The sequence below is a fragment of the Haladaptatus ordinarius genome, from assembly GCF_054177595.1.
This window is the reverse complement of record NZ_JBPEHH010000034.1, coordinates 1-47828: the sequence shown is the minus strand read 5'-3', so window position 1 is coordinate 47828 and position 47828 is coordinate 1. Positions and strand designations below refer to the sequence as shown.

60 protein-coding genes and 1 tRNA gene are annotated in these 47828 nt (G+C 61.6%); 26 read left to right on the top strand and 35 right to left on the bottom strand.

Annotated features, from left to right (window positions below):
* Positions 1–112: 112 nt before the first annotated feature.
* From ACR3FF_RS14015 to ACR3FF_RS14005, 3 genes are all read right to left on the bottom strand, one after another.
* Positions 113–409, bottom strand: a complete 297-nt coding sequence (locus tag ACR3FF_RS14015) for a hypothetical protein (RefSeq protein WP_458188701.1) — start codon at positions 407–409, stop codon at positions 113–115.
* A gap of 351 nt (positions 410–760) precedes the next feature.
* Positions 761–1819: a class I SAM-dependent methyltransferase gene (locus tag ACR3FF_RS14010; protein WP_458188700.1), complete on the bottom strand. Its 1059-nt coding sequence runs from the start codon at positions 1817–1819 to the stop codon at positions 761–763.
* 254 nt (positions 1820–2073) lie between these two features.
* Positions 2074–2895 (bottom strand): helix-turn-helix transcriptional regulator, encoded by an 822-nt coding sequence (locus ACR3FF_RS14005; protein ID WP_458188699.1) that lies wholly within the window; start codon positions 2893–2895, stop codon positions 2074–2076.
* A gap of 151 nt (positions 2896–3046) precedes the next feature.
* On the opposite strand from ACR3FF_RS14005, the gene ACR3FF_RS14000 reads away from it, so the two are divergent.
* The 5 genes from ACR3FF_RS14000 (at position 3047) to ACR3FF_RS13980 (ending at position 8398) form a co-directional block, all read left to right on the top strand.
* Positions 3047–3874: a helix-turn-helix transcriptional regulator gene (locus ACR3FF_RS14000; protein ID WP_458188698.1), complete on the top strand. Its 828-nt coding sequence runs from the start codon at positions 3047–3049 to the stop codon at positions 3872–3874.
* Between the two features lie 291 nt (positions 3875–4165).
* Positions 4166–5518 (top strand): FAD-dependent oxidoreductase, encoded by a 1353-nt coding sequence (locus tag ACR3FF_RS13995; RefSeq protein WP_458188697.1) that lies wholly within the window; start codon positions 4166–4168, stop codon positions 5516–5518.
* A gap of 312 nt (positions 5519–5830) precedes the next feature.
* The gene (locus ACR3FF_RS13990) at positions 5831–7201 is read left to right on the top strand and encodes a selenium-binding protein SBP56-related protein (protein ID WP_458188696.1); all 1371 of its coding nucleotides are present in this window, start codon (positions 5831–5833) and stop codon (positions 7199–7201) included.
* Between the two features lie 4 nt (positions 7202–7205).
* The gene (locus tag ACR3FF_RS13985; RefSeq protein ID WP_458188695.1) at positions 7206–7529 is read left to right on the top strand and encodes a 2Fe-2S iron-sulfur cluster-binding protein; all 324 of its coding nucleotides are present in this window, start codon (positions 7206–7208) and stop codon (positions 7527–7529) included.
* A gap of 92 nt (positions 7530–7621) precedes the next feature.
* Positions 7622–8398 carry a hypothetical protein gene (locus ACR3FF_RS13980; RefSeq protein WP_458188694.1) on the top strand — a complete coding sequence of 259 codons (777 nt, stop codon included), beginning with the start codon at positions 7622–7624 and terminating at the stop codon, positions 8396–8398.
* 61 nt (positions 8399–8459) lie between these two features.
* On the opposite strand, the gene ACR3FF_RS13975 is transcribed toward ACR3FF_RS13980, so the two are convergent.
* Genes ACR3FF_RS13975 through ACR3FF_RS13965 form a run of 3 tightly spaced genes read right to left on the bottom strand, consistent with a single transcriptional unit; the run spans position 8460 to position 10705 of the window.
* The gene (locus ACR3FF_RS13975) at positions 8460–8726 is read right to left on the bottom strand and encodes a chorismate mutase (RefSeq protein ID WP_458188693.1); all 267 of its coding nucleotides are present in this window, start codon (positions 8724–8726) and stop codon (positions 8460–8462) included.
* Positions 8723–9568 carry a shikimate kinase gene (locus ACR3FF_RS13970; RefSeq protein ID WP_458188692.1) on the bottom strand — a complete coding sequence of 282 codons (846 nt, stop codon included), beginning with the start codon at positions 9566–9568 and terminating at the stop codon, positions 8723–8725. The genes ACR3FF_RS13975 and ACR3FF_RS13970 overlap by 4 nt, the downstream gene beginning before the upstream one ends.
* Before the next feature lie 57 nt (positions 9569–9625).
* Positions 9626–10705 carry a hemolysin family protein gene (locus tag ACR3FF_RS13965; protein ID WP_458188691.1) on the bottom strand — a complete coding sequence of 360 codons (1080 nt, stop codon included), beginning with the start codon at positions 10703–10705 and terminating at the stop codon, positions 9626–9628.
* Positions 10706–10908: 203 nt separating this feature from the next.
* Between ACR3FF_RS13965 and ACR3FF_RS13960 the strand changes: the two genes are divergently transcribed.
* The gene (locus tag ACR3FF_RS13960; protein ID WP_458188690.1) at positions 10909–11370 is read left to right on the top strand and encodes a DUF5796 family protein; all 462 of its coding nucleotides are present in this window, start codon (positions 10909–10911) and stop codon (positions 11368–11370) included.
* Positions 11370–11618, top strand: a complete 249-nt coding sequence (locus ACR3FF_RS13955) for a DUF7508 domain-containing protein (protein ID WP_458188689.1) — start codon at positions 11370–11372, stop codon at positions 11616–11618. Before ACR3FF_RS13960 ends, ACR3FF_RS13955 begins: the two co-directional genes overlap by 1 nt.
* Here the strand turns inward: ACR3FF_RS13955 and ACR3FF_RS13950 are convergent.
* Complete coding sequence (locus ACR3FF_RS13950; protein ID WP_458188688.1) at positions 11610–11792, bottom strand: hypothetical protein; 183 nt, start codon at positions 11790–11792, stop codon at positions 11610–11612. The genes ACR3FF_RS13955 and ACR3FF_RS13950 overlap by 9 nt on opposite strands.
* 271 nt (positions 11793–12063) lie before the next feature.
* On the opposite strand from ACR3FF_RS13950, the gene ACR3FF_RS13945 reads away from it, so the two are divergent.
* Positions 12064–12198 (top strand): hypothetical protein, encoded by a 135-nt coding sequence (locus tag ACR3FF_RS13945; protein ID WP_458188687.1) that lies wholly within the window; start codon positions 12064–12066, stop codon positions 12196–12198.
* Positions 12199–12200: 2 nt separating this feature from the next.
* Here the strand turns inward: ACR3FF_RS13945 and ACR3FF_RS13940 are convergent, their stop codons facing one another.
* Entirely contained in the window at positions 12201–12347 is a 147-nt protein-coding gene (locus ACR3FF_RS13940) for a hypothetical protein (RefSeq protein ID WP_458188686.1), read from the bottom strand.
* Between the two features lie 71 nt (positions 12348–12418).
* A complete protein-coding gene (locus ACR3FF_RS13935; RefSeq protein WP_458188685.1) occupies positions 12419–12553 on the bottom strand; it encodes a DUF7128 family protein in 135 nt (44 codons plus the stop codon).
* A 79-nt stretch (positions 12554–12632) separates the two neighbouring features.
* Between ACR3FF_RS13935 and ACR3FF_RS13930 the strand changes: the two genes are divergently transcribed.
* A complete protein-coding gene (locus ACR3FF_RS13930; RefSeq protein WP_458188684.1) occupies positions 12633–14780 on the top strand; it encodes a CDC48 family AAA ATPase in 2148 nt (715 codons plus the stop codon).
* Between the two features lie 123 nt (positions 14781–14903).
* Here the strand turns inward: ACR3FF_RS13930 and ACR3FF_RS13925 are convergent, their stop codons facing one another.
* On the bottom strand, positions 14904–15467 hold the full coding sequence (locus ACR3FF_RS13925) for a hypothetical protein (protein WP_458188683.1): 564 nt from the start codon (positions 15465–15467) through the stop codon (positions 14904–14906).
* Positions 15468–15506: 39 nt separating this feature from the next.
* The gene (locus ACR3FF_RS13920) at positions 15507–16427 is read right to left on the bottom strand and encodes an HTTM domain-containing protein (protein WP_458188682.1); all 921 of its coding nucleotides are present in this window, start codon (positions 16425–16427) and stop codon (positions 15507–15509) included.
* 89 nt (positions 16428–16516) lie between these two features.
* On the opposite strand from ACR3FF_RS13920, the gene ACR3FF_RS13915 reads away from it, so the two are divergent.
* The gene (locus tag ACR3FF_RS13915; RefSeq protein WP_458188681.1) at positions 16517–16768 is read left to right on the top strand and encodes an Lrp/AsnC family transcriptional regulator; all 252 of its coding nucleotides are present in this window, start codon (positions 16517–16519) and stop codon (positions 16766–16768) included.
* Positions 16769–16772: 4 nt separating this feature from the next.
* Here the strand turns inward: ACR3FF_RS13915 and ACR3FF_RS13910 are convergent, their stop codons facing one another.
* From ACR3FF_RS13910 to ACR3FF_RS13880, 7 genes are all read right to left on the bottom strand, one after another.
* A complete protein-coding gene (locus tag ACR3FF_RS13910; RefSeq protein WP_458188679.1) occupies positions 16773–17408 on the bottom strand; it encodes a pyroglutamyl-peptidase I in 636 nt (211 codons plus the stop codon).
* Positions 17409–17523: 115 nt separating this feature from the next.
* Complete coding sequence (locus ACR3FF_RS13905) at positions 17524–18612, bottom strand: sodium:phosphate symporter (RefSeq protein ID WP_458188678.1); 1089 nt, start codon at positions 18610–18612, stop codon at positions 17524–17526.
* Positions 18613–18861: 249 nt separating this feature from the next.
* A complete protein-coding gene (locus ACR3FF_RS13900; protein ID WP_458188677.1) occupies positions 18862–21699 on the bottom strand; it encodes a DEAD/DEAH box helicase in 2838 nt (945 codons plus the stop codon).
* Positions 21700–22313: 614 nt separating this feature from the next.
* Positions 22314–23054, bottom strand: a complete 741-nt coding sequence (locus tag ACR3FF_RS13895; protein WP_458188676.1) for a metallophosphoesterase — start codon at positions 23052–23054, stop codon at positions 22314–22316.
* Complete coding sequence (locus tag ACR3FF_RS13890; protein ID WP_458188675.1) at positions 23054–24685, bottom strand: RPA family protein; 1632 nt, start codon at positions 24683–24685, stop codon at positions 23054–23056. Before ACR3FF_RS13890 ends, ACR3FF_RS13895 begins: the two co-directional genes overlap by 1 nt.
* Entirely contained in the window at positions 24682–25953 is a 1272-nt protein-coding gene (locus ACR3FF_RS13885) for a Single-stranded DNA binding protein (RefSeq protein ID WP_458188674.1), read from the bottom strand. The genes ACR3FF_RS13890 and ACR3FF_RS13885 overlap by 4 nt, the downstream gene beginning before the upstream one ends.
* A gap of 24 nt (positions 25954–25977) precedes the next feature.
* Positions 25978–27348, bottom strand: a complete 1371-nt coding sequence (locus tag ACR3FF_RS13880; RefSeq protein WP_458188673.1) for an arylsulfotransferase family protein — start codon at positions 27346–27348, stop codon at positions 25978–25980.
* 82 nt (positions 27349–27430) lie between these two features.
* Between ACR3FF_RS13880 and ACR3FF_RS13875 the strand changes: the two genes are divergently transcribed.
* On the top strand, positions 27431–28063 hold the full coding sequence (locus ACR3FF_RS13875; protein ID WP_458188672.1) for a 2,5-diamino-6-(ribosylamino)-4(3H)-pyrimidinone 5'-phosphate reductase: 633 nt from the start codon (positions 27431–27433) through the stop codon (positions 28061–28063).
* Between the two features lie 253 nt (positions 28064–28316).
* On the opposite strand, the gene asd is transcribed toward ACR3FF_RS13875, so the two are convergent.
* The 4 genes from asd to ACR3FF_RS13855 form a co-directional block, all read right to left on the bottom strand.
* Entirely contained in the window at positions 28317–29351 is a 1035-nt protein-coding gene (asd, locus tag ACR3FF_RS13870; protein ID WP_458188671.1) for an aspartate-semialdehyde dehydrogenase, read from the bottom strand.
* Positions 29352–29529: 178 nt separating this feature from the next.
* Positions 29530–29706: a 30S ribosomal protein S17e gene (locus ACR3FF_RS13865; RefSeq protein WP_458188670.1), complete on the bottom strand. Its 177-nt coding sequence runs from the start codon at positions 29704–29706 to the stop codon at positions 29530–29532.
* An 87-nt stretch (positions 29707–29793) separates the two neighbouring features.
* Positions 29794–30072: an acylphosphatase gene (locus ACR3FF_RS13860; protein WP_458188669.1), complete on the bottom strand. Its 279-nt coding sequence runs from the start codon at positions 30070–30072 to the stop codon at positions 29794–29796.
* A gap of 76 nt (positions 30073–30148) precedes the next feature.
* A complete protein-coding gene (locus tag ACR3FF_RS13855; protein ID WP_458188668.1) occupies positions 30149–31030 on the bottom strand; it encodes a DNA-3-methyladenine glycosylase family protein in 882 nt (293 codons plus the stop codon).
* Positions 31031–31048: 18 nt separating this feature from the next.
* Between ACR3FF_RS13855 and ACR3FF_RS13850 the strand changes: the two genes are divergently transcribed.
* The 3 genes from ACR3FF_RS13850 to ACR3FF_RS13840 all read left to right on the top strand — a co-directional run bounded on the left by ACR3FF_RS13850 (position 31049) and on the right by ACR3FF_RS13840 (position 32142).
* On the top strand, positions 31049–31207 hold the full coding sequence (locus ACR3FF_RS13850) for a hypothetical protein (protein WP_458188667.1): 159 nt from the start codon (positions 31049–31051) through the stop codon (positions 31205–31207).
* 64 nt (positions 31208–31271) lie between these two features.
* A complete protein-coding gene (locus ACR3FF_RS13845) occupies positions 31272–31757 on the top strand; it encodes a DUF555 domain-containing protein (RefSeq protein WP_458188666.1) in 486 nt (161 codons plus the stop codon).
* A gap of 175 nt (positions 31758–31932) precedes the next feature.
* The gene (locus ACR3FF_RS13840) at positions 31933–32142 is read left to right on the top strand and encodes a ribbon-helix-helix domain-containing protein (protein WP_458188665.1); all 210 of its coding nucleotides are present in this window, start codon (positions 31933–31935) and stop codon (positions 32140–32142) included.
* On the opposite strand, the gene ACR3FF_RS13835 is transcribed toward ACR3FF_RS13840, so the two are convergent.
* Positions 32134–32544: a JAB/MPN domain protein-containing protein gene (locus tag ACR3FF_RS13835; RefSeq protein ID WP_458188664.1), complete on the bottom strand. Its 411-nt coding sequence runs from the start codon at positions 32542–32544 to the stop codon at positions 32134–32136. The two genes, ACR3FF_RS13840 and ACR3FF_RS13835, sit on opposite strands and share 9 nt — an antisense overlap.
* Before the next feature lie 169 nt (positions 32545–32713).
* Between ACR3FF_RS13835 and ACR3FF_RS13830 the strand changes: the two genes are divergently transcribed.
* Positions 32714–32848, top strand: a complete 135-nt coding sequence (locus tag ACR3FF_RS13830; RefSeq protein WP_458188663.1) for a DUF7503 family protein — start codon at positions 32714–32716, stop codon at positions 32846–32848.
* Positions 32849–32851: 3 nt separating this feature from the next.
* Here ACR3FF_RS13830 and ACR3FF_RS13825 read toward each other — a convergent pair whose 3' ends face one another.
* The 3 genes from ACR3FF_RS13825 to ACR3FF_RS13815 form a co-directional block, all read right to left on the bottom strand.
* Positions 32852–33247 (bottom strand): hypothetical protein, encoded by a 396-nt coding sequence (locus tag ACR3FF_RS13825; protein ID WP_458188662.1) that lies wholly within the window; start codon positions 33245–33247, stop codon positions 32852–32854.
* A 41-nt stretch (positions 33248–33288) separates the two neighbouring features.
* Positions 33289–34917 carry a CHAT domain-containing protein gene (locus tag ACR3FF_RS13820; RefSeq protein ID WP_458188661.1) on the bottom strand — a complete coding sequence of 543 codons (1629 nt, stop codon included), beginning with the start codon at positions 34915–34917 and terminating at the stop codon, positions 33289–33291.
* A gap of 102 nt (positions 34918–35019) precedes the next feature.
* Positions 35020–35694: a hypothetical protein gene (locus tag ACR3FF_RS13815; RefSeq protein ID WP_458188660.1), complete on the bottom strand. Its 675-nt coding sequence runs from the start codon at positions 35692–35694 to the stop codon at positions 35020–35022.
* 74 nt (positions 35695–35768) lie between these two features.
* On the opposite strand from ACR3FF_RS13815, the gene ACR3FF_RS13810 reads away from it, so the two are divergent.
* Positions 35769–36455, top strand: a complete 687-nt coding sequence (locus ACR3FF_RS13810; protein ID WP_458188659.1) for a VOC family protein — start codon at positions 35769–35771, stop codon at positions 36453–36455.
* On the opposite strand, the gene ACR3FF_RS13805 is transcribed toward ACR3FF_RS13810, so the two are convergent.
* The 3 genes from ACR3FF_RS13805 to ACR3FF_RS13795 all read right to left on the bottom strand — a co-directional run bounded on the left by ACR3FF_RS13805 (position 36452) and on the right by ACR3FF_RS13795 (position 38241).
* Positions 36452–37225, bottom strand: a complete 774-nt coding sequence (locus tag ACR3FF_RS13805; RefSeq protein WP_458188658.1) for a helix-turn-helix transcriptional regulator — start codon at positions 37223–37225, stop codon at positions 36452–36454. The two genes, ACR3FF_RS13810 and ACR3FF_RS13805, sit on opposite strands and share 4 nt — an antisense overlap.
* A gap of 234 nt (positions 37226–37459) precedes the next feature.
* Positions 37460–37750, bottom strand: coding sequence for a DUF5779 family protein (locus ACR3FF_RS13800; RefSeq protein ID WP_458188657.1), 291 nt, complete (start codon positions 37748–37750; stop codon positions 37460–37462).
* A gap of 38 nt (positions 37751–37788) precedes the next feature.
* Complete coding sequence (locus tag ACR3FF_RS13795; protein WP_458188656.1) at positions 37789–38241, bottom strand: ferritin-like domain-containing protein; 453 nt, start codon at positions 38239–38241, stop codon at positions 37789–37791.
* Positions 38242–38538: 297 nt separating this feature from the next.
* Here ACR3FF_RS13795 and ACR3FF_RS13790 point away from each other — a divergent pair, with 297 nt between their 5' ends.
* The gene (locus ACR3FF_RS13790) at positions 38539–38763 is read left to right on the top strand and encodes a DUF7989 family protein (RefSeq protein WP_458188655.1); all 225 of its coding nucleotides are present in this window, start codon (positions 38539–38541) and stop codon (positions 38761–38763) included.
* Between the two features lie 43 nt (positions 38764–38806).
* Here the strand turns inward: ACR3FF_RS13790 and ACR3FF_RS13785 are convergent, their stop codons facing one another.
* Positions 38807–39040 carry a DUF7563 family protein gene (locus ACR3FF_RS13785; protein ID WP_458188654.1) on the bottom strand — a complete coding sequence of 78 codons (234 nt, stop codon included), beginning with the start codon at positions 39038–39040 and terminating at the stop codon, positions 38807–38809.
* A 224-nt stretch (positions 39041–39264) separates the two neighbouring features.
* Here ACR3FF_RS13785 and ACR3FF_RS13780 point away from each other — a divergent pair, with 224 nt between their 5' ends.
* Complete coding sequence (locus ACR3FF_RS13780; RefSeq protein ID WP_458188653.1) at positions 39265–39420, top strand: DUF7557 family protein; 156 nt, start codon at positions 39265–39267, stop codon at positions 39418–39420.
* Here the strand turns inward: ACR3FF_RS13780 and ACR3FF_RS13775 are convergent.
* The 3 genes from ACR3FF_RS13775 to ACR3FF_RS13765 form a co-directional block, all read right to left on the bottom strand.
* Positions 39405–40007, bottom strand: coding sequence for a protein sorting system archaetidylserine decarboxylase (locus ACR3FF_RS13775; protein WP_458188652.1), 603 nt, complete (start codon positions 40005–40007; stop codon positions 39405–39407). The genes ACR3FF_RS13780 and ACR3FF_RS13775 overlap by 16 nt on opposite strands.
* A complete protein-coding gene (locus ACR3FF_RS13770) occupies positions 40007–40453 on the bottom strand; it encodes a DUF5799 family protein (RefSeq protein WP_458188651.1) in 447 nt (148 codons plus the stop codon). The genes ACR3FF_RS13775 and ACR3FF_RS13770 overlap by 1 nt, the downstream gene beginning before the upstream one ends.
* Before the next feature lie 392 nt (positions 40454–40845).
* On the bottom strand, positions 40846–41121 hold the full coding sequence (locus tag ACR3FF_RS13765) for a ribonuclease P protein component 4 (RefSeq protein WP_458188650.1): 276 nt from the start codon (positions 41119–41121) through the stop codon (positions 40846–40848).
* A gap of 162 nt (positions 41122–41283) precedes the next feature.
* Here ACR3FF_RS13765 and ACR3FF_RS13760 point away from each other — a divergent pair, with 162 nt between their 5' ends.
* Together ACR3FF_RS13760 and ACR3FF_RS13755 are read left to right on the top strand one after the other, a co-directional pair.
* Positions 41284–42330, top strand: a complete 1047-nt coding sequence (locus tag ACR3FF_RS13760) for a glycosyltransferase family 4 protein (RefSeq protein WP_458188649.1) — start codon at positions 41284–41286, stop codon at positions 42328–42330.
* A gap of 41 nt (positions 42331–42371) precedes the next feature.
* Positions 42372–43478: a glycosyltransferase gene (locus ACR3FF_RS13755; protein WP_458188648.1), complete on the top strand. Its 1107-nt coding sequence runs from the start codon at positions 42372–42374 to the stop codon at positions 43476–43478.
* Here the strand turns inward: ACR3FF_RS13755 and ACR3FF_RS13750 are convergent.
* On the bottom strand, positions 43475–44299 hold the full coding sequence (locus ACR3FF_RS13750) for an HD domain-containing protein (RefSeq protein ID WP_458188647.1): 825 nt from the start codon (positions 44297–44299) through the stop codon (positions 43475–43477). The genes ACR3FF_RS13755 and ACR3FF_RS13750 overlap by 4 nt on opposite strands.
* Positions 44300–44440: 141 nt before the next feature.
* Here ACR3FF_RS13750 and ACR3FF_RS13745 point away from each other — a divergent pair, with 141 nt between their 5' ends.
* Together ACR3FF_RS13745 and ACR3FF_RS13740 are read left to right on the top strand one after the other, a co-directional pair.
* Positions 44441–44713 carry a Sec-independent protein translocase subunit TatA/TatB gene (locus ACR3FF_RS13745; protein WP_458188646.1) on the top strand — a complete coding sequence of 91 codons (273 nt, stop codon included), beginning with the start codon at positions 44441–44443 and terminating at the stop codon, positions 44711–44713.
* Positions 44714–44740: 27 nt separating this feature from the next.
* Positions 44741–44813: transfer RNA gene (locus tag ACR3FF_RS13740), tRNA-Arg, on the top strand.
* 380 nt (positions 44814–45193) lie between these two features.
* On the opposite strand, the gene ACR3FF_RS13735 is transcribed toward ACR3FF_RS13740, so the two are convergent.
* Positions 45194–45526, bottom strand: a complete 333-nt coding sequence (locus ACR3FF_RS13735; RefSeq protein WP_458188645.1) for a DUF7289 family protein — start codon at positions 45524–45526, stop codon at positions 45194–45196.
* 177 nt (positions 45527–45703) lie between these two features.
* Here ACR3FF_RS13735 and ACR3FF_RS13730 point away from each other — a divergent pair, with 177 nt between their 5' ends.
* The 4 genes from ACR3FF_RS13730 to ACR3FF_RS13715 all read left to right on the top strand — a co-directional run bounded on the left by ACR3FF_RS13730 (position 45704) and on the right by ACR3FF_RS13715 (position 47614).
* Positions 45704–45835, top strand: a complete 132-nt coding sequence (locus tag ACR3FF_RS13730) for a transporter (RefSeq protein WP_458188644.1) — start codon at positions 45704–45706, stop codon at positions 45833–45835.
* 37 nt (positions 45836–45872) lie between these two features.
* Positions 45873–46058: a TFIIB-type zinc ribbon-containing protein gene (locus ACR3FF_RS13725; protein ID WP_458188643.1), complete on the top strand. Its 186-nt coding sequence runs from the start codon at positions 45873–45875 to the stop codon at positions 46056–46058.
* Positions 46059–46286: 228 nt separating this feature from the next.
* Positions 46287–46724 (top strand): right-handed parallel beta-helix repeat-containing protein, encoded by a 438-nt coding sequence (locus ACR3FF_RS13720; RefSeq protein WP_458188642.1) that lies wholly within the window; start codon positions 46287–46289, stop codon positions 46722–46724.
* Positions 46682–47614: a right-handed parallel beta-helix repeat-containing protein gene (locus ACR3FF_RS13715; protein ID WP_458188641.1), complete on the top strand. Its 933-nt coding sequence runs from the start codon at positions 46682–46684 to the stop codon at positions 47612–47614. Before ACR3FF_RS13720 ends, ACR3FF_RS13715 begins: the two co-directional genes overlap by 43 nt.
* The last annotated feature ends 214 nt before the right edge of the window (positions 47615–47828 follow it).

Sequence of the window (47828 nt, the reverse complement as noted above, 5' to 3'; positions counted from 1 at the left end):
GGTAGCCTCATTACGCACCAATCCGGACAGCGGCTGAATCAGGCGACTGATTCAGTCGCCTCATTCTGACTACTACGTGTCAGCAACTGGTCTCTTGAGCCAGAGTGGACAACTAGCGATTGTATTGGGGGATGCAGGTGGGTCCCTTTGCAAGGATACCCCCCTTCTGGTATATCTCGATGTCACTTGTAAAATCGAGCAACAGTCCTCCAGCTTCGGTCACGTTTTCGCTGTAGCCGGGGAAGAGATCCTCCAGCGTGGCCTGTCCGGCTTTCTGCATCGCGTGAATATGATGGCCCTGCGGGATGCCCGGGCGGGGAACTGCCTCGTCGGGGAGCGGATCTTTTTCGATGAGGGTGACCGTCTCGAATCGGTCACGTAAGACCCGGGTTGCTAGGAGCCCCGCCATGCTTGCTCCGACGACCACGGCGTGGCCCCTTCTCTCGGCAATCCGGTCGGAATCGTACGGAGGAACGGTTCCTAGCGTCATGACGGCCACGCCCGTCCCCACAACCGGTGGGTCAAGTTTGAGCCGAGGAGGCATCGTTGGCTTTCGAGGTCGATTCTGTCCGTGTAATCCGGTTTCGATTTCATTTCAATTCATGTCTCATCGGGCCATGCGTAGGTAACACCGTTAGTAATAGATTGAGCAGATCTCGGTGGATACTTTCTCACGGCCCTATCAAGTGGTCAAGCGCTTCGCGGCGAACGGATGCTTCGTCCCGCCTGCGCTGGTAACCATTCATCCGTTCTTCGCGGTCTACGGTTTAACTTCGAACACGAGATTCAGTGGCGTCTCAGCCGCCCGGCGGAACCGTGTAAAGCCACCGTCGGTCACGGCGTCCCGGATACCCGCCTCGCCGGCCTGCGCACCCAGTACACGCTCGGCCTCCTGGTCAAGTGCACCCGGCGTGCAGATCAGCGTCGAGATCGAGTAGGCCGCCCGGCCCATCGGATTGAGGTTGTCCTCCACGCTGTCGTTGGCGAACAGCTCGACGATCATCCACGTGCCGTCGTTAGTGAGCGTATCACGGACGTGCGCCGCCGCGCCTACGGGATCGCCCATGTCGTGGAAGGCGTCGAATGTGGCCACGAAGTCGTACCTCGAACCGTTGTACGACTTGGCCGTCGCCACCTCGAAGCTCACGCGGTCGGCGACGCCGGCTTCCTCGGCTCGTTTCCGGGCCTCCGCGATCGACGGTTCGTGGTTGTCGATGCCGACGAACGTCGACTCGGGGTATGCCTCGGCCATCAAGACGGTCGAGGCGCCGTGGCCACACCCCACGTCAGCGACGTGTCCGCCGGTTTCGAGCGTTGCGTCCACGCCGTCGAGCGCGGGAATCCAGTTGTCGACGAGGTTCGCCGCGTACTGTGGGCGCCAAGAGTACTCGATGGCGTGAAACAGGTCCGCGTCGTGTTCGTGCCAGCCCACACCCTCGCCCGTTCGAAACGCCTCTGCGAGCTGTGATTCGATCTTGGCCGCCGACAGAGCGACCCGAAAGTTACCGACCATGAACGCCGGGCTGTTCTCGTCGGCCAGCAAAGCGGCCTGTTCGGGAGTGAGGCTGTAGCGGTCAGTCTCGGGGTCGTAGGTGACGTACCCGCCGGCGGCCTGGGAGCGCAGCCACTCGCGGACGTACCGTTCGGCGGTGTCGGTCTCCTCGGCCAGTCCGACGGACGTGAGCGGCCCCGTATCGGCGAGGGTCTCGTACAGCCCGAGTTCGTCGCCAATGACGACCAGCGGTGCGTGCGCCGTCGCTCCGAAGTCGGTCAGGGCTGTCTGTACGTGTTGGTGCAATCGTTCTTGGTCGAGTGCCATGATTCGTCGTAGTTGGTGTTGTCGGCTGGTCAGGTTCTGTTCCCGTGGAGCGACTTCGTTCGTGACAACGGTATAGGCATCTGATGGAACCGTTTCACACCGTGCAACACGTACTCCGCCCTGCGTCCGTACTTCGACGCGGACAGAGACAGGCCTGTTCGTAAGGCTGTCTCGGGCAGTCTGGTTACCCGGACAAATGTCCCCCTGGGGCTCGGGTCCCCCGTCACGAGTCCGTCACCTCGGGGCCGCCGCTGCTACGGCTCCGCCCAAACGGATTCTTGGTCGTTCTCCAACGCCGACTCGGTGAGTCGGATCGCCCCCTCCCGGTACTCCTCGAACGTCTCAGAGAGCCGATCGACGAAGTCGGGATCGTCGGATTCGATCACGCCGACATTGACGTCCCGATCGTCGGCGACAATCAGGTAGGCCGTCCCGTCGTAGATGCCACCAGGCTCGACGTCACCGTCGTATGCGAATACTGTGGAGCGGTCGGCGGCGACGATCTCCTCGAACTTATCGGCATAGGAAGACGTCATCACCGACTCGATCACCTCTGGCGTAGTCACTAGCTCGCACGTCTGCGTACCGCCGACCACTGCCTCGTGTCTCGCTTTGATGCACGGCTCGGGAAGCCGATCTGCAAGTGTGTTCGTCGAGGTCGACTCACGCTCGATATCCAGCACACGGGCCACTGGCGCCATCGGGTTGTCGGGAGTCGCCGCGGTGATCCTGGCCCCGGTCAAGACCTCGAGGTCTAACCCGAAGTCCAGCTCCTCCAGCGGAAACCACGGGAGTAGCTCTCGCAGATCGCTGGCGGTCGTCATGTGGTCGTAGAGGTTGACGAACGAACTCGAGACGTATTCTCCGAGCGGGGTCAACGCGTATCGATTCCCATCCCTCGCTACCCAGCCCCGACTCTCAAAATCGCCGAGGAGGCGACTGATCGTGGCTTTAGAGGCCTCGGTTGCGCTCCGTAATTCCGACCTCGTTTGGGGGCCTGCCGCGAGGGCTTCGAGCGCAGTGAATCGGTTCTCCGAGTCCGCTAGAAAGCGGATGTCCTCGAGCGGAGTGAACATGAAAATCACAACGGTCGATGATTGCATAACTGTACTGTTAGGGTATAGCACGCTCTCGGATTCATTATGACGTTCGCGAGCTGGATGCGTTCGACGCGGGTCTCGGCTGCAAACCCGAAGATGCGAAAGTCTAAATCGGAACGTCTCGAACTTGGTAGCATACACCATGCCCTCCTATGGCGCACCGGGAACTCCGCTGGAGGAAATCGAATTTCTCGCGCGGTCGCCGAACAGGGTAAACGTTCTCGACGCGCTGACCCGGGGCCCGATAGGACGATACGAATTGGAGGACTCGATTGGCGTAACGCGAGCCACCCTCGGTCGTATCCTCGAGGATTTCGAGGAGCGAGGATGGGTCCGTGAGGAAGACCGACAGTACCAGACGACCCAACTCGGCACATACGTCTCGCGGGAAATAATGAACGTCTTGGAGCTGTTTGAGCCGGTTCCTGCACTCAATGAGGTGGCGCAGTGGTTCCCAGATGAGGGGTTCGGTTTCGACCTAAGGAGTCTCGTTGGCTCGAAGATTATTCGATCGACGAAACGTAACGCCCTCGCTCCAACGGCCCACATCTCGAAACGCATCCGAGCTGCCGACCGCGTCCGACTCATTACATATTCTGTGCTTCCAGGCGTCATGGACGAGTGCTGGCGGGGAATCGTCGATGACGGCCTCGAACTCGAAGGCGTGCTCGATAATGGAGCGCTCGAGAGCTTCGGAACCGACCCGCAGATGATCGAACAGGCACGAGAAATGATCGAAACCGGCCATTCCGAGGTCTACGTGTATAACGGCGACATCCCGTCCACCGTGTTCATCGTCGACGACGTGGTGCTCCTGTGCCTGTCGGGTGGTCAGGGCGCACCGCTCGCGGTGATCGAGACCGACGACGAGGCGGTCCGCTCGTGGGCCGAGTCCACCATCGACGACCTCCGCGACGATGGAGAGCGGCTCGACCCAGCCGTGTTCACGGCATGAGCGTCGCTCACGGGGTGTGAGATTCCCGGCGCGAATCTATACCGCGTGTGGGTGGGTCACTCGTAACGGGAAACCCATGCGACACCGAATTGTAACCCGGCAGAAGAAGCGAACACGGCGCTCGTCCAGATGTGGTTCCCTAGTGGAAACCCTGAAACGGAGCTATGGCCACGGAAACGAACGACCAAATCCACAGGTCGGTCCGCCAACTTGGGGACGGGGACTCTCCTGCGCACGTTCCTCACCTAGGAAGACCGCATGTCGGGGAATAGGTCGGCGGATTCATCCGATATGACCTTAGCAACCGTTCCACGGTACGACAGCGACCAGCACGCTGCTATCGGTAGTCATGCGGTAGTAGTCGGCGCAAGCATGGCCGGCCTATTCGCGGCCCGCGTCCTACATGATGGATTCCAAAGGGTCACCGTCATCGACCGGGACCCGATGCCCGATACGCCGGAGCCACGTGACGGGGTACCGCAAGCCCGCCAGCCACACGTACTGTTGGAGGCAGGACGGGCGACGCTAGAAGATCTGTTTCCGGGATACGGTGAGAACCTCGTTTCGGCTGGTGGACTACTCGTCGATGGAGCGAGCGACTTCAAATACTTCGACGAGGGTGATTTCGTCGCCGACGGTCCAACACGGCAACTGATGTACTTTGCCAGTCGGTCGCTGATCGAACTGATCGTACGGCGGCGCGTCGCCGATCTCGACGGAGTCCGTATCCGCTCGGGGTGCCAGTTCAGTGACTATTTGCTCAACGACACAGCTACGACCGTAGACGGTGTCGTCGTTCGAGGAAGGGATACCAATCAGGAAGAGATTCGTGCCGATCTGGTCGTCGATGCCACCGGTCGGACGAGTCGGACGCCGAAGTGGTTGGAGAACCACGGTTACACGCCGCCCGTCCTCGATGAGGTAAATATTGACTTGGTCTACAGCAGCACCCTCATCGAGCGGCCTCCCAACGACCGCCGTGTTTTGTACGTGCCAGTCTCGCCGCCCCGTACCCGCGGTGGCGCAGCATTCCCGGTCGAAGGCGATCGCTGGCTAGTGAACATCCACGGTATGCACGGCGACCATCCCCCAAGGACTATCGATGGCTACGTGGAATTCGCAGCGAGCCTCCCGACTCCCGAGCTGAAGCGGCTGCTCGACGATCATCCGCGGGCTTCCGAGGACATCGAGCACTATCCAATCCCGTCCAACCGCCGGTATCGATACGAGGATCTCGATAGATTTCCCGACGGCCTGATCGTCATCGGCGATGCGATCGCCAGCTTCAATCCGATCTACGCTCAGGGGATGTCGGTTGCCGCGCTCGAGGCCGTGGTGCTTCACCACACGCTGGCTACGGGAGGCCGCGAGGAGGTTGCCCTGCGCTTTTTCGATCGCGCCGAAGCGGTGATCGACATCGCGTGGACAATGGCGGTCGGTGCCGACTTTGGATTCGCCCAAACCACCGGCCCAAAACCTCGGGGCACCGATCTCTTCAACCGGTATCTGTCCCGACTGACCCGGAAGGCACACACCGACGGCGAGTTGCGGCATGCCTTCTACCAGACGGTCGTGATGGAGCGGCCACCAACCTCACTGCTTCGTCCCAGTGTCATGTGGCGCGTGCTCAAACCGACCGGCTGAGCCGTGTTGTCTTTGTTGTGAAACCATCCATTCGGACTTTTCCGTATTCAGTTGCGGCGTCTAGATGGTGGCACCGTACCGTCTCCCGGTCTACGGTCCTTTGGTCCCTAATCGTCTGCGATGGGAGAGTCGTTCTTCGATGAGAGGGTGGCCCCCGTCGAGTGCCATCGCAAATGAAATTGGCGAGCTCGTCGATCGACCTGCCTTCGAAGCGAGGCTCACGCCCTGTGCATTTCCCACACCGTGTAGGACTCCCAGCGCGAGTGTATATCGGGTTCCCGGCGGGATTGTTACTTGCGGAGGAAATAGGCCATGGCAACTGATCACCAACACCACGACCATGGAATGGACGGGCCAGGCTACGCGACGCCCCAGGCCGCCATCGAAGAATCGACGCCCGAGACGGTTGCCTACGTAATCGGGCTGTATACCGGCAGCGACGTCGATGCACCGGATTTCATCGCAGTAGTCGATCTCAAACCGGACTCGGACACCTACCAAGAGATCGTCGACCGAGTTGAAATGCCGACCAGGGGCGACGAGCTCCACCATTTCGGGTGGAACGCCTGCTCGTCGTCGTGTCACGTCGAGGGGTTGGAACGGCGCCATTTGGTCGTGCCGGGCAACCGTTCGGGACGAATCCACGTCGTGGACACGACGAACAGGCGACATCCGGAGCTCACGACGGTCGTCAACCCAGAGGAGGTCCACGAGTACGACCTCTCCGGGCCGCACACCGTCCACTGCGTCCCTGACGGCAAGATCCTCATCAGTATGACTGGGAACGCGGACGGCGACCTCCCCGGTGGGTTCTTAGAGCTGAACGACAACTTCCAAATCGAGGGACGGTGGGACCCGCCCGGCGAAATCGATTTCAACTACGACTTCTGGTACCAGCCGCGCCACGACGTGATGGTCTCCTCTGAGTGGGCGGCCCCGCGCACCTACCAAGCGGGGTTCGACATGGACGACGTCGAGGCCGGCAAGTACGGCCACCGGCTGCACGTCTGGAACTGGTCGGAGCGGACTGTCGAGCAAACCATCGACCTGGGCGAAGAGGGGCTGGTCCCCCTGGAGACCCGCTTCCTGCACAGCCCAGAGTCCGTCCACGGCTACGTCAACGCCGCGCTCTCGTCGAATGTCTTCCACTTCTGGGAAGACGACGGCGAGTACCGTGCTGAGAAGGTCATCGACTTCGAGCCAGGCGAGCACGAGGCCTGGGATATGCCCGTCCCGGCGCTCCCGGTCGACATCCTGATCTCGATGGACGATAGGTACCTCTTCGGGAGCAATTGGCTCCACGGCGAGGTCTGGATGTACGACATCTCCGATCCCAAGACGCCACGGAAGGTTGACTCGCTCTCCATCGGCGGGTACTTCGGTGACATCCGGAAGGTCCAGGACCGCGAACTCGTGGCCGGACCGCAGATGCTCCAGCTCTCGCTGGACGGCGAGCGTCTCTACTGGACGACCTCGCTGTACTCGACGTGGGACAACCAGTTCTTCCCCGAGGAACAGGAGAAAGGTTCGGTGATGCTGAAGGCGGACGTCGATCCCCGGAAGGGGACGCTGACGCTCGACGAGGACTTCCTCGTCGACTTCGGCGAACTCCCCGAAGGCCCGGCTCGCGCCCACGAGATCCGGTGGCCCGACGGTGACTGCACGAGCGACGTCTGGCAGTAGGGCGATGTCCTCGCCTCACGAACTCACCGTGGTGTGGCAGGACGGGCGGGAGGCGACAGTGCAAGCGACCGAGGGAATGACAGTCTTGGAAGCGGTTGACGCCGCAGAGATCGGCCTGCCGTTCGGGTGTCGGACAGGCGCATGTGGGACCTGCGTCGGACGACTGATCGAGGGGCGCATCTCGTACGGACGCCCACCGCGGGCGTTGAAGCCACGACACGTGGAGGCGGGCTACCTGCTGTGCTGTATTGCGAGGCCACAGACGAACTGCCGAATCGAGGTAGGGACCGACGTACTGACAGAGATGATTTGGAATCCACGGAAATGACTACCCACATAGAGCCGCGATCACCATCCGCGACAGCCGGTGATGGACCGGCGCCTCGGTGCTGTCAACGATCGGGGGACCGACACTACGATGTGAAGCGACTCCTCGTTCGTCTCACGGTCTGGTTCGTTGCCCTCGTCGTTGGAGTTACACCGGCGCACGCGCACGGAACGGCTGGACACGGTGGCGCTCCCGTCACATTCGCGGTCGTACTCGGCTTACCAATCGTCGCAGGCCTGGTCGGGGGCGTCGTCATCGTTCGGGGCAGAAACGAGACGCACAGGACCGAGGGAACCCACCCGTCAGGTGTCAGCCTCGGGCTCTTGCTCGTCATCCTCGGAATCACGTTCTCGGGAACCGCGATCTCGAGGAGTCTCTCACTCGGTATTGGGAGTGGAATCGTCGGGTTACTCTCCGTACGGTTGGCCGTGAACAGTCGCACGTCCGATCGGCGGGACCACCGCTCTCACGCGAATCTCTCACTCGGTGCCGTCTCTACGCACCGCCTGCTCGAAGGGATCGTGCTCGGAGGGCTCTACAGCTCCGGCGCAGCTGTGGGACTGCTCGGTGCGGTCGTCATCGCCGGCCACACGGCTTTCGAAACGATCGCGGTCGGAGGCCTGTACGCCCCACACCGTCTCCGAATCGCCGGGGCAGTCGTCCTGGTTCAGGCCGGCTTCACCGTCGGTGCCATCGTCGGAGTCGCCGTATCGGGAACAGTTCCGCCATCGGTCCACACCATCGCGCTCGCCCTCGTCGGTGGGATACTCCTCGGTATCGGCCTCAACGAGGCGCGGCACATCACTCGTACGTACTCATCGAGTTCACTCGGTGGAGCCCGGATTACCGAGCAACGAAAAATAGAGTAGCTACCGGGAGAAGAGTTCGGGCCCCAACCATCGATACAAGGCCTTATAGACCAGAATTCCCCTACCGCTTGCTCCTTTGCTCCACCTTGTTCAGTTCTATCAACAAGCGAAAGACAGCCTTCACCAGGTTCGAGTCGACGTCGAACTGTTCGGCGTTTTCCCCCGCCCTGTCCATCACGCGCTGTTCCTGTGACTCGTCGGTCGTCGGGATGTCCTCGGCTTCCTTCACCTGCGCCACCGTCTCGGCAACGTAAGTTCGGCGGGCGATGAGTTCCACTATCTCGCGGTCGATGGACTCTATCTCTTCGCGGAGCTCAGCGAGCGTCATATCGTTCGGGTTCCGTCTGTCTGGGTCGTCGTTAGCCACGTCGTGCCCTCCCGTGCCTCCCATCTCTCCCGCGCTCCTTTTAAATCTGCTCGCTCCCCGACGGCGACGAAACTCGGGCCGGTCCCCGACAGCGTCACGCCCCGAACGTCCGGGAGGGCGTCGAGCAGTGGGTCGGTGGAAAATCCGAGTGCACCGCAGAACGCGAATCCGTTGACCGTCATCGCTCGTCCGTACGCGCCGTCGAGCGCGAGTTCGGCCACGAGTTCGGCCACGGGAGCGATTCGACGACAGCGCGAGACGTCCGCGTCCGCCGAGAACGCCTGTTCCGGTGGTGTCCAGACGAGCACGTCCCACTCGACCTCCTCACGGGCGAGCAGTTCGTCTCGTTCGTTGTCGGTGACGGTCACGCCGCCGAGCATGCTGGCGCTGGCGTCGTCGAAAGCTCCCGTCACGGTGACGCCGACGTCGCGTGCGGCTCGCACGCCGAGTCGACAGGCGTCCTCTCGGGGCATTTCGACACCGAGCGCAGCGAGGGTCGCCAGCACCGTCGCGTTCGCGGCGGCGCTCGAACTCTTCAGCCCGGAGGCCATCGGTACCTCGCTCTCGGTGCGAACCGTCGCGCCGTGGTCGACGTCCTGCGTTTCGAGGACGAGTTCCACACATCGCTCGACGAGTCGGGTGTCGGCCGTCGGCGCATCCGCGATTTCGCCGCGTATCTCGCCGGAACCGTCCAGTTCGACTGTGGCGGTCGTGTCGACGTCGATGGCGAACGCCGACCCGGTGCCCGTGGCGAGTGCGTTGAGCACCGTCCCGGCGGCGGGGGCGCTCGCACGTCCGTGCATGCTCTCGCGTTGGCAAGGGGCCGTCTTCAGCGTGGCGGTGGTGGCAGTTCGTGCCCGTCAGGACTGTGCAGTCGATTCGGGCCGGTCGTCGGTCGGGTCGCGGAGGTCGCCGATGACCTCTTCGAGCGCGTCCGTCGCGGTGACGAGGCCGACGACCTCGCCGTCTTCCATCACCAGCGCGAGTTCCTGATTTTCGATCTGCAACAGATCGAGCGCGTCGCTGATGGTGGTGTTGGCCGCAATCGTCATCGGCGGGTGTGAGACATCTTCGAGCGTCAGTTCACCCGCTTCGAGCGCGTCGTGTTCGCGGTACAGCGCGGGCATGTAGACGTTTCCTCGGTAGTCGTCCAACGACTCCCCGATGAGGGGGAAGCGAGTGTGGGGATGGTTTCGAACGCGCTCTAGATTCTCTTCGAGGGAGTCTTCCGTCGAAACCGCCATGATGTCCTCGGTCGGAACCATGATGCTCCGAATCGGTGTTTCACCGATTTTGAGCGCGTTCATCACTTCGTCGTGGCGCTCCTCGGGGAGGTCGCCGCGTTCGAGAACCGACCCGAGTTCCTTGTGTAGGTCGGCGCGCGATTCGATGGCGTCCTCTTCAGTTTCGAGCCACGCACCCGTCATCTCGATGCCGAACAGTTTGAGCGTCCACTTTGCGACCCAATCTCCGAGTTTGATGAGCGGCTTGATTGCGTAGTGAAACCAGTACAGCGGCCTCGCACCGTAGCGACAGACCATCCGCGACCGCTCGACGCCGAGGTAGGTCGGCGTCTGTTCGCCGTGCGTCAGGTGGACGAGGTTGATGATTAGGAATGCGATGACTGCGCCAGCACCGATGCCTGCGAGTCCGGAGCCCGCGAACAGTGGTTCGAAGATGGCCGCCAGTGCCGGTTCGGCGACGATCCCGACTGCAATACTCGAAGCGGTGATTCCGACCTGACAGGTTGTGAGATACAGTTCGAGGTTCTGAGTCATCTCCCACGCTCGCTCCAGTGCGGGGTGGCCGTCGCCGACAAACTCTTTCTCGGAGAACTGCCGGGCTCGCGTCAGCGCGAATTCGATAGCGACGAAGTAGCCATTCGTTAATATCAACAGTAATCCGGCGACCAGTCGCGTCGCTATGAGGGGGGTTTCCATCGTCCGAAACGAGAGGTTCCAGTTATTTCATTCCTGTGGGCGATTTCGAATCCGGATAGGTCCGTACCGAGTAGAAATTGAACATCTTCCAGTTCTCTCCGAAATATTGCTGTCAACGTACTCCTGAGTAGGAGGGGAAGACTGGTGTGGTGCGTGTGGCGCGGAACGCGGCTCTTTTGCCCCTCCCCGGCCAATCGGTCGATATGAGCGTCCGAAACGACGTCTCCCCGGACACACTCGGCGTCGAACTCACCGAAGACGGTATCGTCGTCGAGTACACGGACGGGCGAGAGGTGTTCTACCACGGGATACCGAAGAAGGTGCAAGGGACTCTCCGAACTCACCCCGGGAAGCTCGTGCAGGTGCTCGTCACCGACCCGACCGAGACGGAAGGTGTGATGACCTACGTCAACGACCGCAACACCCACGACGAGATTCTCGAGTCGAGCGGGGTCGGTCGAATCTTCGTCGAACCGGGCGAGGAAGAAGAACTGTTCCCCGGCGTGACGGTGCGCTCGGAGGGGTACGCCGTCGAGGTGGAAGCCGACCCCGAAATCGCCCGTGGCCGGGTGTTCGTCTTCGAAGAGGACGAGATGGGCGAACGCTCGTTCGAGTTCGTGAACGAGGACGCCGCCGAGTCAGCGGAGAGCGACGCCGACGAATAATGCCCCTCTCGAAACGCTGGCAGTCGCTCGACAGGGGGACGGTCGGACGCGCGCCGGAACGCTGGGGCGTGTACGAACTCGGTTCCGACGGCGAGATTCAGGAGATCGGCTCCGGTGTCCTGCGCGACGAACTGAAGACCCACCTCACCTACAGCGATGCCGAGCAAGTGCGCTGGGAAGCGTGCCAGTCGCGGGACCACGCGGAGGAGTTGGCCCGAGAACACCGCGAGCGGGCGGGGTTAGGCTGAGCGTCGGTTGACGTCGTACGCGACGACCCCGCCGACCGCGAACACGACGAAGACGAGGGCCGAACTCGCCATCGCTGGCGTACCGAGGGAGACGACGCCAGCGAGCAGGGCTGTGACGGCCGCGAGGAGGGCGACGATGGCGACGAGGTAGAACTCCGTTCGTTCCGGGGACATTCGTACGGTTCGTGGGTGACAAGCGCTGAAATAGCTTTCCATCGACTGTTTCGTTACGAAAGTATCTATCGACCTCGTCTCGCTCCTGTAAGGTACGAGTCCAGCGTCACTCGCTCTTCGGCCACGCCAGTTCCTCTCCGAGCACTGCCGGGTCGTGGCGAGCGTCTCCGATATCTGGACGAAAGGGCACGTCCCGAAAACCGGCAACTCGCGGGATTCGAACGGTCGAAATGACCGAAATGATTATTATCTCATCCTCCGGACCGAATCTATGTTCGAATCCATCGTCTTCTGGGGTTCCGTCTGGTTCGGCCTGACCGTCGTCGCCTCGTTCGTCGGCGCGAAGTTGGCGATAGAACGACATTTCTCGAGAGGACGGCCATCCCCCGGACCCGAACGCGAGTGAGCCTACACGAGTCGCCGCGACATCACCACGACGCCCAGCACGAGCAGTCCGATTCCCCAGTAGAGCGAATCGTAGGGGAGCCACTTCAACAGGAGCGTGACGATACCTGAGGTGAACAACGACCAGCCAATCGTCGTACGAGTTCCCATATCGACCGGACGCCCCCCATCCGTTTCAACGCTGTGCTTGCACGAGGAGACGCGAGCAGTCGAAAGTTGGCTCACTGGATGTACGAGGGGTCTTCCGCGTCGCAGTTGGCTTCGTGCTGTTTCGCGTCCTCTTTGTCGTCGAACATTAGACCACACTGTTCACACCGGTACCACGTCATGTCGTCGCGCTCGGTTATCGCCACCATAATTGAGCAGAAGTCTGCATCGCACTAAGGCATTACCCCCCGGGAAACGCTGAAGGCTATCGGGGGTCGAGTAAGCGACATGACGAACGAATCGTCGGTCACGCTCACCGTCCGGGGCGCGGAAAAACGCGACGGCGGGCGGGGAATCGCTCGCATCGCCGACGCGGCCCGTCAGCGTCTCGGGGTGCTCAGCGGCGATACCGTCGTCGTCGAGGGCGACCGGACGACGGTGGTGAAAGTGTGGCCCGCCGCGAGCACGGTCCCCGAGAACACCATCCAGATCGACGCCGAGACGCGGGCGAACGCCGGCGTTCGAATCGGTGACGGGGTGTCAGTGCGACCCATTTCCATTTCGGACGCGAAATCCATCACGGTCGTTCCGAAAGCGAACTTCTCGCTGGACGACGTGGACACCCTCGAAGCCGCCACGAAGCGAGAACTCCTGGACCGTCCCGTGAGCGAGGGAGAGCGCGCCCGAATCGAGCGATTGGGCGACGCTGGTCTGTTCGTCGTCTCGAAGACCAACCCGGACGGAACCGTTCGAGTCACGACTGACACCGACGTGCAGGTGTCTCTGTCGAATCTCGTGGACTCGATAACACCCACGAAATCGAACGACGGGGACTCGACACTGACCGAGGTGACCGGCGCGGCGTACGAAGATATCGGCGGACTGGACGAGGAACTCAGGCGAGTTCGGGAGATGGTCGAACTGCCCCTCTCGAATCCCGAACTGTTCCGCAGACTGGGAATCGACCCGCCGAAGGGTGTTTTGCTCTACGGCCCGCCCGGCACCGGGAAAACCCTCATCGCCAAGGCCGTAGCCAACGAGGTGAACGCCCACTTCATCTCCGTCTCGGGGCCCGAGGTGATGAGCAAGTACAAGGGCGAAAGCGAGGAGCGTCTCCGCGAAATCTTCACCGAGGCGGAGAAGAACGCACCCGCCATCATCTTCTTCGACGAGGTGGACAGTCTCGGCGGCAAACGCGACGACGAAAGCGACATGGAGAACCGACTCGTCGCCCAGATGCTCTCGTTGATGGACGGTCTCGAATCGCGCGGCGAGGTCGTCGTCATCGGCGCGACGAACCGGGTGGACGCCATCGACCCGGCGCTCCGCCGGGGTGGCAGGTTCGACCGCGAAATCGAAATCGGCGCACCGGACGAGGGTGGCCGACGCGAAATTCTCGAGGTCCACACGCGCGGGATGCCCCTCGCAGACGACATCGCCGTCGACCGCCTCGCCGCGACCACGCACGGCTTCGTGGGCGCGGACCTCCACGCGCTCGTCACTGAGGCAGCGATGGCCGCGCTCCGTCGGGCGCGGGACTCGGGGGCCGACGACGACGCACTCCTCTCGGTTGAGGTCACCCGCGAGGACTTCAACACCGCCATGTCGAGTGTCGAACCCTCCGCGATGCGCGAGTTCGTCGCGGAAGCGCCCGAGATTTCCTTCGAGGACGTCGGCGGTCTGGAGGAAGCGAAACAGACGCTCATCGAAGCGGTCGAGTGGCCGCTCTCCTACAGCAACCTCTTCGAGGCGACGAACACCGAACCACCGAGCGGCGTGTTGCTCTACGGGCCGCCCGGCACCGGCAAAACGCTGCTGGCCCGCGCCCTAGCGGGCCAGAGCGACGTGAACTTCGTCCACGTCGCCGGGCCAGAACTACTGGATAGATACGTCGGCGAGAGCGAGAAGGCGGTCCGAGAGGTGTTCGAACGAGCCAGACAGGCTTCGCCCGCCATCGTGTTCTTCGACGAAATCGACGCTATCGCGTCCCAGCGCGGCGAGTCACACGAGGTGACCGAGCGCGTCGTCTCGCAACTGTTGACCGAACTCGACGGTCTCACGGAGAATCCGAACCTCGTCGTCCTCGCGGCGACGAATCGCCGGGACGCCCTCGACCCCGCGCTCTTGCGCCCCGGCCGAATCGAATCGCACGTCGAGATTCCGGCCCCGGACGAGGCAGGCCGGCGGAAGATTCTCGCCGTCCACGCCAGCGACAAACCGCTGGCCGACGACGTCGACCTCGACGCCCTCGCCGAAGAACTGGAAGGCTACACCGGCGCAGATTTAGAAGCGCTCGTTCGAAACGCCTCGATGCGGGCCATCCGCGAGACGGCCGAGGAGTGGGGGCCGGACGAGGCGAACGGGCGAGCGGACGAAATCGTCATCGAGAAGCGTCACTTCGACGTGGCACTGGAGTTCGTCCGCCCGACGATGTAGACAGCCCTGCTGAAAGGCAAAGACGATTGCTGGAGACTGTCGGTCGCCCGGTGGCCGACGGCTCTTCTCTCACCTCGGCTTCGCTATCGACCGTCAAGTTACGGACGCAATCGTCGGCACGCCTCAGCCAGCAGAACACGAATGTCGGACGAGTGCGACCCTGTGGGTCGGTTCGGGGCCGTCGAGTCGCGTGGGCTGCTCGACGTAGTACACAGTGACGTAGACCAGGTCGTCCTCGTGGGTCGTGCTCCAGCGATGGCACAGGTAGTCCGCGAAGTGAGAGCGAAGGTCAGCGTTCTCACCTCGTTGGAGGTCGAGCAGATACACCAGCCACCGATGGCTGGGGAACGTCTCGGAAACGTCCGGGGGTTTACTCCACCGCACCGGCGACCGCTGGAGGGCGTCTGTCTGCTCGCCCGATTCGAGTCGTCCGGGAACGACGTACCAGCCGTCGGTTCCCCGTGGTTCCGGGGCGAACATGTCCCACCGCCGTTCACCGGGGTCGACGGTCGAATCCACGCTGTCGGGCAGGTCGGCGTAGCCGAGCGCGGCAGCGTTCCAGACGAGGATGAACGTCAGGAAGACGGCGACGACGACGGACGCGAGCCGACGCTTCCACTGGTGAACCGACGGCGGAACGTCGAACCGGGAGCGTTCCGGAGCAAGTCGGGCGAATCCCTCGCCCACTCGTCCAGTGTCGAACCTTCCTTCGATGGACGAGTGGTGTCACTCAACTCGCTCCCAGACCACACCGGGAAAGAACGGTAGCAGCGAAGCCATCGAGACGAGCGGAAATAGTCCGAGGCGCATGGTCAGGAACATTCCGGGATGCATCCCGACGAACAGCGAGGCAAAGGCGGCCCGCGACCACCCCGTCAGGAGCACCAACAGGACCGAGGAGATGACCAACACGAGACAGACTCTGTCGAAGAGTCCGAGCAGGGTCAGGTACTGGGCCAACACGCCTCCCAGCAACACGGTGAGCTGGTCGAGACTGAACACGTACGCTATCGCGTCACCGCTGACCCAGAGGTCGCCTCGAAGTTTCAACGCGCCGTTCATGGTGTAGACGAGCACCACTTGGAGCAACAGCGCGGCGGACGCCACGCTCGCCACCCGTCCCCGTGGACGCTCTGCACGGAGGGAATCGACCGACCAGCGTTCACCGAGCGGTAAGAAGAGACTCCAGAACAGGAGTCGTCGGAGGACGGAATCGCCGGCGTTCAGGAGGATTGGGTTGCGGGTCTGGAGCGACACCAGGAACACCAACGAGAGGAGCGTCACGAGCCTCGTCCGGTACCCGAAAAGGAGCGCCAGCGCAAAGCCACCCGCGACGAGAAACAGGACGGCCTGTCCCCCCGCCGTTCCGGAGACGGTGTGAAACGAGAGTCGAGCGATACCAGGGAACTGTTCGTAGAGTGCTGTTCGCGGCAGAACTCTTGTGTCGGTGTAGTGGGCGACTAGGTCGCGCGACCGAACGAAGAGGTCGGCGAGTATCAGCAAGCCGAGCGAGATGCGGAGGGCGGCCAGTGCTCGCGTGTCGATACCGACCCGACGGGAGAGCGCCTTTCGTCCGCGAATTCGAATTTCTTCCGTGAGAGAGCGTCCGTCCACGGCGTCTGCTCGGAGGACGCTCGCCGGGTTCATGGCCGGAAGTTGTAACAAAGCGGAATAAGTCTTCTATCTTCGACTATCTCTCTCGAAGCGTTTCGCCCGAAAGAGCTACCAGCCTTACTGTGGTAGACGATAGCATGACGGACGCATTCGTTCACATCCGCGCCGAACCGACGTCCGTGATGCACGCCGCGCGTGAAGTCGCCGAAATCGAGGAGGTGTCGTCGGCCCACGTCATCACGGGAGAGTACGACGTCATCGCACAACTCGACCTGGACGACCCGGACGACCTCCCGCACGTCGTCGCCGAGAAGATTCAGAACGCGCCGCCCGTCGAGCGGACGATGACGAGCGTGGCCTTCGAAGCCGAGTAGTCGTTCAGAGAGTCACCTCGAACGTCCGTCGAATCGCCTCGACCTGCATCGAGAGTGGCACACCGGGGTTCACAGACCCACCGCTGGTTCCGTCTCCCTCGTGCGCCTGCCGGGCGGCCTGCGCGGGCGTGCAGGGGAGGTGGACAAACCCCATCGGAATTTCACGATTATCGCGTTCCAGATACGCCCGCGTCGAGTAGAGGACGTTGTTACAGAGGTGCGTTCCGGCGGTGTTCGAGACGTGAGCGGGAATCCCGTCTTCGAGCAGGGTCTCGACGACCGCGCCGATGGGAAGCGTGGCGAAGTAGCCGGCGTCAGCGTCGGCGAGGATGCGCTCGTTTCGTGGTTCTGCACCCGCGTTATCCGGGGTGCTCCCGCAGTCGTCGACGTTGATACCGACTCGCTCGACGCTGATTCCCGCCCGTCCCGCCGCGAGGCCGGTGGCGACGATAGCGACGGGGTCGTGGGATTCTACGAGCGACTGCATCTCGGTTGCGGTTCGCTCGAACTCCACCGGGAGGACGTGGCCCGAGACGTCTTGTCCCGCGATTTGCTCGCCGTCGAGTTCGCGTGCCACCCGTTCGCTGGGATTTTCGTCGTAGTCGCCGAACGGTTCGTACCCCGTCAGGAGAAGCGTCATAGTGATTTTCTCGCACGGGGTGGCTTAACGATTGTCAGTCCACGAGCGCAAACGAGCGTCGAACGGAGCTATCGGACAGACATCGTCGTGGCGACCGACCGTCGTCCCAGAGCACTCACCGGAGGACGACGAGCAACAGCGGGACGAGCAGCAACGAGACGAGAAACCCGACGAAGTAGGCGACGGTCCCGACGATTTCGTTCTGCACGCCGTCGACGAACCGGGTGTACGGCAGATACAGTAGCAACGCCAACATCGTCACGAGCAGTCCGAGGGCCAACAGCAGGACGACCGTCATCACGCCGACGGTCGTACCGAGGGCGACGGCCACGACGAGCGTATCCACCAGCGTTCCGATGTTCGCACCCAGGACGTACGGGATAATTTCGTTTCGTTTGACGTGTCCTCGGTTGTAGAGCGGTACGACCACACCGAGCGAGAACGCGACGCTCGTCGTGAGGCCGGTGACGAGGAGCCCGAGACCGAACGATATCCATTTGTTGTTCAGGCGGGAGAGATACCGCCCTCGGAGTCGTTGTATATCGACCTGTTTCAGGATGCTGTCGAACAGTCGCATGCTCAGGAAAATCGCGCCGATTGCCGCTACGAACGCCACCTCGGCTCCGACCGACTCGATCGTTCGCTCGGCGACCGTCGAGAACGCGTCCGGAATCTCCGTCTCCGGTCGAACGCCGGTTCGTTCCAGCACCGACGGGAGAACCCACGGAATCGCGACGTATCCCAGCACTAACACCGGGAGGTATATCGTATGTGTGAGGAGGAACGTGAGTAGTCCCAGGCTCACCGACTCCCGGAGCGAGTCGATTTCGTCGTGAGCGTAGTCGAACGCCCCGATGAGGACGACGATTGCAGCAGCGCCGAGTCGAGAGCCGACTATCATCAAGAACAACTGCGACGGAGCGATGAGGTCAGAATCGAACAGCGAGAGCGCGAGCGCTGCGACGATGGTGCCGTTCGCCAGCACGTACGAGGCGAGCCAACTGATGCCGAGTGCCGACCAGTCGCCGACGACCACCTGTCGAAGAATCCGTGAGAGAAGGGGTGCGAGCGCGTCGGTCGAAGACCGCAGCAGTCGTATCGCGAACAAGAACAGGACGACTGTCACGAGTACCCGGAGCGAGAGCGAGAGCGACCGCTGTGTCGGCAGTCGCTCGTGAATCGTATCCCAGCTAATCCTCTTCACCTGTTCTGACGTACACTCCAGGCAGGGTAAAGGATTATCCCGTACCGGAACGGTGTGTATCATCAGCGTGTAATCGACCCGTCTTTTCCAGACGACTTCCCGCGAGCTCGCTCTCCGCTCCGGGCTATCCCGGCCTGCCGACTATCGACCTCGTGCTGGTCGATGTCGTCGTCTTCCTCCTGTTCCCCGGGTGGAAGACGGTCAGAGTCGTGAGTCGTTCGCCAGCCGAAAGCACACTGCCGACCGGGCTTAGTCCCAGAACGCCTGCGTCCGGGCGTACTCTCGTTCGCGGGCGAGGATGTCGCGGTAGAAGTCATCTTCGTCCTCTCGGAGTTTGGCGATGATTCGGGCGGCGTTCTGCGGGCCGACGCCGCGTGCCGCCAGCGCGACGACCGCCCGTTTCCCGTGGCTCTGGACGAGGTTCGCGGCCTTGTACGCGCGTTCGGTCATCTTCTCCTGTTCGTCGTCTCGCTCGTTCGCCTTGACCGCTTTCACCACCTCGTCGGCCCACGGGTTGAGGGCGGCGATGCGCGTCGAACCGCACTCGGGACAGGTGGGTTGGTCGGCGACGCGTTTTACCTTCGTCTTCCGCTTCCAGTCCTGACAGTGTAGACAAAACAGGATGGTCCGGTCGTTCTCGATTCGCTCTCTGACCGTCTGGATGACGCTGGCGTCTGCGTTCTCGGGAGCGAGCAGTTCCCGCCCCGAGGAGCGGCCTCCGCTTCCGACCGGCGTTCGTCCACCGGTCGAGACGACGTCGACGTCGCCCGACCGAATCCGGTGTAGAACGGCTTCTGCTTGCTCGACAGCGAGGTCGTCGTGAAACACCTCTCGGACCGCTTCGTCGTACATCGGCGTGTCCTCCAGCGCGCCCAGCAATCGCCCCATCGACACCTGCCCTCGGCCCTCCCAGCGATTGAGCGCGCCGAACTTGGCGGCTACCTGCGCCAGCGTGAATTTGAGCGTATCCGAGCGTTTCAGCGAGAGTTCGATGAGTGGGCCGACGTGTTCGGGGTCAGTCGTCTCCAGCACCTCGATGACCGTTCGGCCGTCGACGTTCGCCGGAACGTCCAGTTCGATTCGGTAGGGGTCGACCTCCATGCCGACCGATGACCCCGTACGCTGGCCGACGAGCGACGAGAGCATCCGTCCGAGCGTCTCGTTCACCTTGTGGCCGAAGCAGGCGTTGACGACTATCTTCTGGGGGGCAGACTCCACGACGATTCGGTCGCTCGTCGGAATCGGGGTCTCGACTTCGGCCTGTCGGTCGACCTGTTCGAGCGCCGACTCGGCGGTGTGCTGGTCTGTCGGATAGCGGCTCGTGAACTCGCGGGCCACGCCCTCGCGGGGTGCCCCGCGTTTGAACTGCGGTCCGGCGACGGCGCGCATCTCGCCGACCTCCTGAGCGACCTCGAACGGGACCGGAATCTCCTCGCCGACCCACGAGGGAACCTCGCCGCCGGGGTCTTCGATGGGAGAGACGTTGACGCGACTCTCCTCGTCGTCTATCTCCGCGATGCGCCACATCTCGCCACGCTGGATGAACACCTCGCCGGGTTCCGCGAAGTTAACGACGAATCGCTCGTCCAGCGACCCGACCTGCGACCCACTCGCCACGTCGTAGACGGTGTAGGTCTCCTCGTCGGGAATCATCGAGAGATTGGCGTAGAAGTACTGCCACGTCTTGCTCGATTTCTCGATTCGGTCTTCCTCCTCGTCCAGCCAGACCAATCGATTCCCTTTGAGTTCCCGAACGACACCCTTGAACTCCTCTTCTCCGAGGTCGCGGAAGGGATATGCGCGAGTGACGATTTCGTACGCTCGCCGGGCGTCGATTTCGCCGAAGTCCATGACCAGGCCGACTATCTGGTTCGCCACCGTGTCGAGACTCGCGTGGTGGATATGTGCCGGTTCGACGTCGCCCTCGGTCGCACGCCGGGCGATAGCCATCGCCTCCAGCGCGTCGTCGGGATGCGAGGTGACGATGGTTCCCTCCGACACCTCGTCCATCCGGTGGCCCGCGCGGCCCACGCGCTGGAGCAGGCGCGCGACCTCTCGGGGGCTCTGGTACTGCACGACGTGGTCGATTCGCCCCACGTCGATGCCCAGTTCCATCGAGGAGGTACAGAGCAGGGCATCGAGTTCGCCCGCCTTGAATCGGTCTTCCACGTCGATTCGGGCTTCCTTCGAGAGACTGCCGTGATGGACGCCGATGTTCGTGCCGAGTTCGAGAAAGCGCGACCCCAGTGCTTCTGCGGTCTGGCGCGTGTTGACGAAGATGAGCGTCGAATCGTGATCGTCTACGATGTCCCGAATCGCTCGCACGTGGCTGGCGATGTCCGGATTCGTCATCAGCTTCCTCGCCAGTCGTTCGTCGTCGTCTCCGATGTCGGGTTCGTGGACGCGAAAATCGACCTTGCTCCCTACGTCCACCTCGATTATCTCACAGCCCCGATTTCCTGTGAGGAATTTCCCGACTTCCTCGGGGTCGCCGACCGTCGCCGAGAGGCCGATTCGCTGGAATTCGCCAGCGAGTTCCTGCAGGCGTTCCAGTCCGATGGTCAACTGCGCCCCGCGTTTCGCGCTGGCGAGTTCGTGGACCTCGTCTACGACGACGTGGCGTACGTCCTCCAGCGCGGTCCGCAACTTCGACCCGGTGAGCATCGCTTGCAGGGTCTCGGGGGTCGTCACCAGCACGTCCGGCGGGTCGTTCGCCTGTTTCTGGCGCTGGTAATCCGTCGTGTCCCCGTGGCGAACGTCGATTCGAACGTCGAGCGTCTGGCCCCACCACTCCAGTCGCTGGCGCATATCGCGGTTCAGGGTTCGGAGGGGGGTGATGTAGAGTGCGGAGAATCCGAATCGGGGCTCTGCCTGCGCTATCGAATCGAAGACGGGCAGCATCGCCGTCTCGGTCTTGCCAGTCCCCGTCGGCGCGATGACGAGTCCGTGATTTCCCTCCGCGAGCGGTGGAATCGCGCGCTTTTGCGGTTCGGTGGGCGTCTTGAACCCTCGTTCCGAGAGCGCCGACCGAACCTCGCTGCCGAGTCGCGCGAAGGCCGCAGAATTCGCGGCCTGCCTGTTCTGCATCGTGATTTCCGGATAGGGGTTCGAGCGAATTAAGTCCGTTGCCCTCGCGGGTGGACGGGAATTCGGATGGAAATTTGGACTTGAATACGAGCGTATCATTTTCTCTACGAGGGAACCGAGTTTCCGCGGCGGAGTTGTCCTCGAAAACCCCCACGTGCTGGACTCGCGCGCCCCACTCTGCTCCTCGGCTTGCTTCCGATGGTCGCTCGCTTTGCGGTGCTTACGGGGTCGTGTTTCGTCCAGCTCGCGGCCCCTTTCAGCCCCACCCGGCACAGCAACCGCACCGCCAAGCCACGAGTCTCCCCAACCGACTCCTTCACTTCGTTCAGACGAACCATCGACCGGCGTGTACTTACGAGACTGGTCTATACTATCGCAATGGAACTCTCACTTGGCGGAATCAAAGAGATGCTTTTGGGTATCCAGTTGTCCCTTCTCGGCTACGTTTTCGAGAGCTTTCGGCTTGCTCCAGAATAGGTCAATGGTCTTCTTCTGGTCGGTGGAACTGTACTGACAGTCGGCGGATTTGTTTCCGGGCGTGGTCGATAAGCACAATCACCTAACGGATATTTCACCACAGATAGTGGCTAATCAGTCGGGTTTCGACAGCGCCTTCAAATCCTCTCGTACCGGCCCAACCGAGCGCCATCGAGCAAGTACACCTCTCCGTCCGAGAGTCCTTCGGGTAAGAAGGGCGCGAGAAACCCCTGGCGGTCGACGTTCACCCACGTTCCACCTGTGAGGTCGTTGAACGCGGGAAAGACGACCAGTTCGCCGTCGACGGCCAACTCCTCGCCCGCCCGCTCCTCGAACGGGTCGGGGTTCAGTCCCCCGCGTAACCAGACGCGCTCGATTCGACTTCCGCCGACCGTATCCTCCAGTCGGACGCAGGGGTGTTCGTGACCGACGCAGATTACGTCCGCCGAGAGCACCTCCCGAGCGGGCCACGTGTGTCCGTGGACGAATCCCACGTCCCCCAGTCGCACACCGTCACCCGACGTCACGTCGCACTCGACCCACGATTCGATGTCGCCGTCGTGATTGCCCTTCACGAGCGTCACCGGGACGTCGATGGCTTCGAGCAAGACTTCGATTTCGCCGCGCTCTGCGCCACCCGGTCCGGCGATAGACTGCATCAGGTCACCCAGGAAGACGACGCGGTCGGGGTCGGTGCGGTCGACCAGCGAGTGAATCTGCTCGCGGCGCTCGCTGGCACGACTGTCGAGGTTGATTCCCTGCTCGTAGCGGAGGGCGTCCTCGATTCCGGCGTGGTAGTCGGCCACGACCAGCGCTCGCTCGTCCCCGAGGGTCGCGGTCGCGGCGGGTTCGCCGGGAATCGGTTCGACCAGTGCCATCAGATGGGCTTCAAGGTGTCCTCACCGGACTCGTAACACCGTCCGGCCATCAGCGCGTCCTGTAATGCGTCCTCGACCGCTTCTGGCGTCACGTCGTAAGAGTCCACCATCGCGGCCAACAGGCGGTCGCGCTCCACACCGTCGCCGCCGTTTAGCTCCTGCATCTTCTCCATCACCGCGTTCTCCAGGTTCTCCGGAACGCCCTTGCCAGCATCTTCGTCCTCGTTTTCGGATTCGGGTTCCGACGATGGTTCGGACGCTGGCGCTGGTTCCGAGGCGACTTCCGACTCGGTAGCAGGGGTCGTTTCCGATTCGGGGCTGGCCGTCTGGTCCGGGGCTGGCTCGTCCGTTCCCGATTCCGGTTCGGGCGTATCGATGTCCACTTCGCCCGCCGAATCGACTTCCGACCCGGTCGAAAATTCGGTGCCGAACTCCTCTTCGATTCGCTCGCGTTCGCCCTCTTCGAACTCGTACATCTCACCGCTTACGTCTTCACCCGACGGGTCGCTGTCGAAGTCCCCCGCGTCCTCGTCAATCGCCCCGGCGTCAGATTCGTTCGCATCGAAATCGTCGAGTTCGTCGGTCGACTCGGCGTCCGACGCTCCCGGGTCGAAATCGCCGAGTTCGTCTCCGGACGCTTCGGCGTCGAAATCACCCAGTTCGTCGCTTGCGTCGGCCGCTTCCGCCTCGATTTCGTCAGGCTCGCCTTCTCGCTCGGGTTCGCGGGCCGCTGCGGGAGGTGTCGTCGCCTCCGGTCCGGAGTCGGGTGCGGTTTCGGCTGCTGGTTCGGATGCGGGTTGTTCGGTTTCGGACGTCGTTTCCGGTTCGGTGTCCGAAGCCGTCTCGTTCGATACAGACGTCGAGGGTGATTCTCCCTCGACAGCCGACGGGTCCACTCCGGCGGTTTCGAGCGTTCTTTCGTAGTCGATGGTCGCCTCGCCCGCTTCGTCCGGTTCCACGTCGAGTGGCCCGACTTCGTCCCGTTCACCGGCGACGACACGGGCCGCGTCGAGTGCAACGTCACGAACCGCGGCGAGGTACGGCGTGTTCGTGTGGTAGTGGTCCAGCGCCAGAGGAATGCCCGCCGCGAGTCCGGTGTCGACGTCGTTCGCTTCGAGCACCTGCTGGAGACGGTCGCCTCGCTCGCCGGTGTCGAGCGCCTGGGCGAACGTTCGCACGCGAGAGAGGGTCTGTTTCGCGGTCTGTACGGTCCATCGGTCGCGCGTCTCGGCGTCGACCGCGTTGATGCTCTCGGGACGGATGGAGGTGTACACCAGGTCCGAATCCTCCGGCTGGAAGGCCCGTGCTTTCCCCGTCACCGCGACGAACATCGGCGGGTCGGCACGCTCGAGAAACGCCAGCGCATCCGGTTGATACTGTCCAGCGTAGACGACGAACCCGCCGGTCGGGTCGACGATTCGGGCGCGGAGCACGTCGTCGCCCACCTGCTCGATTTCGGTCAGCACGCCCACGACGAACAGGCGGTTGATTCGTGCGCCGGTCGGCGTGACGACGTAGTTCGGTGCGCGCTCTTCGTCGCTGTCCGAGTGTTCGAGGTCTGCGCCGTCGTACTCCGCGGCGAAGATGCGCCACGCGACTTCGCGACGACCCACGCCGCCCTGCGAACTCATGCGTCCACCTCCGAGAGGAGGGCTTTCGCACGGTCCGTCGGGTCCTCGTCAGTTTCGGTGAACTCGGTCGCTTCGAGATTCGCGCCGTAGTCGTCCACCGAGAGGTTACCCCGGACCCGGAACTCGCGGCCGACGACGGTGTCCCGAATCGTGTCGGCGACGACTTCCTGGTCCATCGCGTCGCGTGCCTGCTGGCGAGCCTCGTCGAGCCCACCGCCGTACACCGCTGCGGTGAGTTCGTCGTCGAGAATCGCGGTGACGGTGCCGGTTCCGTCGTCGACGATGGCTTTCACGCGCAGGTCGTCCTCTCCATCGACCTGCCCGTGGCTTCGACACTGGCCTTTCTGGATGACGCGGCCACACTGGGGACAGCGCTGGATGAGTCCCGACCCGTCCCGAACCGAGACGACGTTGCCGACCACCTCCACGTCGAAAGCACCGCCCGTCTCGACGGCCTCTCGCACCGTCATCTTGGTCGCCGTGTCCTGGACGTCCACGTCTCTGTCGAGGGGTTCGACGGTCGTGAACTCCGAGAAGTTGATGGATGGAACGCCCCGAAACTCGCGGACGTAGACGTTCTCGGCGCGTATCGTCGCTCCCTCGGTCAGTTCGGCACGCGTTTCCCAGTCGGTGAACGGAAGGCGGGCCGACTCGTCGGCGACAACGCCGCTTTTGATGGTCGTCTCGCCGTCTCGTCCGTCGATGACCTTCTCCTCGACTTCGAGAACTGTCAGTTCGAGCGCGACTCCTCTGTCGCCGGGTTCGACCGCCGCGAGCGTCGAATCACCGCCGACCTCGTACGGAACGTCGATGTCGGTCTCCTCGCGGGCCACGTTCGTGCTCTCTCCGAGGTTGAGCTCCGGGTTACCTTCCCACTCGCGGACGTTCGCGTTCCCGGCGGTGATGACCTGACCCGGTGCGAGACTGAAATCGTTCCATGCGGTGTAGGATATCTTCCCCGTCTCGTCGGCGAGTTCACCCTCGAAGATTACCTGTTCGTTACCCTGGTACCGAATCGAGCGTTTACCGACCGTGAGCACCTTCGCGGTGACGGTGACGTTGCCCATGTCGGGTGTCACGTCGGCGACCTCGACGGTCGACGGTTCTGCGCTCTGACCGCTGGTACCGCCGTACTTCCGTCGAAGGCTCTGTTTGGCTTCGTCTATCGGAACGCTGTACTCGACGAGGTTCTGCAGGTCTGCTTTGACCTCCTCTTTGTCGACACCGAGGTCGGAGGCAAGCGCCTCGGCATAGTCGTCTACGTTCATCACTCGAAGTTGGGTCGGGATGGATTAAAAGTGTTCGTCGTCGCTCGTTTCCCGAGAGACTCGAATCGGAACGCGCGTCTCGATCCGGAGGTTCACCGCACGCAGTTCGAAGACGACCCAGGCGAGGAGTGTCAGCGAGGCGATGACTGCCGCGAGGAGTTCGCCGAGTCCGGCCCACATCGGGAAGACGAACCAGAGGCTACTCACGGTCTTCCTGGAAAAGAGCGCGTGCGCCAGTCGTTCGTAGACGCCGCGTTCGTCGATGCTGGCGGTCAACGACTGGACATTCGCCTGCTTCGCGCTCGGTCCCCTCGTACTTTCGTCACCGGTTCCCAGTCGTTCCACCTCGTAGGGAGAGTAGACGGGAATCTCCCAGATGGCCTGACCCTGCCGGTTCACCTCCACCACGCGGTTCGCGTTGGTGTCGGCGACGAGCGTGTGGCCGTTCGGGAGTCGGTCCGCGTCGCGGGGCCAGACCATCTCCGAGTCGTTCCACACCCACGACTGTCGCCACTCGCCATCGACGCGCTGGTACTCCAACACGCGGTCGTTCAGCGAATCGGCGACGACCACGGACGGGCCACCGTTTTCACGCGGAATGTAGTCCGGGTTGTGCTGTTCATACAGCACGCTGTAGTCGTCCTCTGCGCCGAGCGTCCACGAGTCCATCATCCCGCTCTCGTTCAAGAAGACGACCTGGTCCTGGTTGCGCAGACTCGTCATGTAGCGCCCATCCGGCAGGCGTTCGACGTCGTTCAGGTGCGCCCAGTCGACCGGATACGGGCCGCCTTCGGTGATGGGGAAATCGTCCTGTGCGTCCCAGCGCCATGTTGTGATGTTGGTGGTCGTGTCGACGACGTACACCTGGTCCTGATGGATATCGCCGACGAGGAGGTGGTCGTCGTCGATTCTGTCCACGTCGTGCCAGTTCGCGCCTCTGTCCTGTGGGATGACGCGCGAGAATACCCGCGTTTTCTCACCCGTTGTGAGGTTCACCCGTTCGACGAACGAGACGGTACACTTTCCGTCACACGCCTTCGCTCGCGGGCCAGTCAGCGGCATCTCCGCGACGTACTCGACGGTCGTCGACTCCGACGGCACCGGGTCGACGTCGAAGTAACCGGTGTAGGTGGCGTCGTGGTACAGCAGTCGCCCCGTCGGTCCGAACGCGACGAGCGCAGACTGGTCGCCGTCCATTCCGTGCCCCGCGACGACGGTGACGTTCGGACTGGGTGGTGCGACGGGTGTGCGTCGTTCGTGGGGGAGGTCGGCCTGGTCGTGGTACCCGCTGACCGCGTCTCGAACTGGGGACGTGGCGTACGCGTACCCGACCGACGCCGAGCAGAGGAGAAACAGGACGGCGAAAAGTGAGCGGTAGACGTTCCGGGAAACCATCGTCCGTTTCCTCTGGGGGCAGGCGTATAAAGTTCCTGATAGCACCGAAAGCGGTTTTCACGGAGAGCGCATACCGGCACGCATGCACGTCGTCGTCAACGCCGCGACGAGCGCCGACGGCAAACTCTCCTCGCGGCGGCGAGAGCAAATCGACATCAGTGGCCCGGACGACTTCGAACGGGTGGACGACCTGCGGGTCGAAAGCGACGCTATCGTCGTCGGCGTCGGGACGGTGCTCGCAGACGGCCCCTCGCTCACCGCTGACGGTGGACCCAATCCGATTCGCATCGTCGTCGACTCCCGTGGTCGAACACCCGTCGACGCCAAGGTGTTAGACGACCGGGCGGACACGCTCGTTTTCGTCACCGAGGCCGCTCCCGACGGGAACGTGAGAGCACTCGAAGCAGCAGGGGCCACCGTCGTCGTCGCGGGCACGGACCGCGTCTCGCTCGAAGACGCCTTCACCGAACTCGAATCGCGCGGCGTCGAACAGGTGATGATCGAAGGCGGTGGCGAGCTCATCTTCTCGCTGTTCGCCGACGAGCTCGTGGACGAACTTCGCCTCTACGTCGGGTCGCTCGTCGTCGGCGGGCGCGACGCACCGACACTCGCCGACGGCGATGGGTTCGTCGACGAGGCGTCGTTTCCGACGCTCGAACTGGCGGCTGTCGAACAAATCGACGACGGCGTGTTGCTTCGCTACTCGGTATCCTGACGGGCAACGTGCGTGAAAACGACCGGCCGTCGAGAGGCCGCACATGCGGTCTTCGACGTGGGGGGAGTCGGCGAGTCGGTCAGTCGTCGATTCGAGTCGCGGGTCAGTAGTCGGCGTCTCTACCGCTGCGAAGGCGGTATACGATGGCCAGCACCGAGACGAGCAGGAGAATTTTGAGTGTTCGTTTCATCTGTTTCGAACCTCCAGTTCGGATGATACTGTGTAGACATATATGCTTTCTACTCCGTCGCCGTCAGACCCACCCCTCCCGTACCAGCAGTTCGCCGTTCAGGATGCTCGCTCCGGCGGCCCCTCGAATCGTGTTGTGGGCGAGACAGTTGTACTGGATACCGGCAGGTGACGCCTGGACCCCGCCGACTGCGACCTGCATCCCGCCGCCGAGGGTGCGGTCGAGTCGCGGTTGCGGGCGGTCTTCGTTCTCGAACACCTCGACGAGTGGGTCGGGCGCGCTCGGGAGTTCGAGCGTCGGGGCGTCACGGAACGCATCACGGGCGTCTTCGACGGTGAGTTCCGTCGCAGTTTCGGCCCAGACGTTCTCCAGATGGCCGTCGAGCGTCGGTACTCGATTGCACGAGGCCGACACCTCTACGTCGTGGTGGTCGATTTCGTTCCCGTCGAACGAACCGAGGAGCTTCTTCGATTCGGTCTCCATCTTCGACTCCTCGCCGCCGATGTGCGGGATGACGTTGTCGATGATTTCCATCGACGTGACGCCAGAGTAGCCGGCACCCGAGACGGCCTGCAGCGTGGCGACGTGGACGCGGTTCAGTCCGAATCGGTCGAGCGCGGCGAGCGTGGGAACCATCGTGATGGTCGAACAGTTCGGGTTCTTCACGAGTGCACCGTCCCACCCGCGTTCGTCTCGCTGGACTTCGATGAGGTCCAGGTGGTCTGCGTTGACCTCCGGGATGACGAGTGGTACGTCGTCTGCCATCCGGGCGTTCGAGGAGTTCGAGGAGACGACGTAGCCCGCCTCGGTGAACTCCGGTTCGACCTCCGCGGCGACGCCCGAGGGAAGCGACGAGAAGAGGATGTCCACGTCGTCCGGTACGTCGCCGGGGTCGGTCGCACGAACCGTGATGTCACCGACCGACTCCGGAATCGGTGAGTCGATGCGCCACTTGGCCGCCTCGCGGTACTGCTCGCCCGCGCTCTCGTCGCTCGCCGTGATGGCGGCCAGTTCGAACTCGGGATGGCCGTCTAGCAGTTGAATGAATCGCTGTCCGACCGCCCCCGTGCCGCCGAGGATTCCGACGTTGGTACTCATTGTGCGATTGGGTAACAACAGGGTGCGCAAGTAGCTTTCGACGGAGTCGGTGTTTGCCGAGAGTGCGATGTCCCTGTCGGTTCCCCGTCTGGTCCCCGCAGGAAAGCGGGATGGAAAAACGCCCCTCGATGCCTCTGGTCAGCAGTGACGGACATCGACGAAGTCGCCTCTCCGAGAATTACTCTTTCTTCCGGGTGACGTAGCCAGCGATGCGATTGCGGACGCCTTTCGAGTCGATGTTGGTCAGTTTCTCGACGCTCTCTTTGTTCTGGTCGAAGTCCTTCGTGAAGGCGTCCGGATATCGTTCCAACAGGATGGTTCCCGTCTTCTTGACGTAGTCGGGTTTGATTGCCATATCGAACTGTTTCCGGTTGCGGGGCTTAAAAGCATTCGTTCGCGTCCGACGAGCGTGAATCGCTGTCGCGGTTTCCGTACGACCGTACTACCGTCGTATTCGGAACCCGTCCTCGCCCTCGGGGTCTCTGTATTCGACCTCCACGTCCGTTACGTCGGCGGCGGGACTTCCCGTGTGACACCACTCGACCATCGCCTCGACTGCGTCCTCCGGTCCTTCGAAGACGGCTTCGACGCGCCCGTCCGAGAGGTTCTGTACCCAGCCATCGACGCCCTTTTCCCGGGCAGTGTCTCGGGTGTTGGCCCGGTAGTAGACGCCCTGCACTCTTCCGGAGACGAAGACGTGTGCGCGAGTTCGGTTCGCCATGTCCGGTCGTTCGAATCCGAGGCACAAAATCGTCGGGGCTGTCGTGACCGTTCGGAAGTCGACGTCGCCCGTCCCGTCAGCTTCGCAGGTAGTGAAACACGTACGTCTGGGCGTAGCCGGCGTACTCGTCGCCGAACTGCGCTCGAATCGCCCGTGAGGTCTCCCTGTACGACCCTCGCTCGCAGTGTGGATAGTGATCTTCGATGGCACTCCGAATCCACGTATCCAGTGGGACTGCCTGCAGGTAGCCGAGCGAGAACAACAGGACACAATCTGCGACTTTGTCGCCGACGCCGACGAACACCTTCATGGCCTCGCGGGCGTCCTCGTAGGATTTTCCTCGTACGTCGTCGGGAGACGCTTCACCCGACGCGACGAGTTCTGCGGTCTGTTCGACGTACGGCGCACGATAGCCGAGGTTCAGGTCGCGCAGGTCGGCTTCCGTCGCCGCCGCCAACTGCTCCGGGGTCGGAAAGTCGTAGTAGGTCTTCCCGTCGAACTCGACATGGTCGCCGAACTCCCGGGCCAACGCGGTCTGCATGCCGTAGATTCGGCTGACGCGCATCTGGGCCGAGCAGATGAACGAGACCAGACACGGGAAAAACGGGTCGCGGACGATACGCATTCCGCGATATTTCTCGTACGCCGCTTCGACCAGTGGGTCGTCCGGAGACGCGTCGACGATGGCATCCAGGTCGTCGTCGAGACGGAGCATGGAGACGAGCAGGGGTTCGGCGTCCGTCGTCGCCTCCCACTCCAGTCGCCCGTCCTGCTGGCGGGCGCGAACGACCTCACCGTCGACGACGGTGTAGTACCACGCAGACCCACCGTAGGCGTGAGCCGACTCGTACATCCGACCGTCCTCGCGCCGCCAGAGGTAGCTCTGACCGCTCTCGACGGTCGACTGGAGGTCGAACCCACCCGGCAGGTCGGCGACGGGAATCGAACCGGTTTCCATCGCTCCGGAAGAGGAAACGTGGGAGAGCAAGTCTTTCGATTCTTCTGTCCCGGCGAGTACCCGTCGCCAGTTCTCACGAACGACGTCAGCGACGTCGTTCTCGCTGCACTACCGCGCTCGGAGGGGGGCGACGATTTCGTGCAGGCAAGGTACGCCACTCACATCGTCGGAGTGTGACCTGTCACGAATGTTGTGATGGGCGAAAATTCATACCGCTGGCTGTCTAATTGTCTGTGGGATCATGAACTGCAGAGTTGTCGTGGAAGCCGCGATTCCGGTGTACGACGTTCAGACGCCGGACGAGGCGGTGCGAATCGCCATCTCCAAGACTGGCGAGTTGCTGAACCCGGATCTGAACTACGTCGAGATCAGCATGGGCGAGCGCACCTCTCCATCCGGCGAGGAACTCCCACCAGCGTTCATCGCCGCCGACGAAGCACTCGTTGCACTCGAACTGGAGATGACAGTGTTCAACGTCGAACGAGAGGAACACGCCTCGCGCATCGCACGGAAAGAGATCGGCCAACGACTGGAGAACATTCCACTCACCGTCCTCGAAGTCGAGGTGCTAGAAGACGAAGAGGATGACTCCGAGAACGTGGCCGACAACGAAACCCCCGACGAGGACGACGCCGACGAACGCGGGGACGACGAACGTGCAGACGACAATGACGAAGACGATGCTGACGACGACGTACTGCCGGAGTTCGAAGACCTCATTGAGTAGGACGGCACGTTCGAACGGTCGGGTTCGGGTCGCTCGCTTCCCGAGACGATTGTAGGTCGCTTTTCTCCACGACTCTCTCTGCGTACGTCGCACCGATATCGAATCGTTCGTCCCGCCGTTTCTGTTCCGTTCGAGTGACGTAAACGATAACCGGCAGGACGACGAACCCCCCACCATGACGGAGTACACTACGGTTTCGATTCCGAAAGACCTCGCCGACCGCGTCGACGAAACGATCGAAGGAACGAGTTTTTCCAGCACCAGCGACCTCGTTCGGTTCCTCTTGCGGAGCATCGTCATCCAACACCAGAAAGAAGGACGGTTGACGGAATCGGAGTTCGGCGAAATCACTGACCAACTACGCGAACTGGGCTACTTAGAGTAGCTCTGCGGGTGGTTCTGCGTCGAGAACGACGAACTGCTGTTTTCGCCCCGTCCTGTCGAACGCGGCGATAGAGTCGGAACGCCACGGTGGAATTGCGACCAGCATCACCTCGCGCAAGTCGTCCGTGCGGGATACCTCCAGGTCTCCCTGCGGGTGTGAGACGAACCGTCCTTGCGATTGCCCGGCGGGAATGGAGAGGTCCATTCCGAAGACTGCGGTAACGGACCCACCCGTATCCGGCGGGTAGAAGTGCGTGAACACGGGCGTCTCTCCCGGGAGGTCGTCGGCCCCGCGCAAGTCGCCAGCAGGTGTGACAGCGAGCGAAATCGTCACCTTCTCCGGCTCGGCGTCTGCGGCCAGTTCGAGAAGCGCGTCCCTCAGTCCGCGAGTTACGAAGACCACGAACACGTTTCGTATCGACAGATAATAACGTCGTCGCTCGATACGGGGGCCCTCTTCCTCACTGCATCATATTGTTTAATAAACAATATTGTAAATAATATAGTAAATTCTTGAAACATATAGAAATAAAATATAAACTTAATATATATGGTAGAAATACAAGAATGTGATGATAGAAAACGACCTCGGCACGTACCTCGAAGCGAACCCACGAATGATCGGCGTGCTGTTCACCATCGTCCTGTTGCTCTCACAGGCGGGCAGCGTCGCTGGAGCCTATCTGGCTGGAACTACTGGTCCCTGAAAATTACAGTTCGTCGACGTCGACGGAATAACTCCACTTGAGCTGTCCATTCGTTCGGATCGGAACGTCTTCTAAAGCGAGATGTCGTTCGAGTTCTTCTTTCGTGAGCGACTGCGTCGTCAAGACACCGGAGGCGAGATACGACCGTCTTTCCTCCGAAAGTCGTGGTGTGACGAGGCCACCGATCCCCGTATCACCCGAGGCATACGTAATTATTGTCAGTTCGTACTCGTCCCCGTTCGGTTCGATTTCGAATATCATGGGGAACACGCTCTCCGTCTGAACCACGTTTACGTTACTGTCACCGACGACGATGTACTGGCCGCCGATGATGCTCCGGTCGCGGGCGATGTCCAACGCCGCCCAGAGCGGGAATCCTCGATTGAGGAGACGGACCATGGTCTTGCCCACGCGAACCGCACCGCTGTTTATGACGTCGTTCAGGGTGACGACGCCACCGACCGCACCCCCTCGATGAGCGCCATCCCCTGGTCGTACGACTGACAGGCGTTGAGGAAGAACGCCTCGACGCCGACCGAGTCGAGTTCGTTGGCGTCGAGCATTTCGTCGACACATTCGAACCCGTGCTCGTCGATGTGGCCGATGAAGTGGAGAAACTGCGTTTCCGATTCGAGCACGTCGCGCAGTTCCTCGACCGTCAGTTCGTTGTGAACCGTGACGTCGAAGGGCAACTTCTCGCGCGAACCGTACACTTCGTCTGCGATGCTCCGCTCTTCGTCCATCTGCTGGTCGTTGCAGACGACGGTGATGTCGACGTCACCCGTCGTCGGTGTCCGTTCCAGTCGGTTCTGAAACGCAGTCGTGGTGGCCTTGCTCGCTCCGACCGGCGTCTCCTCTCCCACCCACACCTGTTCGAGCGAATCCGTGGTCTCCGGCTCGACGAGTGACTGCGGACTGGTGGGGCTTTCGGCTATACTCCGGGTCGAGTCACCGCCTCTGACGAACTCGTCGACTGCGGGCGGCCGCATCGCGGATACGGACACCTCCTGTGTCCGTGGTGTCCGAACGACGGCGAGGTCGTCCACGAGGAACAGGAGCATCTCGACGTTCTCCGGTGTCGGCTCTACGTGGGTCGTTAACTGCCAGTCCGGAACGAACGTCTCGACGACCGCGTAGGGAACGTCGAGATAGGCTCGCAATTGCTCGGAGAGCGGGGCGTGGTAGAGTGCTGCGAAATCCAGGTCGACCCTCGATTCGAGCTGCGTTCGTTCGTGGAGCTCGACCGGATACAGTCCCTCGGTTCGGGTCACGCAGTCGAGGAGGAACGTCTGTTTCAGCACGCGCTCGACTTCGCCCTCGAAGCCACACGCGGTTCGAAGGGGGTGTTCGAACTCGTCGGCGACGATTCGTGGGGTGTTTCCGGGTACGAGCGTCGCGCCGAGGTAGTACGCGAGTGGGGTGGCGGGGAAGATGTGTTCGTAGTCGGGCGGAAGTTCGATTCTGACGCCAGTTTTGGGGGGCAGTAGTTCGTCGGGGACTTGGAGTTCGTCGCCGAACTCGATGGTGGGGGGATGGCCGCGGAGCGTCGGGAACGAGCGTTCGGGACTCGTCGTCTTCAGCGCCGACCCGAACGCCGAGACGGCCGCCATCACGTCCACCGGATCCTCCGTCGTCGTCACCGCCCCCGCCGGTCGTCTCACCGACGACCGGCCACCGACTGTCACCGTCGTTTCGGTTCCGAACTCGAACGCGACGTGGTCGAACGACGACGTGACGACGAGCGACGCGTCTACCCGTACGTAGAGTTTTATCGGCGTCCCGAGTTCCAGGTAGTACGTTCCCTCCGGAAACTCCTCGAATCCGATACTCTCGAGATCGGACACCATCTCACCGGTTTCGTCGTGGACGTACACGCCTGCTGGCGTCGGGAGGGTTAGCTTCTCGGTCGATATCGTCACTGCCTCGTCCACCGGAAAGACGAATGAATCGGAGTCGGCCCGGAGTAGCGATACCGTCTCCGGTGTATAGAGCGTACACGTGCGGCGTTCTAGCGGGTCCTGTATCTCGATACCCGGTTCGGTCTCACGGGAGGTAAACGAGACTGTCACCGGAAAACCTACAGAATCTTACCATTCAAAATCCGGTGAAGAGAGCACATAGGTGAAATATGTGCGCCGAATACCAAAACCTATCGGGGTTCAGAAATGACTTCAGATTGGTGCGAAGCGGCGAACGGTCGATGCCAGCAACGAGGGGTACCGTCGACGAGAGCCACTGAGAGCGTCGGCGAGTGCGCCGGGCGCGTCGTCGAACACGCCTGCGCCGTGACCGACGAGTATACGGCGGGGAGTCAGCCCACGGAGTTCGTCCGGTGGGACCAATCGAACCATCGGGTGAACACCCAGTCGCTCTCGGCGAGTTCGAAAGTAATCAGCGGTTCCAACCGATTCCGGAACGACGAGCGTTCCACCCGCTTCGTCGTATAGCGCCGCCTCCTGCCAGGCAGGGTTGTCGAACAGTTTCAGCACCCGCATCCCCGTCTCGGCGAGTGTCGTGTCGAACCGGCGAACTGCGATCCCACTCACGCTTCGGCGCACCCACGTCGGAAGATACAGCGGAACGTCGTATCGCCGAGCGAGCACCTTCGCGTCGCGCATGTGGCGGCCGAGAAGGACTACGATACCCGCGACGTCGCCGAATTCGTCGAACAGGTCGTCGAGACCGGGGGCATCGACCGGGTCGACGAGCCAGACGTCACCTTCGACCGCGAGGGCGTGACTCGCTCGCTGCATCGTTTCGTCCGGATGTGCGAACCAGCCGACTCCACCATCCCACCGGTCGATCTCCTGGTACTCGGTCGGCTCGGCGGTTTCTTTGAGAGGCATACCATCACTAGAACCGAGTGAGGCATAAATCGACGGGGCGACGTTTTAAGCGCCGTCGCTGTGTATCTCGGACTATGCTCTCGGGGCTTCGGTGGTTGGCGCTGGAGGTGAAGTCTCTCGACCGTGCGCGGGAGTTCTACGAAACGCATCTGGACCTGCCAGTTCTGGAGGAGAGAGACGACGAGGTTACGTTGGGGGCAGACGACCACGCGCTCGTGCTTCGCCGACCGCAGGCCGTCCCTCGCGGCGGGCTTCACACTCACTACGCATTCTCGGCCCCGAAAGCGCAGTACGACGACTGGTACGACCGTCTATCGTCCGTTTTCGACCTCGTGGAACACGATTTCGCCTCAAGTCGGTCGTTGTACTTCTACGACCCCGACGGCAACTGCGTCGAAATCGGTGGCACCGACGCGAGCGGTGACGGTATCACGGGGATCTTCGAGATCGTCCTCGAAGTGGAAGACCTCGGGGAGGCCGAGCAGTTCTATTCCGACATCGGATTCGAAACGTACGACAGAGGTGCCGACAGGAAACGGGTTCGGATGGGCGGACCGTTCGACCTCGAACTCTGGGAACCCCACCTCGGTATCGCCGACGCTCGGGGAGGAGTCCACGTCGATATCGGGGTTCGTGCCGACTCCCCCGCGGCAGTTCGAGAGACGGTCGAAGACCGAGCCTGCCGTATCGAGACGGTCGAATCGGGTATCCGAATCCGTGACCCGGATGGACATTTCCTGACGGTCGTCGCCGACGATTAAACGTACTCCTCGACGGGGGGCGCGTCGCTCCAGACCTGTTCGAACAGCGACGTGCCCCAGCGACACGCACGCTCTGACTCTACGACGAACTCCGACCGAGTGTCGTACGAGCCATCGAGCGTCGGCAACGAAAGCAACAGACAGCCGTCCATCACGGCCAGGGCGAACGAGACGTCGGCGACCCGGATGTCGATGTCGTCGAACGTCTCTTCCTCGAACGTTTCGACGGAACGAAGGTCCGTGACGACGGCCGAATCCAGAACGAGGCGAGAGGCGCCGGACCCCGTTAGAAGTGCATCGGAGTAGCGTTCGCTGAATATCGGTGCGACAACCGACGCAGAGTCCGCCGTCTCGAGGCGGTTCTCGATTTCGCGAGCGGCCCGTGAAGGTTGTGTCTCGGTCGCACGGACGACGGTTCCGCCGGATAGTTTCGCGAGACGGTGTCGAAAGGGGACGGGAAGGGCGGTCACGTCGTGGTCGTTCCAGTAGTCGAGGTCCGTCTGGAGGACGTTCTCGGTCTGTTGCTGGCGCTCGATGAGCGCAGCGATTACCGAACCGGTTCCCGTCGCTGTCCACTGTTTCGATTCCTGTGTGTAGATTAGTCCGCAGTCCTCGAGTTCGGAGAGAGCGTTGTACACCGCAGACTCGCTCGCGAGACCGCACTCTAGAAGCTCTTGCGTCGGGGTGCAACCGTCGGCGATAGAGGATAAAACGTCTGTCCGCGCTCCAGAACGGAGCACGTACTCGACGAGTGACCGTTGTGTCTCCATGGCGATAGGGGCCCGTTGTGTTGGCTGGTTCTTTTTGGTATCGTTCTCTGGCGACGAAGCGTAAGATTCCAAACCCGATGGAGCGTTCTACGGCTCGAATAAATTTCTCGATGTGGAAATTGAATATTTATGTTCTTCGGTGTCTTTTCGCCGCACGGGCCACCCGGTGGCCCCTGCTGACGGACGGTGACGGTTGCGTCGCTCCACCGTGCCCTCCATTTTGTGCTGGCGTTTTCAGAGTTCGCTCGTGTCGATTTCCAGTTCGGGCGGTGAGATGATGAGGAACTTCCTGAAGTGGACGAGGTTCCCTCCGCGCTCTTTGACGGCTGGTGCGAGGTCGGCCGCGAGTTCGTTCAGGTCCCCGTCGATGGCGAGCACGAGGACGTTTCCGTGGTCTATCGCATCGATTCGTTTCGCAACTGGTGTCGTTCCGTCGAGGACCCCCAGCAAGATTCGCTCGCCAGCGGCGAAATCCATCTCCTGCTCAGCAGACTGCAAGTCAAGGTCGAAATCTGGGTTGCTCATAGAACGTTCCTCTCACCCCTCCGAGAAAAATCCTTGCCTTAGTCCTCGTACTCTCGTTTGAACCCGCGAAACTCCGTTCGGTGGGCCTCCTCGTCGGCGAGGATGGTCACGCCGAGGTCTTCGGTGACGGGGTCGTCTGCATCTCGGGCTGCTGAGATAAGCGACCGATACGTCTCGATGGCGTCCTCCTCTGCTTCGAGGACCCCGTCGATGACCGACAGTACGTCCGTGCTGTCTTCAGGGGGTTGCAGTCCTTCCTGTCGCGCCTCGAAGTCGTAGGAGGCGGGTGGGCGCTCGTCCAGTTGCTTGAGCCGCTGACCGATCATCTCTGCGTGGCCGAGTTCCTCCTGGATGTCGGTTTCGAGGCTCTCTCTCACCTCTTCGGCACTTACCCCTTCGAGGACGACGGAGTTCGTCAGGTAGTTCATAACCGTCTCGATTTCGTCGCCGTAGGCTTTTCGAAGAAGCCGAGTGACTTCTTGGTTCGTCATGCGCCTATCGATACGCGACGAATTCACCTTATCGTTGTGGCGAACATGTATGTCGGACGACCGTAGCCGCCTGGCAAAAGTTGCGTGCCACGAAAAGGTTATAACTACTCACACTCTCAGTATCGAAGTACGATGAGGCAGTTAGACACTCACTCGCACACGTTGGACGTGAGTGGCGCTGCTGTCGGTTCGGTTTTCATTGTAGGGGCCTGACGCCCCTCTCTACCCACCACACGACTCGAAGAATCGACAACCGACCGCAAGCCAACGGTACACCGAACGAGAAACAGACACACGATGACAGAAAAACGACAGACGATGCGAGAGATGGACCACACACAACCGAACACTGACAGCAACGCCCCCGGCTACTTCGACCGCGGGCCGCGATTGGCGACCGACGGAGGACAGACCAGACAGACGATGGCGGACGTCGCTCACACGCCGCCGTACGAAGCACCCGGCGCGAACCGGGTGTTCGAGCGCGGACACGAAGGCCGACGCAAGCGAGTATCGACCTGAAAAGAGCCCCGCTGGATTTTCACCGTCCCCCACCCCTTCTGACTCAGCGAAGCGGTTCTCGGCCACCGATGAGTTTTGCAGTGTCTACGTGCTCGGCCCGTGCACCACCTTTTTTGACCTCCGTGGCGGTCATGCATTCGAGGCACCCGAAGACCTCGTTTTCGTTGTTTCCGAACACGCGCGCGAAGTCGCGGGTCACGAACGACCCACAGCTTCGGCACCGATTTTCAGCGACGGTGTCGTTTCGACCAGTTATCCGGCTATCTGTCGTTGTCATAGTGAACCTCGGCGATACGTGTAACAAGAGCGTGGGTACTTTGTTATCCGGTCACTGTACATGAGAAAGCAACCCCTGTCGGTTCGAAAGATGGTGCTACGAAGCCAGTAACGGGTGATTACTCGGGGTGGACGCCGAATACGCCACCTCCCCAGTGAGGATACTACCGAGTGAAACAGTCGGGGCCTATGCTTTAATGACCCTCGCGGACATCTGTTATACTGATGCCTAAAATAACGCTCAACGAGGAGACCGTATCGCGTCTCGACAGCCTCCGGGTCGAAGACGAGTCGTATGACGAGATTATCACCGAACTCATCAACATCTACGAGGCAGAGGAGTTGACGCTGTTCCACGGCGGGGACTATTCGAGCGACTGATCCGACCGGGCGATGACCGTCTCACTCGCGCGAACTCGTTCTCCTTTCCCGACCACCACGTCCGTCACGTCGAACGACTCCGGGAGCAGTACGTCTGCGCGGCTACCGAAGGCGATGTGGCCGAGTCGTTCGCCGCGCGCCAGCGTGTCACCCGCTTCGACGTAGGGATGAATTCGGCGTGCGAACGCACCGGCGATGAGCGTCACGCCGTACTCCGGAAACTGGACGTGGACCTTTTCGTTTCTATCCGACTCCTTGGTGAACGCGGGACGGTGTTTACCGGGTTCGTGTTCGACCGACACGACCTCGCCAGCCAGCGGCGTGCGGTTTACGTGCACGTCGGTGACGTTCATGAACACGCCGACTCGAACCCGACTGTCTTCTTCTCGGACGACCGACACCCTGCCATCGGCGGGCGAGAGCACCCCCGCCGTAGGGACGGTGCGCTCCGGGTCACGGAAAAAGAGGAGTACCGCGACGCCCAGTGTGAGTGCGATCAGAGTTGCGAACGGCGAGAGGAAGCCAAGAGGGCCAGCGAGGACGAACGGCGGTGCGGCGTACCGCCACGCGTCGGGTGCGAACCGCATCACTCTTGAACTGCTTTACGGACGCGCTTCCACTTGTCTTTCGATTCCAGTCGCGCCTGCAGTTCGTCGGCGTACTCCTGGGCCAATCGCTCGGCGGCAGCGAGTCGGTCCTGGTCGATGCCGGCGTCGCCACCACCCAGTCCGAGCGCGTCTTTGACCGAACTGAAGACGCCCTTGCTCTCTTTCTTCGGGGATTTGCCCGCCATCGCGTTCATCTGCGACTGGATGTTCTCCATCTCGGGCATCACCTGTTTCACTTTGCTCGTGTCGGCGACGAGGGTCGCCTGTTCGTCGTCGTCCGGTTGGTGGATGTCGAACTCGACGGCGGTCATGATGAGCCCCCACTCCTGCCGGGAGAACTCCGAGTCGGCCACGCGCTGGGCGAACTCCCGGTCGACGGCCATCCTGTCCCCTACTATCATGTCCGTCCACTGTTGGCTGGTCATATCGGAGAATGAGGTGGCCCGAGACTTGGTGCTTTCGTCTGCCACGGCGGAGGGGGATGGTCGTGCCCGTGGACTCATCCTGGCCCTCGCTCGCGAACGAAACCGGAGATGCGAGACTCGGAAGCGACTGTAGATACGATGGGCGTGGGTGGGACATCGGTCGTCGAAGTGTCGTCACCGGTCACGTTTCGCTGTGAGGTGAGGGAAGCGGTTCGGCTCTATCCGGTCACGACCTTCGAAATGCTCTTTTCACGCTCTCGTCGCCGCCGAGCACCGCGAGAACGCGTCGAAACGAACGCCAGACGACGCCGAGAACGAACGTAACGACTCCATTCGGCGGGAGACCACTGCCGCAATCGAAACCGCCCGTTCGAGGCCGACGACCCGGTTCGTTAGTCGTATGGGTAGCGTTTCTGGTGGCCACAGTCGCAGGTAACGACGACGTGTCGGTCCTGTAATCGAACGCGGGCGTTCTTGCCGGGGCGGAGGTAGGCGTCACACGAATCGCACGTGAATCGCTTGAACTGGTCGGGTAACTGGAGTCGGTGACGCTCGGCGATTCGTCTGGCAAGGCGGACGTACTCACGAGCACGGTCGGCGTGACAGTCGGCGGCGGCGTCCCTTGCGAGTATTGCGAGACGCTCTATTCGCTCTTCGGCTACTGTCATTCGGAATGGGGGGGTGGGGGTTTCCGGGGCGAGACAGGACAAGGATAGAAGTTTCCTGTATTGCCCCATGCTGCCCATTCTCTTGCTCGAACAAATACTTTTTGGTCCTTCAACGAGGGCTTTCCGAAAGCGGTAATGGACGGCTAGTTCATAACTCGGCCAGTGCGTGCACTCAACTACCTCGAACTGGAATCCCGCCTGAACCGCAGCGGAATCGGAACCGCCACGAAACACCAGCGCAAGGCGCTCGCAGGGACTGACGTGGATGTCGTCACCTCGCCGTGGCGGGGTGGGAGCCCTGTTCACGCGCTGGCTTCCCGAGCGGTAGGGAGCCGTTTCTTCTCCGAGTTCGACGTCGCCCACTGCAACGTCATCGGGCCGGGGTCGGTCGCGGTCGCACGCCACGCCGAGCACGCCGGGATTCCGCTCGTCCTCCACGCACACGTGACGCGCGAGGACTTCGCGGAGAGCTTTCGCGGGTCCACGCTCGTCGGTCGGCCACTCGGTCGCTATCTGAAGTGGTTCTACTCACAGGCCGACCTCGTACTCTGTCCGAGCCAGTACACGAAGTCGGTGCTCGAATCGTATCCGGTAGACGCGCCGATTCGCCCGATGACCAACGGTGTGGACGTCGAATCGCTGGCGGGATTCGAGTCCCTGCGAGAGGTGTACCGTAACCGCTACGACCTGGATGGGATGGTCGTCTTCGCCATCGGCAACGTTTTCGAGCGCAAGGGTCTCACGACCTTCTGTCGACTCGCACAGGTCACGGACTACGAGTTCGCGTGGTTCGGCACGTATGACACCGGCCCGCACGCCAGTTCGACCGTCAGAAAGTGGACGAACGACCCACCCGAGAACGTTACCTTCACCGGCTGGGTCGAGGACAAACGCGGGGCGTTCGCGGCGGGCGACGTGTTCTGTTTCCCGGCGAAAGTCGAGAACCAGGGAATCGTCGTCCTCGAAGCGATGGCCTGCGGGAAGGCCGTCGTCCTCCGAGACATCCCCGTCTTCGACGAGTTCTACACCCACGGCGAGGATTGTTTGAAATGCGAGACCGAAGCCGAGTTCCGACGCGCGCTGGAGCTGCTCGCCCAGAATCCCGACCTGCGCGAGCGACTCGGTGAGAACGCGAGGGAGACGGCCAGCGAACACGGTCTGGACCGTGTCGGAGAGCAACTCGCGGAGACGTACCGAGAACTCGTCTAAAGTCACAAGCACTTAACACCCCCTACCCGAATCACCGGATAATGAGCCGATGGGTCGCCGCGTTCACGGATACGTATTTGCCGACGATAAACGGCGTAACCTACACGATACGGTCGTGGCGCGATTGCTGGGAACGAAACGAGGGGCGGATGGACGTGGTGTACCCCCGTGCTGATGGCTACACGCCGGAGAAAGGCGAACATCCCATCGGAAGTCTCCCCTTTCCGTTCTACGACGGGTATCGTCTCGGCACACCCCGCGTTCCGAAGGCGGTGCGCGACGCCGACATCGTTCACTCACACACCCCGTTCGCCATCGGACTCGGCGGCCTCCGACTCGCCCGGAAAGACGACCGCCCGTTCGTGACCTCCTACCACACGCCGACGGGCGAGTACGCGGACTACCTCATCTCGAACGATTCGGCTGCGAGATACGTCGAACGCGCGTCGGTTGCCTACGAACGCTGGTTCTTCGACCACTCTGACGCCGTGCTCACGCCGAGCGAAGCCACGAAACGACACGTCGTCGAGTCGGTGGGCGTCGACGCCCCGGTTCACGTGGTCTCGAACGGGGTCGACGTCGAACGATTTCATCCCGTCGAAATCGCGGATTTCGTTCGGGAGTACGACCTCGATGGCGACGAACCACTCGTCGGCTACACCGGTCGTCACGGCTTCGAAAAGCGTCTCTCGGAACTCCTCACGGCAGCAGACGGGATGGACGTCACCCTCGTCTTCGGTGGCGACGGCCCCGCTCGTGAGTCACTGGAGAATCAGGCCCGGGAGTGTGACGTCGACGTGCGGTTTCTCGGATTCCTGGACCGCGACGAGATGCCTGCTTTCTACTCCTCGCTGGACGTGTTCGCGTTTCCGAGTCCGGTCGAAACGCAGGGGCTCGTCGCACTGGAGGCGAACGCCTGTGGTACTCCCGTCGTCGGCGCGAACGCCGGTGCGCTGGCGAACACCATCGTTGACGGGGAGACGGGGTATCATTTCGAGAGCGGTGACGTGGACGGATTCCGCGACGCTATCGAACGAGCGTTGGCGGAACCTGACCGGCTCCGGGAAGCGTGCCTGGCCCGGCGTGAGGAAATCAGCGTCGAGCGGGCGGTCGAAGAGCTGGCGCAGGTGTACGAGAGCGTCGCCTAGAGTTCCATTCGTTCGACGATGTTGTCGGTCCCCTCGCGGACGTTCAGGGCGACGATTCGGATGTCGTCTTCCAGCCCGGATTTGTGGAGTTTCGCCTTGAGAAGGTTGTCGACCTGATAGACGCCTGCCGCGTTCAACATCTCGATTTCTACGAGCACGGGGACGGTATCTCCCTGCCGAAGCGTCACTCGCTGGATGGCCTGACTGGAGACGGTGTTGATTCCCCGCCCGCCCTTCTCGTAGGGGATGCGCGAGCGGCCGTGTTCCATATCGAGTGCATCTGCGACGCGGATTACGCCCGCTTCGGTCGTGAGCGGGTCTTCTTCGGTATGGTGACAGAGGATTGCGTGGAGTATCTCACCTTTCATCCGAACTGACTCCGAGGTGTCGTAGAAGTTCGGGAGCACTCGGTCTAGCACGTCCGCCGCGAGCGGAATCGAGTAGTAAGAGTGAGAGTCCCGGTGGACGATGTGACCGATGTCGTGGAGCGCCGCCGCGAACGCGACGATGACGCTCTCGTCTTCTTCGTCCAGCCCCTGGTCTGCTGCCCCGTTGAACTCGACGCCGCCGCGTTTCAGCAGGTCGTAGAGCAGGAGGGCGCGATTGCGCACGATTTCGATGTGTTTTCTCCCGTGGTCGTTGTATCCCTTGCGTGCGACGGCGTTGACGTTCTGCGCTTCGAGGTAGGTCTGAATCTCGACATCGTTGTCGATGAACTCCAACACCTCGTTTAGCTTCTCGTCCGGGAAGGCGTGGTCTGCCGACGGGTCGTAGGCCCGTTGTCCCTCTTCCGTCTGTCGTTCCATTTCGAAATCGTCCATGGTGGAACCTCTCGTTCCGACGCAAAAAGCCCTCGGGCAACGGGGGAAATCACTCCGCATTTCGCGTCGAACGGGTGACAGGCCTGAACCGTGCAGTAGCAAAAAGCCTATAATTGCCAACCGGTAAGCAATAGGTAGAGGATGTACGAAACGATACCACTATTCGGGCCGGTCCCTGGCGGGATGGAACTCGCGGTGATTCTACTCATCGCGGTGCTCCTGTTCGGTGCCAACAAAATTCCGAAACTCGCTCGCTCGACGGGAGAGGCGATGGGCGAGTTCAAGAAAGGACGACAGGAAGTCGAGGACGAACTCCGTGAGATGCAAGACTCGGGGTCCTCTTCGAGCAGCACGCGCGAGTTCGACGACGAACCGGAGACGCGCGTCGACACCGAGACGGAATCCAACGAGTAAGTCGTCTTTCTACACCATTTTCGTGGCGGGCGTGTGGCCTAGCGGATAGGGCGAGAGGTTCCTAACCTCTCGACCGCGGGTTCGAATCCCGCCACGCCCGTGCAGCGAACGACGTGAGCGAACCGGCGGTTCTCTTCCCGCCGTGCCCGTGTTCTCAGCGCACCCGTCTGTCACGACGAGAGAGACCCCAACGACCTCCCTCGATACAATCTGTGAACGTCACCACGACGACCACGTCGTTCTCGTCCCGAGTGTACCACGACTCGCATCGGAAACCGCCCCGTCGGAGTACATCGATTCGGAACAACACCGCGGACGCCGTCGTTTTTCTCGGATTATCCATCACGAATAGCAACCTTCTTTCGAAAATATGAGTGGAAACCGAGAGAGTCGTAGCCTATATTTACAAAAGCGATACTCCATATATATATAATTTTAATAAAATCATTTGATGTATTGATGAATAAAGGTATTCAATGGCTAGTGACGAGTCCTCACTTCGACCTTGCTTCCGTCGTCGGGGTCGATTTCGACCCGCATCCACCCATCGTTCGAGCGAAGGAGCGTTCGACCGTCGTCTTCGACGCCGAGGTGTACCTCCTGGGTGTTAGTGTCTCCGATTCCGACCAGACTGGCCTTGGAATCGAATTGCGTCATCGCGTGTTCCGCGCTGTCGAGTTCGGTCGCGCGCTTCGAGTCGTCCAGCATCGACGACCCGAAGGTGACGATGAGTCCCGTTCCCGCGAGCGTCACGGCGAGCAAGAGGACGACGCCCAGGGTCTCTGACTGGGCACGGGTCGGGGAAATGGTCACATCGCTTTCTCGTTCGTCATAGGTAATAAACATCCGCACAATTATATAAAAAATATCACGTTCGGTGGCGATGTTGGTTTGGACTTTCACGCTGGATGCTCTCTTCTCTGACTGCTCTTCGACGGTACTTGCACACGAAACCACAACCAGTTCCCCGATAGACGAGTACTGTCGAACATGGCTCGAACTTCGACGCTCGTCATGCTCGCTGGTGTCGTGATGTTCTTCATTCCCGAACCGATAACGTCCGGTCTCGCCATCCTCGTCATCCTGGCGGGTGTGGCGATGCGCCTGCTCAGTAGTTCGTGACGCGGTTTTAAGCCCATTCGCGTAGAATTGTTTTCGGATGGGACTGTTCGACGCAGTAAGACGAATTTTCACGATAGAGGGAGAGGAGTACCGCTGTCGTCGCTGTAGTCGGGAATTCGCGTACTCCGTCGAGTTGCCGGACTTACACTGCCCGTACTGTGACTCGGCGGACATCGAGCGATTGGAATCGTCCGAGGACGAAGACACCGACACGCCGGGATGAATATCTTGTGGTTCAAACGCACATTCGTCCTAAGTCATACTTCTATTAATCTACTATTGTCGACTCGGTAGTAAATACCCGAGAGTCACGTGACTCACTCGGAGGCACGGATGATATGAAACGCCCCGCTGCAGTGGTCGTATCGTTACTGATAGTAAGCTCTCTGTTCGCCGTCGGAACGTTCGCCGCAGAGAGTAGCACGTCCGACGGCGTGACGGAGATAAATTCGTGTACCGTCATCGAATCTCTGGGAACCTACGTCCTCACCGAGGACATCGAAAACAGCAGTACGACCGACTGTATCAACATTCGGTCGAGCGACGTCGTGCTGGACGACAGGGCCACACCGTCGATGCCGAGCACGACTACGTCGATGGTTACCGTCACGCGCGCCGGCGCACGGACGAACTCACCGTCAAGAACGTCGTCGTCACCGACTGGCAGAACGGAATCACGCTCGAGACCGACGACAATAGACTCGAAAACGTGACCGTCACCGACAACGCCGTCGGTGTCGTACTTCGAGGCACAGACGATACCGTACTCGCGAACAGTACGGTCTCGAACAACCGCCGACACTCGCCGGACGGTTCGGGTTCGGTATCCGTGTCGTCGTCGACTCCATGTACTACGAAGAGGACGACGTCGCCTCGAACGTCACGATAACCGGGCCCGACGTCTCGAAGAACTACGCCGGCATTGCGGCGACGGGAAGCGGCCACACCATCGAGAACAACAGCATCTACGCGAACGGTGGCGGTCCGCACTGGGTCAAGAATGGTGGTATTCGGCTGACCAAGGCGACTGATACACACGTCGTCGAAAACCAGGTCGAAGACAACGACCTGTACGTCGGTCCGCTCTCAGTGCTCCCGGTTCGAGACACCGTTCTACGGAACAACACGGTATCGAACGCGACGCTGTACGCGGAGCACGCACCGAACACGACCTTCGTCGGCAATCACGTTCGCTCCATTCCCGAGTCCGGCATCGTCGTCGGCTGGAATGCGAGCGGTAGCCGCGTCTTAGACAACGTCGTCGAGAACGCGATGAACGGCGTTCGCATCGCTACTGCGGGACGACCCGGTAGCGTGCTCGTCAGTGGAAACGTACAGCACCACAACGAAGACGGGATAGAAGTGGACAATTCGAACGGTACCGTTCGGGTTCTCGGGAACCGTCTCGTGGACAACACGAACGGCATCCGCGTCGGCCCCGCATTCGACGCGAAGTGCACAGAAATCCACTTCAACGTCATCGCGGGCAACGAGAAGTTCGGCGTCCTGAACGAGGACGCCGACGGGGTCGTAAACGCGACCCGTAACCACTGGGGTGCGAGCAACGGACCATCGAGCGCGGACGGTTCGGGCGACGAGTGCGTAAGCAACGAGAGCGAGAGTTCGCTCGAAGACCCGGTCACCGGTCGTCTCGCTGACGGTAACGGCGACGCGGTTTCGCAGGGTCCGACTGCTGGCGTCGCGTACGTTCACTTCGACCCGTGGCTCTCGACGGACGAGAAGACCACCAGTGAGGAGGGTAGCGACGAGAACGCCTAACCGGTCTCGTTCGCTCGGAATCACCACCAAAATTCATACTACTTCTTGACGAACGTCTCCCCGTGTTCGAATCAGACGAGTCTTTCGTCGCCGCCTGAGGGTGTCATAGAACGATTAGCACACCAAAGAGCAGGGTGAACGCTGATGTGGAATGAGTTCAGCGACCCTGCAAGATGATCCTTCGGTAGAGTCCTTCTTCAATGTCGTGGAGACA

Excerpts from the sequence above, each read along its gene's own strand:
- ACR3FF_RS14015 (WP_458188701.1), bottom strand. The coding sequence starts at position 409 with ATGGCGGGGCTCCTAGCAACCCGGGTCTTACGTGACCGATTCGAGACG.
- ACR3FF_RS14010 (WP_458188700.1), bottom strand. The coding sequence starts at position 1,819 with ATGGCACTCGACCAAGAACGATTGCACCAACACGTACAGACAGCCCTG.
- ACR3FF_RS14005 (WP_458188699.1), bottom strand. The coding sequence starts at position 2,895 with ATGTTCACTCCGCTCGAGGACATCCGCTTTCTAGCGGACTCGGAGAAC.
- ACR3FF_RS13995 (WP_458188697.1), top strand. The coding sequence starts at position 4,166 with ATGACCTTAGCAACCGTTCCACGGTACGACAGCGACCAGCACGCTGCT.
- ACR3FF_RS13990 (WP_458188696.1), top strand. The coding sequence starts at position 5,831 with ATGGCAACTGATCACCAACACCACGACCATGGAATGGACGGGCCAGGC.
- ACR3FF_RS13985 (WP_458188695.1), top strand. The coding sequence starts at position 7,206 with ATGTCCTCGCCTCACGAACTCACCGTGGTGTGGCAGGACGGGCGGGAG.
- ACR3FF_RS13975 (WP_458188693.1), bottom strand. The coding sequence starts at position 8,726 with ATGACGCTCGCTGAGCTCCGCGAAGAGATAGAGTCCATCGACCGCGAG.
- ACR3FF_RS13970 (WP_458188692.1), bottom strand. The coding sequence starts at position 9,568 with ATGCACGGACGTGCGAGCGCCCCCGCCGCCGGGACGGTGCTCAACGCA.
- ACR3FF_RS13965 (WP_458188691.1), bottom strand. The coding sequence starts at position 10,705 with ATGGAAACCCCCCTCATAGCGACGCGACTGGTCGCCGGATTACTGTTG.
- ACR3FF_RS13960 (WP_458188690.1), top strand. The coding sequence starts at position 10,909 with ATGAGCGTCCGAAACGACGTCTCCCCGGACACACTCGGCGTCGAACTC.
- ACR3FF_RS13955 (WP_458188689.1), top strand. The coding sequence starts at position 11,370 with ATGCCCCTCTCGAAACGCTGGCAGTCGCTCGACAGGGGGACGGTCGGA.
- ACR3FF_RS13950 (WP_458188688.1), bottom strand. The coding sequence starts at position 11,792 with ATGTCCCCGGAACGAACGGAGTTCTACCTCGTCGCCATCGTCGCCCTC.
- ACR3FF_RS13945 (WP_458188687.1), top strand. The coding sequence starts at position 12,064 with ATGTTCGAATCCATCGTCTTCTGGGGTTCCGTCTGGTTCGGCCTGACC.
- ACR3FF_RS13940 (WP_458188686.1), bottom strand. The coding sequence starts at position 12,347 with ATGGGAACTCGTACGACGATTGGCTGGTCGTTGTTCACCTCAGGTATC.
- ACR3FF_RS13935 (WP_458188685.1), bottom strand. The coding sequence starts at position 12,553 with ATGGTGGCGATAACCGAGCGCGACGACATGACGTGGTACCGGTGTGAA.
- ACR3FF_RS13930 (WP_458188684.1), top strand. The coding sequence starts at position 12,633 with ATGACGAACGAATCGTCGGTCACGCTCACCGTCCGGGGCGCGGAAAAA.
- ACR3FF_RS13920 (WP_458188682.1), bottom strand. The coding sequence starts at position 16,427 with ATGAACCCGGCGAGCGTCCTCCGAGCAGACGCCGTGGACGGACGCTCT.
- ACR3FF_RS13910 (WP_458188679.1), bottom strand. The coding sequence starts at position 17,408 with ATGACGCTTCTCCTGACGGGGTACGAACCGTTCGGCGACTACGACGAA.
- ACR3FF_RS13900 (WP_458188677.1), bottom strand. The coding sequence starts at position 21,699 with ATGCAGAACAGGCAGGCCGCGAATTCTGCGGCCTTCGCGCGACTCGGC.
- ACR3FF_RS13895 (WP_458188676.1), bottom strand. The coding sequence starts at position 23,054 with ATGGCACTGGTCGAACCGATTCCCGGCGAACCCGCCGCGACCGCGACC.
- ACR3FF_RS13890 (WP_458188675.1), bottom strand. The coding sequence starts at position 24,685 with ATGAGTTCGCAGGGCGGCGTGGGTCGTCGCGAAGTCGCGTGGCGCATC.
- ACR3FF_RS13885 (WP_458188674.1), bottom strand. The coding sequence starts at position 25,953 with ATGAACGTAGACGACTATGCCGAGGCGCTTGCCTCCGACCTCGGTGTC.
- ACR3FF_RS13880 (WP_458188673.1), bottom strand. The coding sequence starts at position 27,348 with ATGGTTTCCCGGAACGTCTACCGCTCACTTTTCGCCGTCCTGTTTCTC.
- ACR3FF_RS13875 (WP_458188672.1), top strand. The coding sequence starts at position 27,431 with ATGCACGTCGTCGTCAACGCCGCGACGAGCGCCGACGGCAAACTCTCC.
- asd (WP_458188671.1), bottom strand. The coding sequence starts at position 29,351 with ATGAGTACCAACGTCGGAATCCTCGGCGGCACGGGGGCGGTCGGACAG.
- ACR3FF_RS13865 (WP_458188670.1), bottom strand. The coding sequence starts at position 29,706 with ATGGCAATCAAACCCGACTACGTCAAGAAGACGGGAACCATCCTGTTG.
- ACR3FF_RS13860 (WP_458188669.1), bottom strand. The coding sequence starts at position 30,072 with ATGGCGAACCGAACTCGCGCACACGTCTTCGTCTCCGGAAGAGTGCAG.
- ACR3FF_RS13855 (WP_458188668.1), bottom strand. The coding sequence starts at position 31,030 with ATGGAAACCGGTTCGATTCCCGTCGCCGACCTGCCGGGTGGGTTCGAC.
- ACR3FF_RS13845 (WP_458188666.1), top strand. The coding sequence starts at position 31,272 with ATGAACTGCAGAGTTGTCGTGGAAGCCGCGATTCCGGTGTACGACGTT.
- ACR3FF_RS13840 (WP_458188665.1), top strand. The coding sequence starts at position 31,933 with ATGACGGAGTACACTACGGTTTCGATTCCGAAAGACCTCGCCGACCGC.
- ACR3FF_RS13830 (WP_458188663.1), top strand. The coding sequence starts at position 32,714 with ATGATAGAAAACGACCTCGGCACGTACCTCGAAGCGAACCCACGAATG.
- ACR3FF_RS13825 (WP_458188662.1), bottom strand. The coding sequence starts at position 33,247 with ATGGTCCGTCTCCTCAATCGAGGATTCCCGCTCTGGGCGGCGTTGGAC.
- ACR3FF_RS13815 (WP_458188660.1), bottom strand. The coding sequence starts at position 35,694 with ATGCCTCTCAAAGAAACCGCCGAGCCGACCGAGTACCAGGAGATCGAC.
- ACR3FF_RS13810 (WP_458188659.1), top strand. The coding sequence starts at position 35,769 with ATGCTCTCGGGGCTTCGGTGGTTGGCGCTGGAGGTGAAGTCTCTCGAC.
- ACR3FF_RS13805 (WP_458188658.1), bottom strand. The coding sequence starts at position 37,225 with ATGGAGACACAACGGTCACTCGTCGAGTACGTGCTCCGTTCTGGAGCG.
- ACR3FF_RS13800 (WP_458188657.1), bottom strand. The coding sequence starts at position 37,750 with ATGAGCAACCCAGATTTCGACCTTGACTTGCAGTCTGCTGAGCAGGAG.
- ACR3FF_RS13795 (WP_458188656.1), bottom strand. The coding sequence starts at position 38,241 with ATGACGAACCAAGAAGTCACTCGGCTTCTTCGAAAAGCCTACGGCGAC.
- ACR3FF_RS13790 (WP_458188655.1), top strand. The coding sequence starts at position 38,539 with ATGACAGAAAAACGACAGACGATGCGAGAGATGGACCACACACAACCG.
- ACR3FF_RS13785 (WP_458188654.1), bottom strand. The coding sequence starts at position 39,040 with ATGACAACGACAGATAGCCGGATAACTGGTCGAAACGACACCGTCGCT.
- ACR3FF_RS13780 (WP_458188653.1), top strand. The coding sequence starts at position 39,265 with ATGCCTAAAATAACGCTCAACGAGGAGACCGTATCGCGTCTCGACAGC.
- ACR3FF_RS13775 (WP_458188652.1), bottom strand. The coding sequence starts at position 40,007 with ATGCGGTTCGCACCCGACGCGTGGCGGTACGCCGCACCGCCGTTCGTC.
- ACR3FF_RS13770 (WP_458188651.1), bottom strand. The coding sequence starts at position 40,453 with ATGACCAGCCAACAGTGGACGGACATGATAGTAGGGGACAGGATGGCC.
- ACR3FF_RS13765 (WP_458188650.1), bottom strand. The coding sequence starts at position 41,121 with ATGACAGTAGCCGAAGAGCGAATAGAGCGTCTCGCAATACTCGCAAGG.
- ACR3FF_RS13755 (WP_458188648.1), top strand. The coding sequence starts at position 42,372 with ATGAGCCGATGGGTCGCCGCGTTCACGGATACGTATTTGCCGACGATA.
- ACR3FF_RS13750 (WP_458188647.1), bottom strand. The coding sequence starts at position 44,299 with ATGGACGATTTCGAAATGGAACGACAGACGGAAGAGGGACAACGGGCC.
- ACR3FF_RS13745 (WP_458188646.1), top strand. The coding sequence starts at position 44,441 with ATGTACGAAACGATACCACTATTCGGGCCGGTCCCTGGCGGGATGGAA.
- ACR3FF_RS13730 (WP_458188644.1), top strand. The coding sequence starts at position 45,704 with ATGGCTCGAACTTCGACGCTCGTCATGCTCGCTGGTGTCGTGATGTTC.
- ACR3FF_RS13725 (WP_458188643.1), top strand. The coding sequence starts at position 45,873 with ATGGGACTGTTCGACGCAGTAAGACGAATTTTCACGATAGAGGGAGAG.
- ACR3FF_RS13715 (WP_458188641.1), top strand. The coding sequence starts at position 46,682 with ATGTACTACGAAGAGGACGACGTCGCCTCGAACGTCACGATAACCGGG.